Below are 57,671 nucleotides of genomic sequence, written 5' to 3' on the forward strand. Positions count from 1 at the left end.
AAAAGGACCACGCCTGATGCGTGGCCCCCTCACAGCAGAGCAGTTCACCCCGGCCAGCGCTACCGTGTACCCGGAATCGCGCTACCAAGTCGCCGGACTGGCGCTACCCACAAGCCCTACTCGCCAATCAGGCGCATGCGGTTCTCCTGTGAACTCTAAGCGGTCAACTACCTGCTTCAAACTATATGGTCCCGTTACTCCGCGGCGTGCGCCTCCAGAAACGCGTACACCTCGGAGTCGTCGACACCCGGAAACGTGCCGGACGGCAACGGCGACAGAACGTGCGCGTGCAGCCGGGCGCTCGGCCAGGCCCGGCCGGCCCAGCGCGCGGCGGCATCCGAGTTGGGGCGGCGGCAGCATGACTCGTCTGGACAGCGTGACACCGTGCGTTGGGTGGTCTCGCGCCCGCGAAACCACTTGGCCTGCGCGAACGGAACGCCGACGCTGATCGAGAATTCACCGGCATCCGTTGACCCGGTCTGGGTCGCTGACCAGAACGTGCCGGCCGGGGTGTCGGTGTACTGGTAGAACTCGGTGGTGCGGTTGGTGTGGGTGAAGGCGCTGCGGGCGCTCCACTGCTTGCAGACATACTGGCCCTCGATCGACCCGGTGACGTCCACCGGAAACGGCAGGTCGTCGTTTTCGTACCCTTTTTGCAGGGCGCCGTCGCCGTTGACCCGTAGAAAGTGCAGCGTCATGTCGAGGTGACTCGTGGCGAGGTTGGTCAGTCGCAACGCCGCCGCCTCGTGGGTAACGCCGAAGGCGTCGCGAAAGTCTTCTACGGCCAACTCCCGCTCCTGCTTGGCATGTGAAAGAAAGGCAACGGATGCCTCGCGCGGCATCAAACACGCCGCCGCGAAATAGTTGATCTCAAGTCGTTGCCACAGGAACTCGGCGTAGCTGCCCGGCCGTTCGTGCCCGAGCAACCGGTGGCCCATCGCCTGCAACGCCATCGACCGCAGTCCGTGCCCGCCGGGAATCGAGGCCGGCGGCAGGTAGATGCGGCCGTTGGCGAGGTCGGTGACCGACCGGGTGGAGTTGGGCAGATCGTTCACGTAGATCAGGTTGAAACCGAGCTGATCGGCCATAACGCTCACCTCGCGGTGCGTGAGCGCGCCGGAGATGTGGCCGCTCGCGCGCACCCGTTCCTCCACGAGCTCTTCGATGGCCGGCAGGTAGTTGCCCTGCTCGCGCATCCGCTCGCGCAATTCCGTATTGGCGCGGCGGGCCTCCTCCGGGGTGGCGATGGCCTCGCTGGCCCGGCGGGACAGCTCGCGGTGCAGGCCGAGCAGCGATTCGATCGCGGGCAGCGGCATCCCCTTGGTCACTTTCACGACCGGCAGGCCGAGCGCGCCGTAGAGCGGATTCTTCTGCGCCCGGTCGAGTTCGATCTCGAGCGCCGCCCGATTGTTCGGCGCTTCCCGGCGCAGCAGCTCGGCCAGGTCGACCGACAGCGCGGTCGCGAGTTCCTGCAGCGTCGAGAGTTTCGGCTCCCGGCGGCCGTTCTCGATCAGTGACAGCTGGCTGCCCGCGAGACTGACCCGCTCACCGAGTTGGTCGAGCGTGAGGCCGCGTTCGCTTCGAAAATGGCGGATGCGATGGCCGAGGGTGATCAGATCAGAAGCTTGAGGCGACATTCCTTAACAATATCTAAAGAATGAACATTCTTAACTGGCAATATCGCCGGTTCTCGTCTGCAGAGAGGACCATCCTTAATTTGTGGCCGAAATTATGGCCGTACGCAACGTCAAGTAAGCAACGCAGCCCGACGTTCCATAAATTTGCACCTACCCGAACAACCGGAAAGGCCAGAATATGACTCTCACCAACTCTTCCCTCCAGACCAACGGGGATGCGTACCCGTCGCGTACGGGCAGCACCGACCCCAACCTGCAGGCTTGGGTCGATGAGGTTGCTCGCCTGACCGAACCCGACGCCATCGTCTGGTGCGACGGTTCCAAGCGCGAGGCCAACGAGCTCTCCAAACTGCTCGTTGCTTCAGGCCAGCTCATCCGTCTCAACCCGGAATGGCGCCCGAACAGCTTCCTCGCCCGCACCAACCCGAAGGACGTTGCCCGCGTCGAGAACCGCACTTTCATCTGCTCCAACGATGAAGCGGATGCCGGCCCCACCAACAACTGGGCCGAACCGTCGGCCATGCGCGCCGAACTGCGCGGCGTCTTCGCCGGCAGTATGCGCGGTCGCACCATGTACATCGTGCCGTTCTCGATGGGCCCGCTCGGCGGCCCCATCTCGCAGCTCGGCGTCGAGATCACCGATTCCCCCTACGTCGTGCTCAACATGGGCATCATGACCCGCATGGGCGAGACCGTACTGACCATGATCGAAGCTGGCGACCCGTGGGTGCACACCGTGCACAGCGTCGGCTACCCGCTCGTCGACGCGTCGGGCATCACCCGTCCCGACGTCGAATGGCCCTGCAACGATGACAAGTACATCGTGCAGTTCCCCGACACCCGCGAGGTCTGGTCCTACGGTTCCGGCTACGGCGGAAACGCCCTGCTCTCGAAGAAGTCCTTCGCCCTGCGTATCGCGTCGGTCATGGGCCGCGACGAGGGCTGGCTGGCCGAGCACATGCTGCTCATCAAGCTGATCTCGCCGGAGGGCGGCGTGTTCCACGTGGCCGCCGCGTTCCCGTCGGCCTGTGGCAAGACGAACCTGTCGATGCTGCGCCCGACCATTCCCGGCTGGACGGTCGAGACCATCGGCGACGACATCGCCTGGCTGCGTCAGGGCGAAGACGGCCGTCTCTGGGCCATCAATCCAGAGGCCGGCTTCTTCGGAGTCGCCCCCGGAACCGGTGAAACCACCAACCCGACCGCCGTCTCCACCATGTGGGGCAACACCATCTTCACCAACGTCGCCCTGCGCGACGACGGAGACGTCTGGTGGGAAGGCCTCACCGACAAGGCTCCCGAGCACCTGATCGACTGGCAGGGCAAGGACTGGACGCCCGGCTCCGGCCGCACCGCCGCCCACCCGAACTCCCGCTTCACCGTTGCGGCCGCCCAGTGCCCGTCGATCGCCGACGACTGGGAAGCTGCCGGCGGCGTGCCGATCGACGCCATCGTCTTCGGCGGCCGTCGCGCCACCAACGTTCCGCTGGTGGCACAGGCCCGCAGCTGGAAGCACGGCGTGTTCATGGGCGCGACGATTTCGTCCGAGAAGACTGCCGCTGCTGACGGCATCGTCGGCGAGCTGCGCCGCGACCCGTTCGCGATGCTCCCGTTCTGCGGCTACAACATGGCCGACTACTGGGGTCACTGGCTCAAGGTCGGCAAGGAGCTCGGCACCAACGCCCCGGCGATCTTCCAGGTGAACTGGTTCCGCAAGGGCCCCGATGGCGGCTTCATCTGGCCCGGATTCGGCGAGAACTCGCGGGTTCTCGAGTGGATGATTCGCCGTATTCAGGGCACCGTCGACGCCGTCGACACCCCAATCGGCCTGCTCCCGGCCGAGGACGGCCTGAACCTCGACGGTCTCGACCTGTCCAAGGAAGCCGTCGACCAGCTCTTCGCGATCGACCAGACCAGCTGGCTCGCCGAGTGCGACCTGACCGAGGAATACTTCGACAAGTTCGGTGACAAGGTGCCGCCGGCACTGCGCGCCGAGCTCGCGAGCGTGCGTTACCACCTCAAGGACTAGTTTTCGCAGTGTGAACGGCCCCGTCACCCCTGGTGGCGGGGCGGCTTCGCGTTCCCCACCGCGGACGGGGCCTGGGCTCCGTCCCTGGGCCCAGTTTATAAACTGGGCCCAGGGACGTAAGGTGGGCCCCACCACAGGGATGCTCGTCGGCACGCCGCCTCGCTCGACGACAGCCATGGTCGTAGGATGCGAGCATGCATGACGACAGCGCACTCGTCGAGGTCCGGCTGAATCGGTTTGTTCGCGAACGGCTGCAGCCAGCGATCTATGGGGCTACCGCGCCGCTCACGGTCACGGCCTGGGTGGCGCCGGGGGAGCCGGTCTCGTTTGCGGAGGCCGTCTCGCATCCGTTTGAGCCGTTTGCCGTGGGCGAGGCGTGGGGGCGGCCCTGGGGCACCGTGTGGTTTCACCTGACGGGAACGGTGCCGCCGGAGTGGGCTGGCCTGGCCGAAACCCGCATCGAGGTCGTGGTCGACCTCGGGTTCACGGTCGCCGTGCCGGGGTTTCAGGCCGAGGGCACGGCCTACAACCCAGACGGGCGACTCCTCAAAGGCGTCGAATCGCTGAACCGTGCCGTCACGGTCACCGGCGAAATTGTCGATATGTACATCGAGGCGGCCGCCAACCCCAATATCGCCGCCGACTTCAGCTTCACCCCCACCCCGCTGGGCGACCTCGCCACCGCCGGCACCACGCCGCTCTACACCCTGCGGCAAGCGGATGTCGCAGCGCGCGACACACAGGCCTGGCACCTTCTGCAGGACGTCGTAGCGCTAGACGGCCTGCGCCGCGAGCTGCCGGCCGCCTCGCCCCGACGGGCGAACATTCTGCGGGCGCTGGAACGCTGCCTCGACCTTCTCGACCCCGACGATGTCGGCGGCACGGCGGCGGTTGGTCGGGCCGCCCTCGCCGACGTGCTCGCGAGCCCGGCGAATGCCAGCGCGCACCGGGTGCACGCTGTCGGGCACGCGCACATCGACAGTGCCTGGCTGTGGCCGGTGCGGGAGACGGTGCGCAAGGTCGCGCGCACCTTCTCCAACGTGCTCGACCTGATTGACCGGTACCCCGATTTCGTGTTCGCCGCCTCGTCGGCGCAGCAATACGCCTGGCTGCAGGACGGCTACCCTGAGCTGTTCGAGCGGGTGCGGCGGGCCGTCGCGGCCGGCAACTTCGTGCCGACCGGCGGAATGTGGGTCGAATCCGACACGAACATGCCCAGCGGTGAGGCGTTGGCGCGGCAGTTCGTGGCGGGCAAGGGGTTTTTCCTGCGCGAGTTCGGGGTAGAACCACTCGAGGTCTGGCTGCCGGACTCGTTCGGATACTCGGCGTCGCTGCCCCAGATTGTGCAGGCCGCCGGCAGCCGCTGGTTCCTCACCCAAAAACTCTCCTGGAACGACACGAACGTGTTTCCGCACCACAGCTTTCTCTGGGAGGGCCTCGACGGCAGCCGCATTTTTACACACTTTCCGCCGGTCGCCGACTACAACGCGCAGCTCTCCGGGCTCGAACTGGCCAGGGCCGAACGCCTCTACAGCGAAAAGGGTGTCGCGAACACCTCGCTCGTGCCGTTCGGCTGGGGCGACGGCGGCGGCGGACCGACCGAAGAGATGATCGCCGCCGCCCACCGCACCGCGTCCCTTGAGGGATCACCCACGGTCGAGCTGTCGAGTCCGCGGCGGTTCTTCGAGGCGGCGGAGGCCGAATATGCGGCGCCACCGGTCTGGTCGGGGGAGCTGTACCTGGAGTTTCACCGCGGCACGCTCACCTCGCAGGCCCGCACCAAGCAGGGCAACCGGCGCTGCGAACACCTACTGCGGGAGGCCGAGTTATGGGCGACGACGGCATTCATTCGGTCAGGAGCGGAGTATCCACGCGCGGCACTCGAAAACGCGTGGCAGACGGTGTTGCTGCAACAGTTTCATGACATTCTTCCGGGATCGTCGATCGCCTGGGTGCACCAGCAGGCGGAACGCGAGTATGCGCGGGTCGCGGGGGTGCTCGAAGGGGTGATCGAGGCATCCGTTCGAGCGCTGTGCGGACCGGGCGACGACGCGATTCTGCTGAACGCGGGGCCCTACGCCCAGGAGGGTGTGCCCGCACTCTGCGGTGTCACGCAGGTTGCGGATTCCTTTCTTGGCGCCACGATCGCGCGCTCCCCCGCCGGCTGGGTACTGTCGAACCGGCACGTACGCGTGACCATCGACGCCGACGGTCTCTTCACTTCGATCTACGATCGCCACGCCGAGCGCGAGGTCGTGCCGCCCGGAGCCAGGGCCAACCTGCTCACCCTGCACCGCGACACCCCCACCCAGTGGGATGCCTGGGACATCGATACCCCCAACGCACGCCTGTTCGAGACGCTCACCGACGCCGAGACGGTGGAGCAGCTCGACCACCTGCCCCACGGTCAGGTCGGCGTTCGCGTCACGCGGCGCTTCGGTGCCTCGACTATCACCCAAGACGTCACCCTGGCGCAAGACTCGAGTGCCATCGACCTCACGTTCAACATTGACTGGCACGAGCGGCAGAAACTGCTGAGGCTGAACTTCGCGCTCGACGTCGCTGCTGACCGGGCCGCCTCCGAAATTCAGTTCGGCCATATATTCCGTCCGACGCATGCAAACACCTCGTGGGATGCGGCCCGCTTCGAAACCGTCGCCCACCGCTGGGTGCACGTCGGCGAACCCGGCTTCGGAGTGGCCGTCGCCAACGATTCCACCTACGGGCACTCGATCACCCGCACCGCCTTCGCTTCAGAAGCGGATGCCGCACCCCGCATCGGCACGACCGTGTCGCTCTCCCTGCTGCGCGCGCCGCTTTTTCCCGATCCGACCGCCGACCAGGGGCGGCACGAGCTACGCGTTGCTCTGCGCGTGGGCGCGAGTATTCCCGACGCGGTATATGAGGGCTATCGACTGAATCTGCCGATCCGCAGCCTAACCGGCGTCGGTTCCACGCCAGTGGAGCCGCTATTCACTGTCGACAACCCGGCCGTCGTGATCGAGGCGGTGAAACTCGCCGAAGACGGCAGCGGCGACGTCATCGTACGGGTCTACGAGGCGCACGGTACCCGGGCCCTGGCCCGCGTCATCCGCTCATTCGAATCTGCCGCCGTGGTTGAGACCGACCTGCTGGAGCGCCCGGTCATCTCGGCGGCCGTCATCGAGGCCGATGACGCCGCCCTGACGCTGGAGCTGCGCCCGTTTCAGCTCGTGACACTGCGCTATCGGCGCATGTAACCCCGGTAGATTTCGCGACACGCCGTAATCGCGCTTCAATCTGTGCGGCGTATCGCATATTTACCGGTAAAACATACCGGCATGGCGGGCTAGACCAGCAGCTGGTGCTTCGCCAAGTCGCGATAGAGAGGAGTCGAGACGACGAGCTCGGAGTGCGTGCCGACGCCGACGACCTGGCCGTGGTCGAGCACCACGATCTGGTCGCTGTCGACCACGGTCGACAGGCGGTGCGCGATCACGATCAGGGTGCGGTCGGCCGCGACGGCGTCGATGGCCTCCCGCATCATCTGCTCGTTCTTGCCGTCGAGGCTCGAGGTGGACTCGTCGAGCAGCAGAATCGGTGGCGCCGCGAGCAGCGCCCGCGCGATCGCGAGCCGCTGGCGTTCGCCACCGGAGAGTTTCACTCCCGATTCGCCGACCGCAGCCCCGAGTCCGGCCGGGTCGCGGTCGAGTACCTCGCCCAGGTTGACCGCGTGCAGCACGGTGATGCAGTCCTCGTCGGTGGCGTCGGGGGTCGCGAGAGTGAGGTTGTCCCGCAGCGACCCGGCGAGCACCGGGGCGTCCTGTTCGACGTAGCCGATCTGGGCGCGCAGCGCGGTGCGATCCAGCGAGCGGATGTCCAGCCCGCCCAGTCGCACGGTGCCGTCCGAAACGTCGTAGAACCTCTCGATCAGGGCGAGGATGGTGCTCTTGCCCGCGCCGCTCGGCCCGACGAGCGCCGTGCGCAGTCCGCGCGGGGCGGCGAAAGAAACGCCGTTGAGCACCGGCCGCGGGTCTGTTGACGGGGGAGCGGTCTCGATATCGGCGGCGGCAGCATCCGCTTCGTTGGAATCAGCGTCGACCGGAGCGACCGCATAGCCGAAGTGCACGTTCTCGAAGCTGATCGCGGCGGCTTCGGGGCGCACCTTTTCGTTGGCGGCGCCGACCGTCATGGCGAGCGGGGCGATGTCCCGGTCGAACTGATCCTCGGCGGGCAGGTCGATGATCTCCTGGATACGGCCGAGCGCGCCGAGCGCGGAGTTGACCGAGGTGATCGCGCCGAAGAACTGTCCGAGCGGCATGATCATCATGAATAGAAACAGAATGAACGCGACCAGGTCGGCGATGGTGATGGCGTCGCTCGCGACCCGAAAACCGCCGACGCCGAGCACCACGAGAAACGACACCTGCATGGCGATGCCGGCGATCGGTACGACGAGGGCGCTGATCTTGGCAACCTTGATACCCATGCGCCAAGCGCCGCGGGCGTCTTCCTCGATCACGGCGACTTCACGGTCGGTGGCATTGGCGGCGCGCACGGTGCGAATGGCGCTGATGGCGCGTTCGACGCTGGCCGCGAGGTCGCCAACCTTCACCTGGGCGGCCGTGCTGGCGGTGCGAATGCGGCGGGACAGCAGGATGACGGTGACCACCGACACTGCGATGACGAGCACGGTCAGGCCGAGCAGTACCGGGTCGATGATGAGCATCGCCACGAGTGCGCCGATGAAGGTGAGCGACCCGCCGATCGCTTCGACCAAGCCCTGGGTGAGTACCGCGCGCAGCAGGGTGGTGTCGCTGCCGACGCGGGAGACGAGGTCTCCGGTGCGGCGGGCGTCGAATTCGCTGATCGGCAGTCGCAGCAGTCGCCCGACCAGTTTGCGCCGGCTGGAGAGCACGACGCCCTCGCCGGTGCGCTGCAGCAGATAGTGCTGGTAGCCGCTGATCAGGCCCGAAATGACCACGAGCGCAATCAGCACACCAACGAGCGACCCGAGTGGGTCATTCGCCTGCACGATCGTGATGACCTGGCTGACGAGCAGCGGCTGGGCCAGGCTCGCGGCGGCGCCCAGCACGCTCAGAACGATGACGACGCTGAGCACCTTTTTGTGCTCGAACAGGTAGGGCAATAACTGGCTGAACGTGGCGCGGGGACCGGCGGGAACGGGTCGGCCGCGTCGGCCGCGCGGCGTCTTCCCCGCGCTCGAGGAAGCGGATGCAGCAGCGGATTCGGGCACACGGGTAGCGGTAGTCACCAGAGAATCGTAGCTGCCGAAGATGCGAACAATCCCCAGTGTCACCGGTGCGGTCTAGGTTAGAACTGTGCCAGAGCCTGTCATCGCCACCCAGAATCTCGTCAAAAGTTATCCGGTCAAGAACGCAAGCGATTTCGTCGCCGTCGACGGCATCAGCTTTGAGGTTGCGCCGGGGGAGTCCTTCGGGCTGCTCGGGCCCAACGGCGCCGGTAAATCCACGACGATGCGCATGATCGGTGCGGTCTCCACCCGCAAGAGCGGCGACCTGACTGTGCTCGGCCTCGACCCCAATCGGTATGGTCCCAAGATTCGCTCCCAGCTCGGTGTCGTTCCGCAGGAGAACAACCTCGACATGGAACTCAAGGTGCGAGAGAACCTACTGGTCTACGGCCGCTACTTCGGGCTGCCGCGCGCCCGGGTGGCCCGTCGGGCCGACGAACTGCTCGAGTTCGCGCAGCTCGCCGACAAGGCCTCCGCCAAGGTCGACGACCTGTCCGGCGGCATGAAGCGTCGCCTCACCATCGCCCGGGCCCTCATCAACGACCCGCGCATCCTGCTCCTCGACGAACCGACCACCGGCCTCGACCCGCAGGCACGCCACATTCTCTGGGACCGCCTCTTCCGCCTGAAAGAGCAGGGCACGACGCTACTCCTCACCACCCACTATATGGACGAAGCCGAGCAGCTCTGCGACCGCCTCGTCGTGGTCGACCAGGGGCGCATCATGGCCGAGGGTTCCCCGGCCGACCTCATTCGCCGCTACTCCTCGCGCGAAGTGCTCGAAGTGCGGTTCGGGTCCACCCAGAACGCCGAGGTCGCGGGCCGCATCGAGGGCTATGGCGAGCGGGTCGACGTGCTGCCCGACCGCATCCTGGTCTACAGCGACAGCGGCGAGAATGAATTAGAGCGGATGACCGCAGCCGGCCTCCACCCGATCACCAGCCTCGTTCGTCGCTCCAGCCTCGAAGACGTGTTCCTGCGGCTCACCGGCCGAAACCTGATCGAATGAGCACGCTTTCCGATAACACGAGCGACGGCATCCGCTCTGATGCGCTCGCGGCGGCGGTCGCGCAGGCCGCGCGTACCCGCCGTTACGGCTCCTGGTATGTGGCCGAACACCGATTTCGGGTGATGCGGTCGTATGCCCAGACCGTGCTGTTCACAGCAATCGGCAGCCCGCTGGTCTACCTGTACGCGATGGGGGTAGGCCTGGCAAGCCTCGTCGATGGCAATCTCGGCGACGACGCCGTCAACGGGGTGAGCTACCTCTCCTTCCTCGCCCCGGCGTTGCTCGCCAGCAGTGCGATCGCGGTGGCATCCGAAGAGTTCACCTACCCGATCATGCTCGGCTTCAAGTGGAACCCCACCTTCTTCGGCATGAATGCGAGCTCGATTCAGCCCGGCCAGATCATCAACGGCATCGTCATCTCGGTCGCCGCGCGCATGCTGCTCACCTGTGCCCTCTTCTTCGTCTTCATGCTGGTCTTCGGGGCGGTACCGGGGCCACTGGGGTTCGTCGCTGTGCTCGTGGCGCTGCTCACCGGCCTGGCCTTCGGGGCGCTCGTGATGGCCTACACGGCCACCCTCAAAGACGACACCGGACAGCTCGCCATGGTGCAACGCTTCGTCATTTTGCCGATGACCCTGTTCTCGGGCACGTTTTTTCCCCTCGATGTGCTGCCACCGTACCTGCAGTGGATCGGCTGGATCTCGCCGCTCTGGCACGGCACCGAACTCTCTCGAGTCTTCGCCTACGGTATGCCGGAGCCGATCTGGTTGAGCCTCGTGCACGTGCTCTATCTCGCCGCGCTGCTGGCCGTCGGCTGGATCTGTGCCCGCCGCCTCACGGCCGACAGGTTGAACAAGTGACCGGGCCGCAGCTGTCTCCGTCGACGATCGCGGCGGGCGCTCGCCCGCCGCGCGCGTTCGGCCACCTTTATGCTGGCAACGCGCGCAGTGTCATGGCGCGCGGCTGGCGAGCGACCCGCAGCACTAACTCCCTCGTCGTACTGAGCGGCTTCGTCGAGCCCATCTTCTACCTGCTGTCAATGGGCCTCGGCCTCGGGGCACTGATCGGGCAGGTGCAGACCGCCGACGGCACCCAGGTACCCTACGCAGCGTTCATTGCCCCGGCCCTGCTCGCTGTCGCCGCGATGAACGGCGCGATCTACGACTCGACCTGGAACGTGTTCTTCAAGATGCAGTTCGCCAAGCTTTACGAGGGCATGCTGTCCACCTCGCTCGGCCCGCTCGACGTCGCACTCGGCGAGATCTCCCTGGCCCTACTGCGCGGACTGCTCTACGCGACCGGATTCATGCTCGTCATGCAGGCGCTCGGCCTCAACCTGTCCTGGTGGGCGTTGCTCGCCCTGCCCGCCGTGCTGCTCATCGCGTTCGGCTTTGCGAGCGTGGGCATGGCGGTCACAAGCTACATGAAGACCTTTCAGCAGATGGACTGGATCAACTTCGTGTTGCTGCCGATGTTTCTGTTTTCGGCGACGTTCTACCCGCTCAGCGTCTACCCGCAGGGTATCCAGTACGTGATCCAGGCGCTGCCGCTCTGGCACGGTGTCGAGCTCGTGCGGGCACTGACCACCGGCCAGGTCAACCTTGGGCTGCTCTGGCACGTGCTCTACTATGCCGTGATGATCGTGGTCGGTTTGGTCCTCACCACGCGTCGTCTGCGGGCGCTGTTCCTCGACTGACGCTTGGTCTCGACACGCGCGTAGAGAGCGCACCTCAACCAACGGATTCGCGGTTTCGACCAGCGAATCGCTGGTCGAGGAGCCGGCGTGTTTTTTGCCGTCGTCTCGAGGCCGGTTAGTCCGCTCCGAACGGATGTCCGTGACCAGTCTTTCCCGCTCGCCAGCGCAAAAAACACCAGACTAAATAGTGCCAAAAGTCCCTACTCGACGAGGACGCGCTGGTCTAGCGTGTTTCGAAGAAGAGCTTTTGTCAGACCAGATTCGGCAAGACTGCTCAATGGAGTGGAGCCTCAGATGAGCCAGTTCGTTGTATCCGTGGCCAGTGTTGACGATCCCGGGATCTATCTCGGCTGGGGCAGTCTGCAGATTCAGCTGGGAAACCTCGTTGTGATCATCGTAATGATCCTACTGTTCCTGATCGCCCTCGTCCTGCCCTTTCCCGGCGGGAGGAAACGGCCGGCTCTGGGCGGGCTTCCCGCTGCCCAGGTCACGCCCGGCATAGAGGAACATCACACGTGGACAGGCAAAGCTCGGGGCTGGCTGCTGCACCGTCTCCCGCCGGACAAGCTGCTCCCCGAAGACCAGCCCTCCTACGTCACATCCTGGATCTACGTCTTCGGTATGGCCGCCCTGGTCTCGCTCGTCTTCATCCTGGCCTCCGGGGCGGTCCTGGCATTGAACGGCCCGTCCTGGTACCACGTGTCGGAGCTGGGACACTTCGTCAACAGTGTTCACCTGTGGAGCGTGGAGCTCTTCTTCATGACCATGGTGGTTCACCTATGGGGTAAGTACTGGATGGCTGCCTGGCGGGGCGGGCGGGCCCTCACCTGGATCACGGGCATGATGGCCTTTTTCGTGTCGATCGTCACGGGATTCACCGGCTATCTTCTGCAAACCAACTTCGACTCGCAGTGGATCGCATTTGAGGGCAAGGACGCCTTGAATTCGGCCGGGATCGGCGCCTGGTTCAATGTCGCCAACGTCGGGCAGATGTTCACGTGGCACATCATCCTCTTGCCCGTTGCTGTCGGTGCCGTGGTCGTTCTGCACGTGCTGCTCGTGCGCGTGCACGGCGTTGTTCCTCCGCTGGAGGCGGCTGAGAGCGATGCCCAACTTCACCCGGCCGGAGCAGAAGCGAAAGAAGAACAGCGATGAGGACCACATCGGCGCGTAGGAAAATTCGCCCGGACGACGCCCTCGCCCGCCGACCGTGGCATGGCACGCTGCGCGAATACGACCTGTTCAAAGAGCTGACCGTCGCACTGGTCGTCGTCGGTCTGGTCACCGTTGTGGTGTCCGCAGTGCTCGGATCGCCCGACGACCCCAGCATCACGCTCAAGTCCTGGGCGGTAGCTGCTCCCTCCGATTTTGTCGCCACCGCGACCGCTGAACTCGGGGGCACCAGCGAAACAGCCGGGTACGGACCGCCCTACAACAACACCCCCGACGCCACCCAGAAGATTGGAGCGTTCGACCCTCAGACCTGGTCCGGAGTGCAGATTCCGATCGATACCGCGAAGGATTTCGTGATCGACCCGCTCTCGGCGCTCCCAAACCCACCGACCGCGTTGAAAACTTGGACCGGCGCCACGGACACGAAGCGCACCGACTGGGCTGCGGCGTATTCAGACGCGCTGGTCACGGCCGCGGGCAATAATCCCGCGAAAGTGGGAACAGGCGACTACGGTCCGGTTCCGGCTATGACGGATGCTCTGCTGCTCATGGCTCAACAGGGCGCGCTCGACGGGGTCTTGACGGCCAGGGAGACGTTCTACAACTTCGACTACACGCGGAGCATCCTTTTCCTGGGCGACGGCACGTATTTCCCCGACCTCGCAGCCAGCCAGCACCTGACCGGTGAGCAGTGGGGCATGATGAACGAGACGGGAAACACTCCCGGCCAGTCGTGGCTGTGGCTGTTCTCGTTCTGGTACCAGGTTGAGCCGTTCGCTTCCGCGCCGAATGCCGACCTGCTGGTCGTGCTTGTCATGCTGGTGCTCAGCGTGATGCTGATGCTCGTGCCGCTGATCCCGGGGCTACGGGACATTCCGCGCTGGATTCCCGTGCACCGCCTGATCTGGCGGGACTACTACAAACGTCGGTGATGGAGTCCCTCGCATGAGAGCGGGAGAATGGTTGCTCGAGTAGCGCGACCCATTCACCCGCTTTCGCGCGCCGAGACCGTTAGCGGTGCAGGTCGAGGTCTCTGGTTTCGCGGCTCAGAATCAACGCGATCAGGGTGATGACACCCATCACCGAGAGGTAGATGCCGACCCAGAACGGGCTGCCCTCGCCGATCGTCCAGAGCCAGACGGCGATGAACGGGGCAACTGCGGCACCCAGAATGGAACTCATGTTGTAAGCGAACGCCGAGCCGGTGTAGCGCACATTGGTTGGGAACAGCTCGGGCAGCAACGCGCCCATCGGGCCGAAGGTCATGCCCATGAGCGAGAAGCCCACGATGAGGAACAGCATCACACTGAGGTCACCGGCACCGAGCAACGGCACGAAGAGGAACCCGAACACGATGATGAACAGGGTCACGATGATGAGCGTCTTGCGACGTCCGTGCTTATCCGCCCAGGGGCCGGAGGCGAGGGTGAAGATTCCGAAGAACACCACGCCGAGAATCATCATGAGAATGAAGCTGTTGTAGGTGAAGCCGAGTCCGGGGACCTCGGCATCGGTGGCGGCACGACCGTAGCTCAGCGTGAAGGTGGTCATCAGGTAGAACAGCACGTAGGTGGCCAGCATGATGAACGTGCCGAGGATGAGTTCGCGCCAGTTGGACTTGAACACGGCCGCGAGCGGAAGCTTCTCAACCTTGTCAGCCTTGACGACCTTGGTGAAGACGTCACTTTCAACGAGGCGCAGACGCACCCAGAGTCCGACGATGACCATCACGGCCGAGAACAGGAACGGCACGCGCCAGGCCCACTCGAGGAACGCCTCCGACGGACGGGTCGGGTCGGTCGACGGTAGCGCGAGGGCGAGGCCGAGAAACAGGCCGTTGGCAATGATGAAGCCGAGCGGGGCGCCGACCTGCGGGAAGGTGCCATACCAGGCGCGCTTGCCGACCGGAGCATTCTCGGTCGCAACCAGCGCCGCGCCGCTCCACTCCCCACCGAGGGCGAAGCCCTGGGCGAGACGCAGGATGACGAGCATGAGCGGTGCCCACCAGCCGATCATGGCGTAGGTCGGCAGCAGGCCGATCAAAAAGGTCGCGATACCCATCGTGAGCAGAGCGCCGACCAGGGTGGCCTTGCGTCCCTTGCGGTCACCGAAGTGGCCGAAGAACAGCGCGCCGATCGGGCGGGCGACCATCGCAGCGCCGAAGACGGCGAAGGAGGCGAGCAGCGCGGTGGTGTCGTTGCCGGTCGGAAAGAACAGGTGCGGGAAGACCAGAACGGCTGCCGTCGCGTAGACGTAGAAGTCGTAGAACTCAATGGTCGTGCCGATGAGGCTCGCCATGATGATGCGACTCTTCGGATTGAGAGGTGTAGTCGGCGTCGATACTGACGCTGTGCTTGTTGACATGAGGATGGAACGCTTTCGAAAGGATGGCTGAGCGCCGACGAAACCCGCAAGTCGATCTGACTTCCCGCGGAAGCGTTTACGCACGAATGGTGGTGTGGCCGCGTGTAGAGGTCACAAAGCACCTTAGCCCGCTTTCGCGCAGTTACTTCCAGAGCACCGCGATGGCAACGTTGGCCAGGGTCAAGGCGCCAATGGCCCAGAGCACGAGCGATGAAACGCTCGGCTTCTTGCGGTTGACGATCACGAGCACGGTGATCACGATGAGCACGACCAGCTTGACGCCGATCTTGGCATTGTCGATGTGGCCGAGCGAACCCATCTCGATGATGCCGACGAGCAGCACGCCGGTGACCAGCTGCGTCAGCGCACCGTGGAACATTGCGGCGACGATCGTGCCCTTGCCGGCAATGATCGGCTTGATCTGCACGAGAAAGCCGCCGAGCAGCGAAGCCAGTCCGACGAAGTGCAGAATGAGCAGAATATTGCGTATAAGGTCCATGCGTTCAGCCTAGAGACACAAAGACGCCGCCCCCTACCCGATGTGCCCGCGCAACTCCCGAAGCACCAACGCGGTCGAGAGGGCAGCGGATGCCGCCTCCTCGCCCTTGTCTTCCTTCGACCCGGGCAATCCGGCCCGGTCGAGGCCCTGCTGCTCGTCGTCCAGCGTCAAGACGCCGAACCCCACAGGCTTGCCGGTGTCGAGGGCGACGCGGGCGAGGCCATCCGTTGCCGCATTCGAAACGAACTCGAAGTGGGGGGTGCCGCCGCGAATGATCACGCCGAGCGCGACGACCGCGTCGGCACCGCTATCGAGCGCGACCTTGCAGGCGACGGGCAATTCGAAGCTGCCCGGAACGCGAACGAGTGAGAATTCGGCGTTGCTCGCTTCGAGCACCCGGGTCGCGCCGGCGATGAGGCCGTCGGTGATGCCGGTGTGCCACAGACCGGCAACGATGACGAGCCGAAGGCCGCGTCCGTCAACGCTGATTGTGGGTCCTGTCCCAGCCATTAGGCGATTCCGTTCATGATTTCGATGTTGGAAATGTGGTGACCCATGCGGTCACGTTTGGTGGCGACATACTCCTCGTTGAACTCGCCGATACCCACGACGAGCGGCACCCGTTCGGTCACGGCGACGCCGTGCAGTTCAAGTTGACGCACCTTCTCCGGGTTGTTGGTGAGCAGCCGCACCGACTGCAAACCCAGATCGTGCAGGATGCTGGTGGCCGCGCCGTAATCGCGGCTGTCGCCGGGCAGCCCCAGCGCGAGGTTGGCGTCGAGGGTGTCGAGGCCGTCCTCCTGCAGCTCGTAGGCGCGCAGCTTGTTGATCAGGCCGATGCCGCGCCCCTCCTGGCCGCGCAGGTAGACGACGACGCCCCCTTCCGCCTGGATGATGTCGAGGGAGGCGTCGAGCTGCGGTCCGCACTCGCACTTGAGCGAGCCGAAGGCCTCCCCGGTGAGGCACTCGGAGTGCACCCGCACAATGGCGCCATTGACCGGGGTTCCGGCGACGAAAGCGACGTGGTCGGCACCGGTGGAGCGGTCCCGGTAGGCGCGTACCCGGAAGGCCCCGTGCCGGGTGGGCACCGTGGTCTCCACCTCGAAGTCGACCCGCGGGGCCTCGATGATCGGGGCGATCGTCGGCAGCGCCTCGTTCGGGTGGAACTCGTCCAGGTAGCTGATCAGGTCTTTGATCGTGATGACGAGCAGTCCCTCGCGCTCACCGAGTTCGAGCAGGCCGGGCAGGCGCATCATTTCGCCGTCCTCGGCGACGATCTCGGCGATCGCGGCGACCGGAACCAGGCCGGCCAGTTTCATGAGGTCGACGCCGGCTTCGGTGTGGCCGCCGCGCTCTCGCACGCCGCCGTCGCGGGCCCGCAGCGGCAGGATGTGGCCGGGGCGGTGCAGGCTGGCCGGGGCCGACTGCGGGTCGGCCAGCACCCGCAGGGTGTGGGCGCGGTCGGCGGCACTGATGCCGGTCGACAGCCGGTCGGCGGCATCGACACTCACCGTGTAGTTGGTGCCGAGTGGGTCCTCGTTGTTGAGCACCATCACCGGCAGGTCGAGCTGGTCGGCGATCTCGTTGGTCATCGGCGCGCAGATGAATCCGGAGGAGTAGCGCACGGTCCAGGCGATCCACTCCTGCGTGGCCAGCTGGGCGGAGATGATGACGTCGCCCTCGTTTTCGCGGCCCTCGTCGTCGGCGACGATGACCGGTCGGCCGAGGCGCAGGGCGTCGAGTGCGGAGGGAATATCGGCGAGGCTCATGATGCGCTCCTTGTTGCTGCTTCGGGCTGGGAATTGTGGGTGGCGAGGGCCAGCATCCGTTCGACGTGGCGCGCCAGAATGTCGGTCTCGATGTTGACCCGGTCGCCGACGGCGCGTTCGCCGAGGGTGGTGGCGGTGAGGGTCTCCGGAATGAGCGACACCTCGAACCACTGGTTCACATCGGTGGCCGGGCTGATGTTGCTCACGGTGAGGGAGACACCGTCAATGGCGATCGACCCCTTACCGACCACGAGCGGCGCCAGCTGGGCGCTGAGGCTGAATCGCAGCACCCGCCAGGCCTCGCCGGGGGTGACGGCGAGTACGGTGCTGGTGCCGTCGATGTGGCCCTGCACGATGTGGCCGCCGAGTCGTCCGCCGACGAGGGCGGCGCGTTCGAGGTTGACCGTGGAGCCGACTCTGGCGTCAGACAGGGTCGACATCGACAGGGTCTGGGCCATCACGTCGGCGGTGAACGTGTCGGGGGTGCGTTCGACCACGGTGAGGCAGACGCCGGCTACGGCGATGGAGTCGCCGTGACCGGCGCCGTCGACCACGAGTGGGCCGCGGATGGTGAGGCGGGCGGCATCCGCTGTGGTCTCGATGCGCTCGATCTGGCCGAGCTCCTCGATGATTCCGGTGAACATGGGTTCCTTAGGGTGTGAGCGGTCGGGCCACGATGAGAACATCGTCGCCGAGGCGGTCGAGGGAGTGGATAGAGAGGCGGCGCTGCTCGCCGATTGCGGCTACGCCGATGTCAGTGAGGGCCAGTCGCGGGCCGCCGATCAGCGTCGGCGCGAGGTAGACGAGGTATTCGTCGACCAGCCCGGCGGCCACGAACGCGCTCGCCACGGTTGGGCCGCCCTCGATGAACACGCTGCGCACGGCGCGTTTGTGCAGGTCGGCGAGTAGGCCGGGCAGGTCGAGGCCGTCGAAGAACAGCGGCTGCTGCGGGTGCGCAAACAGGGCAGAGGATGCCGGCGCCTCGCGTCGCCCGACCACCACGGGCACGGGCTGCCGGGGGAGCAGCCCACCATCGGCGTCGCGCGCGGTCAAGGCGGGGTCATCGGCGAGAACGGTGCCGGTGCCGATCAGGATCGCATCGGAGGCGCTACGACGTCGGTGCACGTCGAGGCGGGCCGCATCGCCGGTGATCCAACGGCTGGAGCCGTCGGCGGCGGCGGCGCGCCCGTCGAGGCTCGACGCCCATTTGAGAGTGACGAACGGGCGACCGAGGCGGGCGGCGACGAGCCAGTCGGCGAGAAAAGCCTCGCCGACATTGGCGCACAGCCCGCCCTGCACCTCGATGCCGGCGGCGCGCAGCCGGTCGGCCCCGCCGCAGGAGTGCTGGCCCGGGTCGGTCACCGAGTACACGACGCGGGCCACGCCGGCATCGATCAGGGCCTCTGCGCACGGACCGGTGCGGCCGATATGGTTGCACGGTTCGAGCGTGACAACGACGGTGCTTCCGCGAGCGGCGCCGGGGTCGAGCTGTGCGAGCGCGTCGACCTCCGCGTGCCGGGTGCCGGCGCCGCGGTGCCACCCTTCGGCGAGGGTCTCGCCGTTGGCATTCAGAATTACGCAGCCCACACGCGGGTTGACTCCGGTGGCGAGGCCCTGGGCGGCAAGCTCGAGGGCGCGGCGCATGGCGCTCTGCAGGCCCACGTTCACTGCCGCGTTGTTGGTCATCCCGCCCTCATCCGTGTCGGACGAGCTCCGGGGGCGTGGGTGTGCATCATCATGCCTAAAACCCGTCGGTCAACCGTAGGGGCCAACCAACTCGTGCGCCTCCCGTCCGGACTTTAACCGTCGGTGCTGGAGTTTCACCAGCTCAACCGTCGGTCCCTCGTCAAAGGGACTAACGGGTCGCGGACTTTAACCGCCGGTTCGGAATTACACCGACCCCGGAGCACGTGTAGTACTTCTAGTTATAGTGCAACAGCCTGCGCGCCGTGGTATTCCGTTCAATATCCGATCAGTTTGCCTCGACCAGGGCGCGGGCTGTGCTCTCGTCGACGAACAGGTCGGTGATGAGGTGTGCGGCCAGAGCGCCGCGCAGGCTCGCGAGCTTGGAGCGACCGGCCACAACGCAGATGCGGCGCGGGGTGCGGCGCAGCGCGGTGAAGTCCGGACCGGTGGAGCGTTCGTTCATGGCGATATCGTCGGCCGAACCGTCGGCGCGGTAGAACACTGTCGCGACGTCGCCGACCACGCCGGCCGCGCTGAGGGCGTCGAATTCGGCCTGCTCGAGGTAGCCGCCGGCGTAGACCCGGCTGATCACGCCGGAGAACGGAGAACCGAGGCCGAACAGGGCGATATCCATGATGGACTGCATATCGATCAGGCGACTGATGCTGCGCTCGCGCCACAGCGCCTGCTTGGTCGCGGGGTCGTCGAAGAAGGCCGGCACCGGAAACTGCTGCACATGCGCGCCGAAGGCCGTTCCGAAACGGCCGAGAATCTCACTCGCGTAGCCGAGACCGGTCGTACGCATATTCCCGGCGCCGTTGAGCTGCACGATCTGCGAGTTGTGCGTCTGCTTGGGCGTCACGTGCCGGCTGATCGCGTTCATGGTCGAACCCCAGGCGATACCCATGGTCATATTCGAGTCAAAGTATTGGCCGAGAATCCGTGCAACAGACAGGGCCACACGCTCGAGCCGATCGACATCGCTCGCGCTGTCCGGAACCGGAACGACGTGCGCGGTGATCTGAAATCGAGCCTCGATCTGCTGCTCGAGGTGACTCGGGGCATCGAGTGGGGACTTGATTTGGATGTCGACCAGGCCGGTCTCTCGAGCGTGGCTGAGCAGGCGGGAGACGGAGGAACGGGAGGTATGCAGCTCCTGGGCGATGGCATCCATTGTGAGGTCCTGCATGTAGTACAGGTGCGCGGCGGTGAGGGCATCGCGGCTGCGGTCGGACTGCACGGGGTCGGTCTCGAAGGTCACAGCGGCTCCTTGCACGTATGTTCAATCCGGTTGAGAAATTATGTGGGACTGTCAGAATGAATCTATTCACATGGCTTGTCGAGTGCAAGCCCGAGACAGAGGTGACAACAATGTCGTTCTTAAACTCACAGACTTCGACCGCGATCTCCGCTCATCCGAACGCCCAGGTGCTCATCATCGGCGCAGGCATCAACGGCATCGCGACCTTCCGCGATCTGGCACTGCAGGGCGTCGACGTGGTCATCGTAGAAAAGAACGACTTCGTCTCCGGCGCCTCGTCGGCCAGCTCGCACATGATCCACGGCGGCGTGCGCTACCTCGAAAACGGTGAGTTTCGCTTGGTGAAGGAGTCGGTGACGGAGCGCAACAGCCTGCTCAAGATCGCGCCGCACTACGTCAAGCCGCTGCAGACGACCATTCCCATCTTCTCCACCTTCTCCGGTGTGATGGCTGCGCCGCTCCGGTTCCTGACCCACAAGCAGGGAGCCAAGCACGTTGAGCGCGGCGCCATGCTCATCAAGCTCGGCATGATGATCTACGACGCCTTCTCCCGCGACGGCGGCACCGTGCCGCGCCACGAGTTCAAGGGCCGTGCCAAGGCGCTCGCCGCCCTGCCGCTGCTGAACCCCGGCCTCAAGTACACCGCCACCTACTATGACGCCGCCATGCACGACCCTGAGCGTCTCGCCCTCGATGTGCTGCGCGACGGCCTCGACGCCGGTCCCCACGCCCGCGCCGCCAACTACGTCGAAGCCGCCGGAATGGATGAGAACGGTGTGCTCCTGCGCAACACCATCACCGGCGATGAATTCCGATTCCAGGCGGATGTCGTCGTCAACACCAGTGGCCCCTGGACCGACCTCACCAACTCTGCCCTCGGCCAGCCGAGCACCTTCATGGGCGGCACCAAAGGGTCCCACGTGGTGCTCGACAACCCGGAGCTGCTCGCGGCAACCGGTGGACGCGAGATCTTCTTCGAGCATGAAGACGGTCGCATCGTGTTGATCTACCCGCTCAAGGGCCGCGTTCTGGTCGGTACCACCGACCTCGAGCACGATATGACCAAGCCGGTTCGGTGCACCGAACCTGAGATCGACTACTTCTTCGACTTGGTCGCGCACGTTTTCCCAACGGTAAAGGTCGATCGTTCGCACATCGTGTTTCGCTTTGCCGGTGTGCGCCCGCTGCCCCGCCACGACGATGAGGCCCCCGGTTTCGTCTCCCGCGACTACCGCATCGAGTCGCGTCCGCTGCCCCGTGCCGGCGCCGCCGACGGCACCCTGCTCAGCCTGGTCGGAGGCAAGTGGACAACGTTCCGTGCCCTGGCCGAAAACCTGAGCACCGACATTCTGAAGCTGCTTGGCCTGCCGCGCACCGTCTCGACCGAGGGCTTGGCCGTCGGTGGCGGGCGCAACTTCCCGGCAACGGATGCCGCCCACCAGGTTTGGGTCACCGCCCACGGCGACGAGGTCGGCACTGACCGCGCCGCAGCCCTGCTCGCCCGGTACGGAACGCGGGCCAGCGAGGTCATCGAGTTCTTGACCGACCCAAGCGGTCCGGCGGATGCCCCGCTCCAGCACAACGCGGCCTACAGCCGGCGTGAGATCGAGTTTCTGGCATCGACCGAGAGCGTCGTGCGCCTGATCGACGTGCTCCTGCGCCGCACCAGCATGGCCTTCGTTGGCGCGGTCACCACCCCGCTGATCAAAGAGCTCGCGCTCGTCGTCGCCCCCGTGCTCGGCTGGGACGCCGAACGCCGGGCCGAAGAAATCGAGCTGGCACGCGGCATCCTGATCGACGCGCACGGGGTCGACCTCGCTGCCGTCAGCGAGGCCGCCGTCTTCGGCGCCTCCCCCCCCGTCCGGGGCTGACGATTGCCGACAATCTGCACGAATGTGCAGGCGAAACCGGCTCACTCCGCCTTGGGCGCCGATACGTTTTAGACACAACGCACGACAGCCGCACTCGACAACTAGGTCGAGCGCGGTGAACAGCAGCACCCCATCTGAAAGGTCAATGTGGACAATCTCGGTGTCGTCTTTATGTCAGAGGTCGTGGGAACGGCCATCCTCGTGCTACTCGGCTGTGGCGTGGTCGCCAACGTCGCCCTCGCCAAGAACAAGGGTTTCGGCGGCGGCTTTCTCATGGTCACCATCGGCTGGGGCCTCGCGGTCTACGCCGGTGTGATCGCCGCCTACAACTCCGGTGCCCACCTGAACCCGGCCGTCACCCTCGGTCTCGTCGCGAGTGGGGCCGACACCTTCGGTTCGGGCGTGCCGGTCAATGTCGTATCGACGCTGACCTATATCGGCGCCCAGATGATCGGTGCCTTCCTCGGCGCCGTCGTGGTGTGGCTCGCCTACAAGCAGCACTTCGACCAGGAGCCGGAAGCCGCCAACAAGCTCGGCGTCTTCTCCACCGGGCCAGCCATCCGCTCCTACGGCTGGAACCTCGTCACCGAGATCATCGGCACCTTCGTGCTCGTCTTCGTCGTCATCGGTTTCGGCCGCAACGGCGACGGCGGCGGCCTGGCAGCCCTCGGCGCCCTGCCGGTGGCCCTGCTCGTGATCGCGATCGGTGCCTCTCTCGGTGGGCCCACCGGTTACGCCATCAACCCCGCCCGTGACCTCGGACCCCGCATCGCGCACTTCCTGCTGCCGATCAAGGGCAAAGGGTCGAGCGACTGGTCCTATTCCTGGGTGCCGGTCGTGGGCCCCATCATCGGTGGCGTCCTTGCCGGCGCCTCGTCGGGAGTGCTGCTACCCATCCTGGGCTAAGCCATTCGACGTATTCTGCAGCATCCGCTTTAAACTTAGAAATTCCACCTGGAACAACAAAGGAGTTACACATGGCCAAGTACGTTCTCGCCATCGACCAGGGAACCACGAGCTCCCGCGCGATCGTGTTCGACAAGGCGGGGTCGATCATTTCGACCGGCCAGCTCGAGCACGAACAGATTCTGCCGCAGGCCGGCTGGGTCGAGCATGACCCGAAGGAAATCTGGGACAACACCCGTGAGGCCATCGGCCAGGCGCTGTCAAAGGCGAACATCACGCGCCACGACATCGAAGCCATCGGCATCACCAACCAGCGCGAGACCGCTGTCGTCTGGGACAAGAACACCGGCGTGCCCGTCTACAACGCCATCGTCTGGCAGGACACGCGAACCCAGCCGATCGTCGATCGTCTCGCAGCGGATGGCGGTGTCGAGCGGTTCAAGGGCAAGGTCGGCCTGCCGCTGGCCACCTACTTCTCCGGCACCAAGATCGTCTGGATCCTCGAAAACGTCGAGGGTGCCCGCGCCAAAGCGGATGCCGGCGACCTCCTGTTCGGCACCACCGACTCCTGGGTCCTCTGGAACCTGACCGGTGGCATCGAGGGCGGCGTGCACGCGACCGACGTCACCAACGCGAGCCGCACCATGTTCATGGACCTCGAAACCCTTCAGTGGGACGACGAGATCCTCGCCATCTTCGACGTGCCGAAGTCGATGCTGCCCGAGATCAAGTCTTCCTCCGAGGTCTACGGCATCGCGAGCGGGCACAGCCTGCTGCGCGAGGTGCCGATCGCCGGCATCCTCGGCGACCAGCAGGCCGCAACCTTCGGCCAGGCCGCCTTCGACCAGGGCGAAGCGAAGAACACCTATGGCACCGGTAACTTTCTGATCTTCAACACCGGCACCGAGATCATCCACTCGAAGAACGGCCTGCTCACCACGGTCGGCTACAAGCTCGGCGACGCCCCCGTGCACTACGCGCTCGAAGGATCGATCGCCGTGACCGGGTCGCTCGTGCAGTGGATGCGCGACCAGCTCGGCATCATTAAGAACGCCTCTGAGATCGAAGACCTCGCCAAGACGGTCAAGGACAACGGCGGAGCCTACTTCGTACCGGCCTTCTCCGGCCTGTTCGCGCCGTACTGGCGGTCCGACGCCCGCGGTGCCCTGGTCGGCCTTACCCGCTACGTCAACAAGGGTCACATCGCACGCGCAGCGCTCGAGGCCATTGCGTACCAGACCCGCGAGGTGCTCGACGCGGTCAACGCCGACTCCGGCGTGCCGCTGACTGAGCTCAAGGTCGACGGCGGCGCCACGGCGAACGACCTGCTCATGCAGTTCCAGGCCGACATCATCGGCGTGCCGGTCGTGCGCCCGGTCGTCGCCGAGACCACCGCCCTCGGTGCCGCGTATGCGGCCGGCCTAGCGGTCGGATTCTGGAGCGGCCTCGACGACCTCCGCGCCAACTGGCAGGAAGACTCCCGTTGGGAGCCCTCCATGGACAAGGACGAGGCCGACCGCCTCCTGCGCAACTGGAAGAAGGCCGTAACGAAGACCCTCGACTGGGTAGACGAAGACGTGCGCTAGCCTTCGCCCGTGTGACCCAAAGCCCGGCCCCGCCAACGCGGAGCCGGGCTTTCGGCCTCTCGCCTCGACGAGCAGCTGGCCATCCGGCCTCCGCTCTGTCTCCCCTTTCCGCCTGGCCCAGCCGCATAACTCCTGCAATTTGCGGCCGCGAATTGGAGTTAGGCCGGGCGCCATTCCACTGACTGCCCGCTGAGCGCACTGGTGAGTTCGGCCAAGGTCTCGATCCGAAGAATACGAAGGCGCGCGGCGGCTATTTTGTCGGCAGGCGTTAGTGGGACAGCGGATGCGGTGGCGCGGTCGAGCCAGACCCCCGTCAGTCCCGCAGCAGCCGCGCCCAGAGCATCCGTGCGGAGCCGGTCCCCGACATACACCGCCTCTGACACGGGCACGCCGAACAGGGCGCAGGCGTGCTCGAAGATGCGCACGTCGGGCTTGGCGACGCCGAGTGCACCCGAGGTGACGACGTGCTCGAACCGGTCGTGCAATCCGACCCGCCAAATTTTCTCGCCCTGAAAGACCGGGTCGCCGTTCGTGATGAGGCCAAAACGCACTCCGGGCAGAAGCTCCACCAGCGCATCGAGGCAGGGGAGGGCGTCGTCGTGCAGCCGCCAACTGGCCCGGTACCTCAGGAAGTAGTCGTCGAACCAGGCGTCAGCCTCGGCGTCAGTCAACGAAACGCGGAATGACGCCGCGAAGTCCTGGGCGCGGGCGCGGCGTTGGCCGGCGAAATCCAGAGTGCCGGCGAGGTAGGAGTGGTAGTGCTCCTCCTCGAGTGCATCCCAGAGCGCGGTGGCCGCCGTCCGGTCGCCGGTAGCGAATTCGCCGCCGATCCGGTCGAGGTGCAGCAGAATGCCCGCTGCAACCGCTCCCCGGTGCTCGAAGAGGGTGTCGTCGAGGTCGAACAGCACAACCCTCGGCATCATCACGAGCCCAGGGCCTCTGCGGGCCAGCCGGGCTGTGGCCCACGGTCGTCTCCGGCGGCGAGGTGGCCCTGCCACGAGTCAGGGTAGCTTCCGTCCCGGTAGGCGGCGACGGATGGCCCCACCCCGGAATATCGAAACCCCGACTTCCACGCCGCTCGGGCTGACGCGACGTTTCCGAGCAGGCACTCCCAGTGCAGAACATCGATGAGTCTGGATGAGAACGCCCAATCGGCGACCAGTCGTTGCGCTTCGGGGATGAGCCCGCGGCCACGGTGCGGGGCGCCCAACCAGAAGCCGATGGACCCCACCCGGTGGACGGAAGCGTCGGCCGCGACGGATTCTCCGGTCAAGCGCAGCGCGATCACGCCCAGAAGCTCCGCCCCGGGCGTATCGCGCAGCGCCCAGGTATATTCCCGATCCGACATCCATCCGGCGGGAACATACTCGTTGAGGAATCCTTCGGCGTGCTCCCGGCAATACGGCCACGGAACGGTCAGAAAACGCTCGAAGATCGGGTCCTGGCAGTACTCGAAGACCCGATCGGCGTCGCCGGACACCGGCTCATCGAGCAATACCAAGGGCGACGACAAAGCGAACGGACGCATCAGCGGCGGGGGAGGAAGCCTACGCGGTCGTAGACGGTCGCGAGGGTCTCGTCCGCGACAGCGTCGGCCCGGGCGGCGTTCGACGCCAGCACCCGGTCGAGCTCGGCCGGATCGCCGAGCAGTTCGGCGACGCGCTCGCGAATCGGGTCGAAGGTGCCCAGAACAACCTCGACCAGCCCCTTCTTGAGATCGCCGTAGCCGCGCCCGGCATACTCGGTTTCGAGCGACTCGATCGTGCGCGAGGCCAGCACGGAGTAGATCGTGAGCAGGTTCGCCACACCCGGCTTGTTCTCGCGGTCGAACACCACGCCGCCATCGGCATCCGTCACCGCGCGCATGATCTTCTTGCGAGTCACACCGGGCTCGTCAAGCAACCAGATGACCCCGGCGTGCGATTCGGCCGACTTGCTCATCTTCGACACGGGGTTCTGCAGGTCGTAGATCTTCGCGGTTTCCTTCACGATCGCCACCTCGGGAATCGTGAAGGTGTCGCCGAAGCGCGAGTTGAAGCGCAGCGCGAGGTCTCGGGTGAGCTCGACGTGCTGTCGCTGGTCTTCCCCGACCGGCACCACCTCGGTCTGGTACAGCAGAATGTCCGCGGCCATCAGCGTCGGGTAGGCGAACAGGCCCACGGTGGTCGCGTCGGCTCCGTGCCGCGCGGACTTGTCCTTGAACTGCGTCATGCGGCTGGCCTCACCGAACCCGGTGATGGTGTTCAGAACCCAGGCCAGCTGGGCATGCGCGGCGACGTGCGACTGCACGTACAGCGTCGACGCCGACGGGTCGATGCCGGCCGCAATATATTGCGCCGCAGTGCCGCGGGTGTTCTCCCGCAGCTTTGAAGGCTCCTGCGCCACGGTGATGGCGTGCAGGTCGACGATGGAGAAGAACGCGTCGTGCGTCTGCTGCAGCGACTTCCAGTTGAGCAGCGCGCCAATGTAGTTGCCGATCTGCAGGGACTCGGCGGAGGGCTGCATGCCCGAATACAGGCGGGGTTTGGTCATGAGTTCAGCGCTCCAGAAAGGTCATAGTCAACAACGACGGGGGAGTGGTCGCTCCAGCGCTGGTCGTACGCCGCGGCCCGATCGACCGCGTAGGAACCAACGGATGCCGCCAACAGCGGGCTGGCCAGATGGTAGTCCAGCCGCCACCCGGTGTCATTGTCGAAAGCCTGGCCGCGCTGGGACCACCAGGTGTACGGTCCCTCGACCTCGCCGGCCCATTTGCGCCCGATATCGACCCAGCCGAGTCCGGCACCCGCGTTGTACAGGGGGTCGCCTTCCGCTCCGAGGATACGGTCGAAATACTCCCGCTCTTCCGGCAGGAAGCCGGCGTGCTTCTTGTTTCCGCGCCAGTTCTTGATATCCAGCGTGCGGTGCCCCACGTTCAGGTCGCCGAGTACGAGCGCGAGCGGGCTGTGCGCGGTGAGCTCAGGCAGCCGGGCGAGCATGGCGTCCAGAAACTTGTACTTCTCGACCTGCTTGGGGGTGTCGGTCTCGCCGGAGTGCACGTAGGTGCTCACGACGGTGACGACCTGCCCGTTGACCTCGTAGTCGGCTTCGAGCCAGCGGCCGGCGCTGTCGAATTCTTCGGTGCCGAGAGCTACCCGGTGAATGGATGCCCCGGCGCGGCTCGCCAAGGCGACCCCGGCCCGCCCCTTCGCGGTGGCGGCATCGTGCAGAATGTTCCAGTGCGGCCCGAGCAGTCCCTCGAGGTCCTCGGTGGAGGCACGCACTTCCTGAATCGCGAGAATGTCAACGTCTCGGGCATTCAGCCAGTCGCCCATCCCCTTGCGGTACGCGGCTCGTACCCCGTTCGTGTTGATGCTGGCAATACGAAGGGGTTTGGCAGAAGACATGGGTCAAGTCTAGTTAGGGCACCGGAGCCTCATCGGCCAGGGCGTATTCTGCTACCCGTGCCTCGGCGGCGGTGAGCCGACGCCGGGCGCTCCACCGGGCGTACCAGGGCGACGCATCGAGGTCTGCCCGCGCGGCGGTCAGCTCGAACTGCGCGGTCAGCCGCAGGGCGTCCTGCATCTGCTGCTGCTGGTTGTCGGCGGCCTCGTCAGCGTTGAGGGTGTGTGGGGGGATGCCGGCGTCAACCATGCCCACGGCGATCCACGCGGCGGCGATCAGGGTGACGGTACTCACCAGATTGAACCAGATGAGCAGACCGATGATCACGGCGAAGGTCGCGAGCAACGGATTGTTGCTGGCGCCCCCGAGCAGGGTGCCGCCGAGAATTTTCAGCGCGCCGAGGCCAGCGCCGCCGAGCAGGGCGCCGGCCAACAGTCGCCGAGGTGGAATGCGCACGCGGGACAGCACCCGGAACAGACCGGCCAGGGTGATCGTGTCGATCACGAGCACGACGACCAGTCCGATCACCCGCGCCGATGCCTCGTAGTAGAAGGAGTCCTGGGGAAGATGGAACAGCGCGAACAGGCCGCCGAGCAGCGCCGTGCTGGCCAGGGAAACGGCCGCCGATACGACCAGGGCAAGCCCGAACAGCAGGCCAAGGCCAAGCTCGCGCAGCTTGACCAGCAGAAAGAACGTGGTCTGCGGCGGCATCCCGAACACGGTGCGCACGGCCTGGGCGGTAGTGGAGAGCCAGCTCAGTGCGGTGATCAGCAAGCCGCCGAGGGCGATCGCACCGGTCCAGGTGAAAACCTTTCCCGTGGCGAGCAGGCTCGGATCGATGACACCGTAGGTGCCGATCAGGCCGGGGACCGATTGGTTGATCAGCGCGTACACCGCATTCAGCAGGCCCTGGTTTTCGGTGAGCACCAGACCGGCGACGGAGAACCCCACCCAGATCGCGGCGAAGATGGCAAAGATAGCCTGGTACGACATGCCGGCCGCGAGCACGCCTCCGCCCACCTGGGCGAAGTGTGCGTACACCCGCACGGGGCGCCAGGCCTGGATGCGCGCCAGAAGCTCTTTCACTGGTTCAGCCTAACCGGATGCACGAACACCCCCGTCGAATCGACGGGGGTGTCAGTCATGCAATCGAGCAGTTACGCCTTGCCTCGCATGATGGCCTGCTTGACCTCGGCGATGGCCTGGGTCACCTGGATGCCGCGGGGGCAGGCATCCGTGCAGTTGAAGGTCGTGCGGCAACGCCACACGCCCTCTTTGTCGTTGAGAATGTCGAGGCGCACTTGGGCGCCATCGTCGCGCGAATCGAAGATAAAACGGTGCGCGTTGACGATGGCGGCCGGGCCGAAGTACTGGCCGTCGGTCCAGAATACCGGGCAGCTCGACGTGCATGCCGCGCAGAGAATACATTTTGTGGTGTCGTCGAAGCGCGCGCGCTGGGCGACCGTCTGGATGCGCTCCTTGCCCTTTTCCGGCTTGACGCTGTTCATCATGAACGGCTGTATTGCCTTGAAGGAGGCGAAGAACGGCTCCATGTCAACGATGAGGTCCTTCTCCAGCGGCAAGCCCTTGATGGCCTCCACATAAATGGGCTTCGTAACGTCGAGGTCCTTCATGAGCGTCTTGCAGGCAAGACGGTTGCGGCCGTTGATGCGCATGGCATCCGAGCCGCAGATGCCGTGAGCGCAGGAGCGACGGAAGGTCAGCGAGCCGTCCTGCTCCCACTTGATCTTGTGCAGCGCGTCGAGCACGCGGTCGGTCGGGTAGAGCTGCACGTCGAAATCCTGCCAGTGCGGCTCGTCGTCGACCTCCGGGTTGAAGCGACGAATAATGAGCGTGACCGTGAAGGATTTGATCTCTTCGGGCACGACGGGCTTGTTATCGATTGTGGCGGTACTCACTAGTACTTCCTCTCCATCGGCTGGTAGCGGGTGATGACAACCGGTTTCCAGTCAAGCTTGATGTGGTCGGCGGCATCGGCCGACATGGCGTCACCCTTGAGGTACGCCATGGTGTGCTTGAGGTAGTTCTCGTCATCACGAACGAGGTAGTCCTCGCGCTGGTGGCCGCCGCGGCTTTCCTTGCGGTTGCGGGCGGAGTAGACGACGACCTCGGCGAGGTCGAGCAAAAAGCCCAGTTCGACGGCTTCGAGCAGGTCGGTGTTGAATCGACGACCCTTGTCCTGCACGCCGATGTTCTTGTAGCGCTGACGCAACAGGTGGATGGTCTCTGTGACCTCGGCGAGGGACTCATCGGTGCGGAACACCTGAGCCTTCTTGTCCATTTCTTCCTGCAGAATCTTGCGCAGCACGGCGATGCGTTCGGTTCCGGTCGACGAGCGGATGCCTTCCAGCAGCTCGCGCACCTCCTTGGCCGGGTCTTCCGGCAGCGGAACGAACTCGGCCGTCTTGACGTACTCAACGGCGTTGTTGCCGGCGCGCTTGCCGAACACGTTGATGTCGAGCAGCGAGTTGGTGCCGAGACGGTTCGAGCCGTGCACCGAGACGCAGGCGCACTCACCGGCGGCGTACAGCCCGGGAACGACGACCTCATTGTTGCGCCAGACTTCGGCCTTCACGTTGGTCGGGATGCCGCCCATCGCGTAGTGCGCGGTCGGCATGACCGGAACCGGCTCGGTGACCGGGTCGACGCCGAGGTAGGTGCGCGCGAACTCGGTGATGTCGGGCAGCTTGGTCTCGAGCAGTTCCTTACCGAGGTGGGTGCAGTCCAGGTACAGGTAGTCCTTGTCGGGCCCGGCGCCGCGACCCTCCGCGACCTCCTTGAGCATGCAGCGCGAGACGATGTCACGCGGGGCGAGGTCCTTGATGGTCGGTGCGTAACGTTCCATGAAACGCTCACCTGAAGCGTTCCGAAGAATTGCTCCCTCGCCGCGAGCTCCCTCGGTCAAGAGGATGCCCAATCCGGCCAGCCCGGTCGGGTGGAACTGGAAGAACTCCATGTCCTCGAGCGGCAGACCCTTGCGCCAGACGATGCCGACGCCGTCACCCGTGAGGGTGTGGGCGTTGGAGGTGGTCTTGTAGATCTTGCCGAAACCACCGGTGGCGAAGATGAACGCCTTGCCCTGGAACACGTGCAGTTCGCCGCTCGACAGGTCGAGGGCCACCACGGCCGACGGCTGGTCGACACCGTCGACGTTGGTCATGACCAGGTCAAGTACGTAGTACTCGTTGAAGAAGTTGATGCCGCGCTTGACGCAGTTCTGATAGAGCGTCTGGAGGATCATGTGGCCGGTGCGGTCAGCGGCGTAGCAGGCGCGACGCACCGGGCTCTTACCGTGGTCGCGAGTGTGGCCACCGAAACGGCGCTGGTCGATCTTGCCCTCAGGCGTGCGGTTGAACGGCAGGCCCATGTTCTCAAGGTCGATGACCGCGTCGATGGCTTCCTTGGCCAGGATCTCGGCGGCGTCCTGGTCAACCAGGTAGTCGCCGCCCTTGATCGTGTCGAAGGTGTGCCATTCCCAGTTGTCTTCCTCGACGTTGGCGAGGGCCGCAGCCATCCCGCCCTGCGCCGCACCGGTGTGCGAACGCGTCGGGTAGAGCTTGGAAATGACCGCTGTGCTGGCGTGGGGGCCGGCTTCGATGGCGGCACGCATGCCGGCTCCACCCGCTCCCACAATGACGATGTCGTGCTGGTGGTAGTGCACGCCGTCTACGACGGTGGACTCCGGGGACGCTGTGGAAGAAGTCATATTTGTTAGTGCAGCTCCTAGAGGGACTTACAGAACGAGGCCACGAGGTCGGCGGGCGCACCGGCGGGGCAAGGATCGAAGGTGAACACCACGAGGGTGCCGAGCGTGATCAGCGCGACGACGCTGACCAGAATCGCGACCTTCAGGATGCCGCGGCTGATCCGCGAGGTGGCGTAGTCGTTGACCAGGGTGCGCATGCCGTTGCCGCCGTGAATCAAGGCGAGCCAGAGCATGATGACGTCCCAGACCATCCAGAACGGGTTGGTCAGCTTGCCGGCGACGAACGCGAAGTTCAGGGCGCTGACGCCCTCACCGATCATGAGGTTGACGAACAGGTGGCCGAAGATGAGCACAACCAGCACGACGCCGGAGACGCGCATGTAGATCCAGCCCCACTTTTCCCAGTTGACCCCGCTCTTCTTCGTGCTGCGGGTGTACGGGCTGCGGGGAGCTTCGATTGTTGAAGTCATATTGTCGCCCCCTAGTGGCTGAACACGTTGATGAGGTGGCGCGGCGCGAAGCCCAGCATGGTGACGACCCAGAGGCCGATGACGACGTAGAACAGCACCCGCTGGTACTTGGCGTTCCAGAAGTCGATCAGAATGATGCGCAGACCGTTGAAGGCGTGGAACACGATGGCGCCGACGAGTGCGACCTCACCGAGACCCATGATCGGTGTCTGGTACTGCCCGATAACCGCGTTGTACGCTTCGGGGCTGACCCGCACGAGCGCCGTATCGAGAATATGGACGAGCAGAAAGAAGAAAATTGCTACGCCGGTGATGCGGTGCAATACCCACGACCACATGCCCGTGTTACCCCGATACAGGGTGCCGGCGGGGCGACGTGACGTCGTCTTCTGCTGAGAATCTAGGGTTCCTGCCGTCTGTGGCATGAACAACCCTCCCTGGCTGAATTATGGCTCTTAAATGAGACCGAGAATGCGCTATTAGCACATGTGGTTAGTCTACAAGTGCTCCGCCTTCTCGTGTCAGTTAGGGTGCCCTAACGTTGCATCGAGGGTGGCACGTGAGTGTCGGCGCGCACGGCGAGGCGCTCGTCGATGGCCTGCTCGTAGTAGTCGACCAGCTCGGCGCAGACCGTGGGCCAGGAGCGCCCGAGCACTGCGCGACGCCCGGCTTCGCCCATGCGCGCACGCAGCATGGGGTCGAGTGCGAGCTGGCACACCCAGTGCTTGAGATCACGGTCGTCATTCGGTCGAAACAGATACCCGTTCTCGCCGTGCGCCACCAGATCGATCGGCCCTCCGGCGTGCGGGGCCACCACCGGCAGCCCGGCCGCGTGCGCCTCCTGCAGCGTCTGGCCGAACGTCTCCTCGGTACCGGCGTGCACGAACACGTCAAAGCTCGCGTAGGCGACGGCGAGTTCGCGGCCCGACAGCCGCCCCAGCCAGGTGACCGGCATGCCCGCGAGGGCCCGCCGTATAAAAGGTACGCTCGGTCCGTCTCCGACGAGAGCCAAACGGATGCCCGGCACCCCGCGCAGCGCACGAAGCCGCTCCACCTGCTTCTCCGGGGCCATGCGACCGACGTAGCCCACGATCACATCGCGTTGGCCATCCGTCTTGAGCGCGGGCGCAATCCGTTCCCGGAGCGCGGCGACCGCCGGATCGTTCTTCAGATTGGGGTGAAAACCGGTCAGGTCGACACCGCGGGTCCACATGGCCAGGCGGGGCACGCCGAGGCGCAGCAGGGCGGCCATCGACGACGACGATGGAACGAGGGTGCGGGTGGCACCGTCGTGTACCCACTTCACGAATCGCCAGGCCAGGGCCGTTGCGGGGCCGAGGTGGTTTCGGTGAGCGTAGCCGGCGACATCCGTTTGAAAGATCGCGACCGAGGGGATGTCGAGCCGGTTGGCGGCGCTGATGCCCTGGGCGCCGAGCAGGAACGGCGAGGCGGCGTGCAGCACGTCCGGGCGAAAGTCGGCGAGCAACTTCTGCACCTGCGGGCTGGGCATTCCCACCGGAAATTCGCGATAGTTGACGGCGGAGACGGTGTGCACCGGAAAACCCGCATACTCGGCTGGGGCACCGGAGGGGGCGATGACCATGGCCTCGTGTCCGTTGGCGGCCAGGTGTTCGAGCACCTTGCAGACACTCGTGGTCACCCCGCTCACGGTGGGGAGAAAACTTTCGCTGATGACTGCGATCCGCATGGTTCGAGGTTAAGTCGCGACGATTGCCGCCGGGTGACGGGCGCATGAACAGTGGTGTCAGGCGCTCGCATCGGGGCCGCCCGATAGTCTGATCCAATGATTACGTTCAGTGAGCCCATCGACCGCCTGTACAGCGTGATTCCCGCCGGCGGCATCGGCTCCCGGCTGTGGCCGCTGTCGCGAGCGGATGCCCCCAAATTTCTGCACGACCTCACCGGCTCTGGCCACACCCTGCTGCGCGATACCTGGGATCGCCTCGTTCCGCTCTCGACCGAGCAACGCATCATGGTCGTCACCGGGCGTGCCCACCGTGCCGCCGTCGAGCAGCAGCTGCCCGAACTGGCCGATCCGAACGTCGTTCTCGAAAGCGAACCGCGCGACTCGACCGCCGCGATCGGCCTCGCCGCGGCCATTCTGCAGCTGCGCGAACCCGGCGTGATCATCGGATCGTTCCCGGCCGACCAGGTCATCAAGGGCGACGCCCTCTTCCGCTCGGCGGTGACCGAGGCGGTTGCGGCAGCGGATGCCGGCTACATCGTCACGATCGGCATCCAGCCGACCGAGCCCGCGATCGGCTTTGGCTACATCAAGAGCGCGGCGTCCCTGCCCATCGACGGCGCCCCGACCGCCCTGGCCGTCGACTCCTTCGTCGAGAAGCCGAGCCCCGAGGTCGCTGAGCAATACCTCGCCGACGGCAACTACCTGTGGAACGCCGGCATCTTCATCGCGCGCGCTGACCGCTTGCTGGCCGAGATTGCCTCGGCCGAGCCCGAGCTGCACGCCGGACTGATGAAACTTGCCGAAGCCTGGGACACCCCGGCCCGCGGCGCTGTCGTCGACCAGGTCTGGCCGAGCCTGAAGAAGATCGCCATCGACTATTCGATCGCCGAGCCCGCCGCGGCTGCCGGAAAGCTCGTCGTGATTCCCGGCCAGTTCGACTGGGACGACGTGGGCGACTTCGCCTCGATCGCCAAGCTGCACTCCGGCGGCCGCAAATCCAACCTCGCCATCCTCGGCGAGGGCGCGCGAGTGCTCGCCGACTCGTCGAGCGGCATCGTGGTCAGCCACACCGGTCGCATGATCGCACTGATCGGGGTGGAGGACATCGTCGTGATCGACACTCCCGACGCCCTGCTGGTCACGACCAGCGCGAACGCCCAGAAGGTCAAGGCTGTCGTCGACGCGCTAAAGCTCTCCGGCTCCAGCGATGTGCTGTAGGCCATTCCTGACTAGAATTCCAATTCATGCTTAAGGAGTGTCCATGCGTCGTGTGATTGCTGTTTCTGCCCTCGCGGCATCCGCTCTGCTGCTGGCCGGGTGCGCGCAGGCACCGGCACCCACCACGACAGCGGATGCGACGGCGCCCGACTACTGCGCCCGCATGGTCACGAACTCGGGCGGCCTCGAAGACCGGTCCTTCAACCAGTCCAGCTGGGAAGGCCTGCAGGAAGCGGCGACGACCTACAACATCAATACCGACGCTATCGTTTCGACCTCGGAGACCGATCTGGCGCCCAATGTGAGCCAGGCCGTCGCCACCGGCTGTGATTTCATTCTCACCGTCGGCTACCAACTCGCCGACGCCACGCTGGCCGAAGCCACCGCGAACCCCGAGGTGCACTTTGCAATCGTCGACGAGGTCGTCGATGCCCCCAACGTGAAACCGATCGTCTTCGACACCGCCCAGGCGTCGTTTCTGGCCGGCTATCTGGCCGCTGGCGTGACCAAAACCGGCATTGTGGCAACTTTCGGCGGCGGCAACCAGCCGCCCGTCACCCTGTTCATGGACGGTTTCGTCGACGGCGTCGCCATGTACAACGACAAGCACAAGGCTGCCGTGCAGGTTCTCGGCTGGAACAAAGAGGCCCAGGACGGCAGTTTCACGGGCGACTTCGAAGACGTCAACAAGGGTAAGGCCCTCGCCCAGTCCTTCATCGACCAGGGCGCCGACATCATTCTGCCGGTGGCCGGCCAGGTCGGGCAGGGCGCGGCGGCCGCCGCGATCGAAACCCCGGGCGTCTCGATCATCTGGGTCGACAACGACGGCTATGTGACCCTGCCGGAGCAGTTTCAGTCGGTCGTGCTCACGAGCGTGCTGAAGAACACTTCGGACGCCGTGGTGGAGACCATCGGGGCTGACCTCGACGGCACCTTCGACAACACGGCTTTCGTGGGAACCCTCAAGAACGGGGGCGTCGAGATCTCCAACTTCCACGACCTGGCCGCGCTGGTGACGCCCGAGCTAAGCGACGAACTCGACCAGATCAGGGCCGCGATTATAGCCGGGATCATCAAGGTAGAGGGCCCCAGTTCACCCCAATAAGGGGAGAATCGTTTCGGTAATGTCGCGGCTTGGTAACGACTCGCCCGCGCACGCACAATGCTCATCTGCGCAGCGTCACATTCGGTAACGTGGATCGCACCACGCCCGAGCGATCTCGCTGGGCAGCATCCTGGAGGTCCTCTTGACAATTTCGACCCGTAAGACCGTACTCACCGGTCTTGCAATGTTCGGCTCAGTGGCGATGCTCGCGGCCTGTGCTCAGGCGCCCGCCACCACCGATAACACCAACTCCGCCGCCGCCAGCGACTTCGTTCCCTGCATGGTTTCTGACGCGGGTGGATTCGACGACAAGTCGTTCAACCAGCTCGGTTTCGAAGGACTCAACGAAGCGGCCAAGTCCTTGGGCGTCACGCCGATCACGGTCGAGTCTGCGACCGAGACTGACTACCAGTCGAACGTGCAGAACCTCGTCGACCAGGGCTGCTCTCTCATCGTCACCGTCGGCTTCAACCTCGCCGCCGCAACGGTCGAGTCGGCTCTGGCCAACCCCGAAGTCAACTACGCCATCATCGACGACACCGCCGACCTCGACTTCAACGGTGAGGTAGACGCGCCGAACATCAAGCCGATCGTGTTCGACACCGCCCCCGCCGGCTTCATGGCCGGCTACGCGGCAGCCGGCTACAGCAAGACCGGCGTCGTGGGAACCTATGGCGGACTTCAGATTCCCCCGGTCACCATCTTCATGGATGGTTTCGCTGACGGTGTCACCTACTTCAACGACCAGAACGGTACGTCCGTTAAGACCGTCGGCTGGGACGTCGCCTCGCAGACCGGCTCCTTCACCGGTGGCTTCGCTGCAGGCGTCGACTCGCTCGCCAAGGCCCAGGGCCTCATCGACCAGAACGCCGACGTGCTGCTTCCCGTTGGTGGACCGATCTTCCTGAGCGCGATTGAAGCGATCAAGAGCTCGGGCAAGGACATCGCCATGATCGGTGTCGACGCCGACCTATACGAGACCTACCCGGATGGCGCTGACCTGTTCCTGACCAGCATCCTCAAGGGCATCAAGGTCGGCGTGTCCGACGTCGTCACCGGTGCCGGCACCGGTGCCTTCGATGCCACCGCATTCGTCGGTACCCTGGCCAACGACGGCGTGGGAGTTGCGCCGTTCCACGACTTCGAATCCAAGGTCCCCGCGACCATGACCGACGAGCTGGACGCGATCAAGGCTGGTATCATCGACGGTTCGATCACGGTGGAATCGCCCGCTTCGCCCAAGCAGTAATACGCTGACAGCAATGGGGAGGCCGATTTTTCGGCCTCCCCATTTCATTACCCTCGTGCACTCCCGCCATGCTCGACTCAAGAATTCAGGATGAATGAAGCTCGAACTTCGCGGCATCACCAAGCGCTTTGGTGCGTTGGTCGCCAACAACAACATCTCCCTCACCGTCGAGTCGGGTGAAATTCACGCCCTCCTGGGTGAGAACGGCGCTGGCAAGTCCACCCTGATGAACGTGCTGTACGGCCTGTACATTGCCGAAGAGGGCGAGATTCTGCTCGACGACGTGGTGCAGAAATTCGCCGGTCCCGGCGACGCCATGAACGCGGGAATCGGCATGGTGCACCAGCACTTCATGCTCGTTCCGGTGTTCACCGTCGCCGAGAACGTCGTGCTCGGCCACGAACAGACCACCTTCGGCGGCCGGCTGGATCTCAGTGCGGCCCGCGCCAAGGTTCGCGAGATCTCCGACCGCTTCGGCTTCGATATCGATCCGGACGCCCTGATCGAAGACCTTCCGGTCGGTGTGCAGCAGCGGGTGGAAATCATCAAGGCGCTGTCCCAAGATGCGAAGGTGCTGGTGTTCGACGAACCCACCGCCGTGCTTACCCCGCAAGAGACCGACGAGCTCATGATCATCATGCGCCAGCTCGCCGAGTCCGGCACCTCAATCGTGTTCATCACGCACAAATTGCGGGAGGTGCGCGCCGTCGCCGACCGCATCACCGTCATCCGCTTGGGAACCGTTGTCGGTGAAGCCTCGCCGACCGCGACGAACGCCGAGCTGGCATCACTCATGGTGGGTCGTGCCGTCGAACTGACCGTGCACAAGAACGCGCCGGAGCTGCGCGGTACCGCACTGTCGATAAAGAATCTCACGGTCATCGACGCCCGCAACCAGATCGTCGTCAACAACGTGAGCTTCGACGTGCAGGCCGGTGAGGTGCTCGCCATTGCCGGGGTGCAGGGCAACGGCCAAACCGAACTGACCGAAGCCCTGATCGGGCTGCAGCACCACGTGACCGGGTCGATCGAACTCGACGGAAAACCATTGCGCGGCTACAGCGTGCGGCACATCCTCGATTCCGGCGTTGGGTTCGTTCCCGAGGACCGCACCGAAGACGGCCTCATCGCCGACTTCAGCATCGCCGAGAATCTCATGCTGGACCGCAGCTCCGGGGCGCCGTTCGTGAAGGGCGGAAACCTCCAGCTGGGATTTCGAGCCAAATTCGCCGCCGAGAAGATTCACGAGTTCGATATTCGTTCGCAGGGCAGTGCCATGGAGGCTGGCCGGCTCTCCGGTGGCAACCAACAGAAAGTGGTGCTCGCCCGTGAGCTGAGTCGGGAGCTGCGATTGTTCGTGGCAGCCCAGCCCACCCGCGGGCTCGATGTCGGTTCGATCGAGTTCGTGCACACCCGCATTATCGAAACGCGGGATTCGGGTATTCCCGTGATCGTGGTGTCCACCGAGCTCGACGAGGTCGTCGCGCTCGCAGACCGCATCGCGGTGATGTATCGAGGAGAAATCGTTGGAATCGTTCCTGGCAACACCCCCCGCGCCACGCTGGGCCTTATGATGGCCGGCGAACACGCCCCCGAAACCGAGGCTGCACTGTGAGTGACCTGACGGCACCGGCAGCGCCGGCTCCCGCCGCTCCGGCTGCCGGACCTGGCCGGAAGGACGGGTCTGGGCGCTGGACCCAAAGCCTGCGCGACATCACCGGCGGCAGCACCATGATCTCCATTCTCGCCGTCGTGTTCGCGCTCGTGGTCGGCGCCATTTTGATCGCATTCACCAACGAACGCGTGCAGGAGACGGCCGGGTACTTCTTCTCCCGTCCGGCCGACCTGCTGCAGGCCGTTTGGGACGCCGTCGCGGGCGCGTATTCCGCCCTGTTCCAGGGGTCGATCTATAACTTTCGGGCCCAGAACTTTCTCACCGCGATACGCCCGCTGACCGAAACCCTCACCTTCGCCACGCCGCTGATCGCGGCCGGCCTCGGCGTCGGGCTCGCCTTTCGGGTGGGGATGTTCAACATCGGTGGTCGTGGGCAGATGCTCATCGCCGCCGGGGCCGCTGGCTATGTCGCTTTTGCGGTCGAGCTGCCGGCTGGCATCCACTTGATTGTCGCTATCCTGGCCGGTCTGCTCGGCGGCGCTATCTGGGGCGGAATTGTGGGCCTGCTCAAGGCTCGCACCGGAGCCCACGAGGTGATCGTCACGATCATGCTCAACTTCGTGGCGCTCTACCTCATCCAGTTCTTGCTGCGCACGCCGGGTGCCCTCCAGGCTCCGGGCAGCAATAACCCGAAGACCCCGCCGATGTTGTCCACCGCGGTGTTCCCCGACCTGTTTGGACCCAGGTACAACCTCCACGCCGGTTTTCTCACGGTCATCGCCGCCACAATCTTCGTCTGGTGGCTGCTCAGCCGCTCCAACCTCGGGTTTCAGTTTCGCGCCGTCGGTCAAAACCCCAGCGCGGCCCGGGTAGCAGGCATCAACGTGAAGAACGTCTACCTGTATGCCATGGCCATCTCGGGTGCGCTCGTGGGGCTGGCCGGTATCAACCAGGTGCTCGGTACGGTGACGACTGGTTTCGGCTCCGGTATCGACGCGGGTATCGGTTTCGACGCCATCACGGTGGCACTTTTGGGCCGGTCTAAGCCCTGGGGAATCTTCGCCGCCGGCATTCTCTTCGGTGCTTTCAAAGCCGGAGGGTTTTCCATGCAGGCGGCAGAGGGTGTGCCCATCGATATCGTCGTGGTCGTACAGGCTCTGATCGTGCTGTTCATCGCTGCCCCGCCGCTGGTGCGGGCCATGTTCCACCTTCCGACGCCAGGCACCACGAGAACACCCAAGATCAGCGCCGTCAAGGCAAGCAAGAGCAACGAGGTGGTGGCAAAGTGAGCACGATCGCAGAGAGCACAGCTCCCGTTTCCGCCCCGATCGCGACGACGGCACAAATTCGCAGCTGGAAGATTCCGATCACCTTCGGCGGCTTTGCCGTGCTGTCCCTGATCCTGTTCGTGGTGCTCGGACGAGGCCAGCGCGGCGAGCTCAGCACCTTCCGTCTGTCCGAAGCGCGCGACCTGATTCAGCTGCCCGAGATGGCGCTTCCGACTTTCGCCACCGGGGTGATCATCGCCATCGTGCTCGTGCTGCTGGCCGCGGCGTCGGTCTGGCTGGTCTACCGCCACCGCAAGATTCCGATCGTGCTGACCATTCTGTTCGCCCTGCTGTTTCTGGTCGGCTTTCTGGCCTGGGCTGCATCGGGATCGACCATTCCGGTGCCGGGACTGCTGATCGGAACGGTCACCCTGAGCGCCCCGCTCATCTTCGGTGCCCTCGGCGGTGTGCTGTCCGAGCGCGCCGGCGTCGTGAACGTTGCCATCGAGGCGCAGCTTCTGGCCGGTGCCTTCAGCTCAGCGGTCGTCGCCTCCGCCACGGGCAACCCCTACATCGGCTTGCTCGCCGCGATGGTCGCCGGAGCGCTCGTCTCCATGGTGCTGGCCGCATTCGCGCTCAAGTATCTCGTCGACCAGGTCATCGTCGGCGTCGTGCTCAACGTGCTTGTGATCGGGCTCACCAGCTTTCTCTACTCGCAGGTTCTCGCCCCGAGCGCCAACCTCAACTCACCGGATGTCTTTCCCCGACTCAACATTCCGCTGCTCAGCGAAATCCCCATTATCGGCCCGGTGCTTTTTCGCCAGACCATCATCGTCTACGTCATGTACGTAGCCGTTGCCGTGGTGTATTTTGGCCTGTTTCGCACCAAGTGGGGCCTGCGCGTGCGGGCCGTGGGTGAGCATCCGCAGGCCGCCGACACCGTCGGCATCAACGTCAACCGCACCCGTTTCGTTGCCGTCACCCTCGGCGGCGTCATCTCGGGCTTCGGCGGAGCGTACTTCACCCTCGGCGCTGTCGGCGCGTTCAACAAGGAGATGACAAACGGCATGGGCTTCATCGCCCTCGCCGCGGTGATCTTCGGCCAGTGGCATCCGATCAAGGCCACCCTCGCGGCGCTTCTGTTCGGCTTCGCCACCAACCTGCAAAACGTGCTGGGCATCATTGGCTCGCCGGTACCGAGCGAATTCATGCTCATGCTGCCCTACGTCGTCACGATCTTCGCCGTGGCCGGGTTCGTCGGCCGCTCCCGGGCCCCCGCCGCCGACGGAAAGCCGTACATCAAGTGAGCACGGTGACCGTCGACTGGGCCGCGCTGCGGGAGGTCGCCCTCGCCGCCATGAAGACCGCCTACGTGCCGTACTCCAAGTTTCCGGTGGGCGTCGCGGCGTTGGTCGATGACGGACGAGTGATCAGCGGATGCAACGTGGAGAACGCCTCCTACGGCCTCACCCTCTGCGCCGAGTGCGGTCTGGTTTCCGCGCTGCACCGGAGCGGCGGCGGCCACCTCGTGGCCTTCACCTGCGTCGACGGCAACGGTGGCATTCTCATGCCGTGCGGTCGCTGCCGGCAGCTTCTGTATGAACACTCCGCGCCGGGCATGCTGCTCGAAACCGTCTCCGGCGTGAAGACCATCGACGAGGTGCTGCCGGATGCCTTCGGGCCACGCCAGCTCGCCGAGTATCACGCTGTAAAGGAACACACGGAATGACCACCATCGAAGCGTTTGACGCCGTCGACCTCATCCACACCAAGCGCGACCGCGGCGAACTCAGCGAAGCGCAGATCAACTGGCTGATCGACGCCTACACGCGTGGTTACGTCGGCGACGAGCAGATGGCCGCCATGACCATGGCCATATTTCTGAACGGCATGAGCCGTAACGAGATTCGGGCGCTGACCATGGCGATGCTCGCGAGCGGCGAACGCATGAGCTTCGACGGGCTCGGCAAGCCGACCACCGACAAGCACTCCACCGGCGGTGTCGGCGACAAGATCACCCTGCCGTTGATGCCGCTCGTCGCGGTGTTCGGCGCGGCCGTGCCGCAGCTCTCGGGTCGTGGCCTCGGCCACACGGGCGGCACGCTGGACAAACTCGAATCGATTCCGGGCTGGCGCGCCAACCTCAGCAACGCCGAGATGCTTAAACAGTTGCAGGAGATCGGCGGCGTGGTCTGCGCGGCCGGCAGCGGTCTGGCTCCGGCCGACGGCAAGCTCTACGCCCTGCGCGACATCACCGGAACGGTCGAGGCGATTCCGCTGATCGCGTCGTCGATCATGTCGAAGAAGATTGCCGAGGGCACTCAGGCCCTCGTGCTCGACGTGAAGTTCGGCTCCGGTGCTTTTCTGAAAGATATCGAGCGCTCACGCGAGCTCGCCCGCACCATGGTGGAACTCGGCGAGGATGCCGGGGTGGCGACATCCGCCCTGCTGACCAACATGAACGTGCCGCTCGGTTTTGCCATCGGCAATGCCAATGAGGTGCGCGAATCGGTCGAGGTGCTCGCCGGTGGCGGGCCGAAAGATGTGGTCGAACTCACCGTGGCCCTGGCCGAGGAGATGCTCTCGCTCGCTGGAATCACCGGCGTCGACGTGGGTGCCGCCCTGCACGATGGTCGGGCTATGGACAAATGGCGCGCCGTGATTCGCGCGCAGGGCGGCGACCCGGATGCCGCGTTGCCGGTCGCCCGCGAAACCCACGTCGTACTCGCTGAGCGGAGCGGCGTGCTGGTGGAACAGCAGGCGCTGCCGTTCGGGATCGGTGCCTGGCGGCTCGGCGCTGGCCGGGCGCGCAAGCAGGATCCGGTGCAGCACGCCGCCGGAATCGACCTGCACGCCAAGCCCGGCGACACCGTGGTCAAGGGGCAGCCCCTGTTCACGCTCAGCGCCGACGAGCCAGCACGGTTCGCCCGTGCGCTCGAGGCCGTCGCGGGTGCCTGGCGCATCGGCGACCCGGGGGAGCCCGTGCAGGATGGCGGTCCGCTGATCGCGGAGCGCATCGGGGGCCACTAGGCTCAGAGAATGTTCGGTCATTCGGGGGTATGTGCGGCTTGGCCAGGCCGACCACTATGAATTCCGGTCGGCACTAATTCAAAGGGGATATCTTGAGCGATGGTGGACGCCCACGGGTTGTGGTGTTCGGCGACGTGATCGACGACATCGTCGTTCGACCGCATCGGGAGCCGCTTGTCGACACCGATACGCAGTCATCGATTCGTCAGGTTCCGGGCGGTGCGGCGGCCAACGTGTCGGCCTGGCTCGGAAGCACCGGGGTGGCTGTGGACTTCATCGGCCGGGTCGGTGCCATCGACTGTGACTACCATGCCGCCTTTCTCGCTGATTTTGGTGTGCGGGCTCACCTCACTCCCGACGCGACCCGTCCTACGGGCACGATCATCGTCATTGTCGATGAGAACGAGGGCCGCACCGTGCTGATCGAACGCGGGGCCAACCGGGTTCTGACTCCGAACGACGTGCCCGATTCCCTGCTCGACGGTGCTGCGGCGCTGTATTTCACCGGGTATACGGTGTTCTCCGGCCAGCACGACCCGGAGGGGACGGTTGATTCCTTCCAACACCTCCTGGGGCGATGCCGCGAGCGTGGGGTGCCCGTCGTCGTGGACCCGGGTTCGGGCGGTCAACTGGCGGATTTCGGGGTGGCGCATTTCTTGCGGGCGGTGGCGGGGGCATCCGTTCTGTTGCCCAACCTTCCCGAGGGGCGTGCCCTCACCGGGCTGGAGGATCCGTTCGACGTTGCGACGTGTCTCGCTGAGAGTTTTGGGCTGGTCGCACTCACCATGGGGGCCGAGGGCGCGGTCGTCGCAGTCGACGGACAGCCTCCGGTGATGGTTCCAGCCGCAGGCGGTGACCGGACCGACGCGTCCGGGGCCGGCGATGCCTTCGGTGCCGGTTTCGTCGCAGCGTGGCTCGAGGGTGCGTCGATGACGTCAGCAGCGGATGCCGGTAGTCGTCTCGCCGCCCGCGCCATCGCGATCGTCGGCGGTCGCCCGGTCTGAGCGTCTTCCCCGCCACACCAGAAATTCTTGCGGCGCTGAAACCGCCCCCTACCTAAGCTGGAGCTATGCACAAACGCACCCTCGGACGAACCGGCCGCACTGTTTCCGTGATCGGCCTCGGAACCTGGCAGCTTGGCGCCGACTGGGGTGCCGTGTCTGACGCTGACGCGACCGCTGTGCTGGCGGCATCCGCTGATGCCGGAATCACCTTTTTTGACACAGCGGATGTCTACGGTGACGGCCGCAGCGAACGCCTGATCGGGCATTTTCTCGCGCACGACGCCCCGGGCGCTGAAATCACCGTAGCGACCAAGATGGGGCGGCGGGCCGAGCAGCTGCCCGAGAATTTCGTGCTTGCCAATTTTCGGGCCTGGACCGACCGCTCGCGCATGAACCTCGGCACGGACACCCTCGACCTCGTACAACTGCACTGCCCGCCGAGCGCGGTCTTCGACTCGGGCGAGGTCTACGACGCGCTCGACACCCTCGTCGACGAGGGCGTCATCAGCAACTACGGCGTGAGCGTGGAGACCTGCGCCCAGGCCATCGCCGCGATCAGCCACCCCGGCGTCGCCACCGTGCAGATCATCCTGAACGCGTTTCGACTGAAGCCGCTCGATGAGGTGCTGCCCGCCGCGCGGGAGGCCGGGGTCGGCATTATCGCGCGGGTGCCGCTGGCCAGCGGACTGCTAACCGGCAAATACTCCCGCGAGACGGTGTTCGCCGAGAGCGACCACCGCAACTTCAACCGTGACGGCAGCCACTTCGACGTTGGCGAGACCTTCTCCGGCGTCGACTTCGAGGTAGGCCTGCAGGCCGCGACTGAATTCGCCGCTCTGGCCCCGGCCGGCCTCACTCCCGCGCAGGCTGCGCTGGCCTGGGTTGCTCAGATCGACGGCGTGAGCGCCGTCATTCCCGGCGCTCGCTCGGTCGCGCAGGCGCAGGGCAATGCCACGGCGGGCGTTGCCGAACCACTTGACCTCGCCTTTAACGAGGGCGTGCAGGATATCTACGATCGGCTCCTGCGGGAGCAGATTCACCCCCGCTGGTGATGCGGCGTCGCCTGTCGGGCGGCCTCGGGCCGGCCTTCAACAACCTGTTCACGGCGAGCCTCGCGAGCAATCTCGGTGACGGTATCGCGCGCACCGCGCTGCCCCTGCTCGCGGCGCGGCTCACCGACGACCCCCTGCTGATCGCCGGTATCGCGGCCATGGCGATGCTGCCGTGGCTGCTCTGCGCCATCCCGGCCGGTATCCTGGTCGACCGCATCGACCGTCGCATCGCCCTCGCACTCGCCAACACCGTGCGCATGATCCTCGCCGTCGCCCTGTGTGTGCTCACCGCAACGGATGCCCTCACCATCGTCTGGCTGTACGCCCTTATTTTCATCTATGGTGCGTTCGAGACCGTGTACGACGGGGCGACCCGCGCGGTCGTTCCGAGCATCATCGGCCGCGCCGACCTGCCCCGCGCCAATTCCCGCATCGAGGCCGGCGAGCTCGTGGTGCAGAATTTTCTGGCCGGGCCGCTCACCAGCCTGCTGTTCGCCGTTTCGGTGCTGATCCCGCTCGGTGCGAACGCGGTAGCTTTTCTGGTCGCCGCAGCGCTCGCGCTGTTCCTGCCGAAGATCGCGTCGGGACGGCAGCACGCTCTGATCGGCGACCAGACGGAAGCCGCCTGGTATCGCCAGTTCGTCGACGGCTACCGTTTCATCGTGAAGAGCCGCATGCTGGTCACGCTCTGGCTGCTGAGCACTACCGTCGGACTCGCGTTCTCCTTCGCCACGGCCAGCTTCGTGCTGTTCGTGCTCGGACCGCTCGCGGTACCGGAGGCTTGGTTCGGAGTCTTCATGCTGAGCGGCGCGATCGGCGGCATCGTTGGATCGGTTTTTACGGCACCGCTCAAGAACCGCCTGAATGCCGGGCCGACCATGGCGATCATGCTGGTCTTGAGCGGCCTGGCGTTCCTGATTGTTGGCCTCTGGCCCAACCTGTGGGTGACCGTGATCTTTTTCGCGGTGAGCAGCGGCGCGGTGACAGTCTGGAACATTCTGGTGATGTCCCTGCGGCAGAGCATCATTCCGGGGCATCTGCTCGGGCGAGTGCACGGCACCTGGCGCACCCTGCTCTGGGGAGCGACACCGATCGGGAGCGTGCTCGGCGGTCTGGTCGGGCGCATCGATCTTGCCCTGCCCTTCATCATTGGCGGCGTGGTCGCGACGGTGCTCGGCATCGTGTTCTACCGGTTCATCAGCACCCTGCCGAACGCCGAAGACGTGCCAGACCCGCTCGGGCCGGACGCCCTCGTTCCCCTATAGGGCTCAGTCGAGGTCGTCTGGGTCCTTGCCGGTGCGCTCGCCGCTCTCCAGACCGGCAATCGCCGCGAGGTCGTCGGCGTCGAGGGAAATGTCGAACACGTTGATGTTGGCGCGGATGCGCGCCGGGGTGACCGACTTGGGAATGACCACGTTGCCGAGCGCGAGGTGCCAGGCGATCACGATCTGCGCGGCCGACTTGCCGTGCCTGGCGCCGATCGCATCGAGGGCCCGGTTGCCGATCGCACGCCCGCGAGCCAGCGGCGACCACGCTTCGGTCAGGATGCCGTGGGCCGCGTCATACGCGCGCACCTCGGCTTGCGGCAGCCACGGGTGCAACTCCACCTGGTTGAGCACCGGAACGACCTCGGTCTCATTCAGCAGCCGGTCGAGGTGGTGCGGATGAAAGTTGGAGACGCCGATCGAGCGGGCACGGCCCGTGGCTCGGATCGCCTCGAGCGCCCGATAGGTCTCGACGTAGCGATTCTGGGTCGGGGCCGGCCAGTGGATCAGGTAGAGGTCGACGTAGTCGAGGTCGAGTTTGGCCAGGCTCTCGTCGAACGCTTTCAGCGTTTCGTCGTAGCCGTGGCGGTCGTTCCACACCTTGGTGGTCACGAACACGTCCTCGCGGGGCACGTTCGAGCGCGCGAGACCCTGCCCGACGCCGACCTCGTTCTCGTAGAGGGCTGCGGTGTCGACGTGACGGTACCCGGCGGCGAGGGCGACCTCGACGGTGTCGGCGGCGAGGGCATCCGCTACTTTATAGACCCCGAGACCGAGCTGGGGGATCACGTGGCCGTCATTGAGCGTGAGGGAGGTCATCCCATAATGCTACGAGACCTGAATCTGAATGGGCTCGGTGTCGGGGATGGGGCTGATGTCGCGGCCGCGCAGGTCGGGGTGCCAGCGGCGGCCGAGCGCGGGAATGATGCAGCCCAGGGCGGCGAAGCCGGCGGCGACGTAGATGGCCGAGACCGGTCCGGAGTGGTCGATCGAGAACCCGGCAATGGCGGAGCCCATGGCGGCGCCGATCAGCTGGCCGGTGCCGACCCAGCCGTAGGCTTCGGCGGTGTCGCTGAACTTGACGCTGGCCGAGACGATGCCGAACAGAACGGCGAAGGCGGGGGCGATGCCGACCCCGGCCAGAAGCAGGGCAAAGGACAGCCACCAGAAGGTGAGCCACAGGCTGGCCAGGGCGAGGCCGATCGTGACGATGAGCATGCGGGCAGCGAGCGCCCAGGGGCCGATCGGGGCGTGGCCGAGGGCGAGCCCACCGATGAGCGAGCCGATGGCGAAGATGCCGAGCACCCAGCCGGCATCGGCGCTGCCGTGGCCGAACACCGCGACCACCCCGGCTTCCACGGCGGCGCAGGCCGCGACCAGCGTGAACCCGACGATGGTGCTGAGCAGTACCTCGGGCTTTTTGAGCACGACGCCGAGCTTGCGCCGGCTGCGGGGGATGCGCACCCGGCCGACCTCGGGCAGCGAGACGAACCAGATTCCGCCGGCCACCAGAAAGAACGCGGCGAGCAGGATGCCCGCGGTCGTCGATACCTGCAAAGCCACGAAGGTCGCGATCACCGGTCCGAGCACCCAGATGATCTCCTGCGCCGAGGCGTCGAGCGAGAACAGCGGGGTGAGCTGGCGGGAGTTGACGATCTTGGGGTAGATGGTGCGCACGGCCGGCTGGATCGGCGGGGTCGACAGTCCGGCGACGAATCCGATGAGCATCAGGCTCAGCACCGACAGCGGAACCAGTGCCATGACCACGATCGACACGGCGCAGATGAACATTGTCGCGATGATGACCGGGCGCATGCCGAGCCGGCCCATCAGCCGGCTGGTCAGGGGACCGGCGATGGCCTGGCCGATACTCATCGCGCCCAGAACGAGCCCCGCCGCACCGTACGAATCGAAGATGCGCTCGATGTGAATGAGAAAGGCGAGGGAGAGCATTCCAAAGGGAAACCTCGCCGTCAACTGCGCGCCGATCAGGCGGGATACGCCCGGCGTGCGCAGAAGGGTCCAGTAACTTTTCACAATGATTTCAGTCTAGGGTCGGTTGAATCGAAAACTGGGGAGTCAGCGCGCCAGGACGGTTTCAGACCGTACAGCCTGATCTGAGGCAAGGCATGCCATACTAAGGTAATGCTTACCTTACCGAGCGTGACCGGCCCCGGCGCTACGACGGTCGCTGACCGCCCGGCCTACCGGCCCTATCGCGCGACGGTCGTCGGCATCCGCTTATTGAGTGAACATTTCACCCGGGTGACCTTCTTCGGTGAACAGTTCGACACCTTCGGCACGGCCGGGCTGGACCAGCGCGTCAAGATCGTGTTTCCGCTGCCCGGCCGGGGACTCTCCGATATCGGCGCCGACCACGAGGAAACCATTGCCACGGGCCGCTGGTATGACCGCTGGCGTGCACTGCCCGACGCCGATCGCAACCCCTTTCGCACCTACACGATTCGCGCCGTGCGCCCCGAACAGCGGGAACTCGACGTGGATTTCGTCACCCACGCCGCTCATGGCGCACTCGGCCCGGCTGCGCGCTGGCTGCAGGCCGTTTCCATCGGCAGTGACGTCGTCATCGTCGGCCCCGACGAGCGCAGCCCGGGCCGGGCGATCGGCCTCGACTGGCACCCCGGCCAGGCGACCGACCTGCTGCTGGCCGGCGACGAGACCGCCGCCCCCGCCATCTGCAGCATCCTCGAAAGCCTGCCGGCCGGCCGCCGCGCCCAGGCCTTCATTGAGATGCCCGCTGGGGCGGATGCCCTGCCTCTCGTTCTGCCCGCAGGGTGCGAGATCACCTGGCTGGCTCGCGATCGGGCGCCGCACGGAGAGCGCGTCGAGGCCGCAGTGCGTGGCTGGGTTGCGAGCAATCGCGCCCTGGTCGAGGCCGCGGTCGCGGCGGCTGCGCAGCCGCTCGCCGAGGTCGACGTGGACTGTGACCTGCTCTGGGAATCGCCCGCCGAAGAGAACGGGGCCGGGTTCTACGCCTGGCTCGCCGGAGAATCCTGCACGATCAAACTCCTGCGACGGTTTCTGGTGAGTCAGACCGGCATCGACCGCTCAAGGGTGGCTTTCATGGGCTACTGGCGGCTCGGCCGGTCCGAAGCTCAATGACCCTGGCTCCGGATCGACCCGTGGCTGTGCCCGTGTCACCGCGCGCCCGCCCGCGCCGGGTCGTCATCGGCTTCGCGCTCGCCGTCGGGCTGCTCGGGCTCAGCGTGGCCGCATCGCTCCTGGTCGGCACCCGCGAGATCGCCCCCGGCACCGTGTGGAACGCCCTGTTCAGCCCGCACCGCACCCTGACCGACCACACCGTCATTCTCGACCTGCGGTTGCCGCGCACCGCCGTTGGCCTGCTCGCCGGCCTCGCCCTCGGCCTGGCCGGCGCTCTCATGCAGGGCGTCACGCGCAACCCGATCGCCGACCCCGGCCTGCTCGGCGTCAACGCCGGCGCCTCGCTGTTCGTCGTCGCCGGGATCGCCTGGTTCGGGGTGACGTCCTCGCTTGGCTATGTCTGGTTCGCCTTCGCGGGCGCCGCCGTCGCGGCCACCATCGTGTACCTCATCGGTTCTCTCGGCCGTGAGGGTGCGACGCCGGTCAAGCTCGCCCTCGCCGGAACCGCGCTGACCGCCGCGTTCACCTCGCTCATCACCATCGTGCTGCTCGCCGACACCGAAGCCTTCGATCGCTACCGGTTCTGGGCGGCCGGGTCGCTCGTGGCACGCGGCCTCGACGCCGCCCTGCCGCTCGCCCCGTTCATCCTGGTTGGTCTGGTGCTGGCGATCGTGGCCGCCCGCATGCTCAACGCCCTCGCGCTGGGCGACGACCTCGCCCGCGGCCTCGGCCAAAACCTGATTACCGCCCGCATCGTCTGCGCCGTCGCCATCGTGCTGCTCTGCGGCTCGGCGACGGCGATGGCCGGCCCGATCGTGTTCGTCGGCCTCGCCGTGCCGCACGTGGCCCGGTGGATCACCGGTCCCGACTACCGCCTGATCATCGGGTTCTCGGCGCTGTTCGGCCCGACCCTGCTCGTGCTCGCCGACGTGCTCGGTCGCCTCATCGCCCAGCCCGGCGAAATCGAGGCCGGTCTCGTCGTCGCGTTTCTCGGCGCGCCGGTGCTGATCGCCCTGGTGCGTCGCGTGAAACTGGCAGGCCTGTGATGACAACTTTACAGAGAGCGGATGCTACCCCCCTGGCGCACGCGCGCGCCCAGCGCGGCCGGCGCAACCGGAGCGTCGTGCTCGTACTCCTGGCTGCCCTCGTCGTCGTCGCGGCGTTCAGCCTCGCCGTCGGCGCGTACTCGCTCAGCGTTCCGGACCTGCTTCGCACCCTCACCGGCCAGGGTAGCCAGGGCGAGAACTTCATCGTGCTCTCGCTGCGCCTGCCCCGACTGACCCTCGCCGTGCTCGTCGGCGTTGCGTTCGCGCTGTCCGGCGCCCTGTTCCAGACCGTGCTGCGCAACCCGCTCGCCAGCCCGGACATCATCGGAGTCACCGGGGGAGCGAGCGCCGCCGCCGTCTTCAGCATGCTCATTCTCGGCTTCGGAAGTGTCGCCACCTCCCTCGCCGCCTTCGTGGGAGCCATCATTGTCGCCTGCGCCATCTACCTGCTGGCCTGGCGCGGCGGTGTGGTCGGCTATCGCTTCGTGCTGATCGGCGTGGGCGTCGCCTTCATGGTGCAGGGCGTGCTCGGCTACCTGCTGTCCCGCGCCGACCTGAACGACGCGCAGGGCGCGCTGCTCTGGCTGGTCGGCAGCGTGAGCGGCGCCCGCTGGCAGGACATCGCCGTCGTGGCCCTCGTTCTGTTCGTGCTGCTGCCGGTAATTCGCTTGGCTAACGGGCGACTGCAAGCCCTGCAACTCGGCGATGACCTCGCAGCGAGCCTCGGCGTCGGGGCCGAACGCACTCGACTCCTGCTGCTCGTAGTCGCGGTTGCCCTCGCCGCGACGGCGACCGCGGCGGTCGGTCCGCTCGCCTTCGTGGCTTTTGTGGCGGCACCGATCGCCCGGCGCGTGCTCGGCACCGGCGGCCTCGCACTCGTGCCCGCGGCACTCGTTGGCGCCCTCATCACTGCCGTGGCCGATTTCACGGCACAGCATCTGCTGCCCGGGCAGCTCGAACTCCCCGCCGGAATCATCACGGGCGCGATCGGCGCCCCCTATCTGCTCTGGCTGCTCGCCACCAGCAACAAAACCGGAAAGGGTGCCTGATGACCCACCAACTGCGCGCCGAAGGCATCACCCTCGGCTACGACCACACGCCCATCATCGACGGCCTCGACCTCGAGGTTATCCCCGGTGCGATCACGGTCATCGTCGGCGCCAACGCCTCCGGCAAATCCACCCTGCTCAAGGGGCTCTCCCGACTGATCAAACCGGATGCCGGCCAGGTCACCCTGGGTGGCCGCAACATCGCCGCGCTGCCAGGGAAGAAGGTCGCGACCGTCGTCGGACTGCTGCCGCAGCAGCCCATCGCTCCCGACGGCATCACCGTGGCCGACCTCGTCGGGCGAGGCCGCTACCCGCACCAGGGCTGGTTTCGGCAGTGGTCGAGTACCGACGACGAGATCGTCGCCGCGGCGATGGCCGCCACGAACACCGAGCAGCTTGCAGCCCGCCACCTCGAAGACCTTTCCGGCGGGCAGCGGCAGCGGGTCTGGATTGCCATGGCCCTCGCCCAGGACCCCGAGATTCTGCTGCTCGACGAACCCACGACATTTCTCGACGTGACCCACCAAATCGAAGTGCTCGACCTGCTGCTCGAGTGCAACCGCCAACACGGAACGACCGTCGTGATGGTGCTGCACGACCTCAACCTCGCCGCCCGCTACGCCGACCACCTCGTCGTCATGCGCGCCGGCAAAATCATCGCGACTGGCGCGCCCGCCGACACGCTCACCGCCGAGATCGTGCGCTCTGCCTTCGACCTCGAGGCACGGATCGTGCCAGATCCGGTCTGTGGTGCGCCCATGGTCGTTCCGATCGGCCGGTTCCACGGGCGAGCAGCCGACCCTGATCCGGCGCCCGCCGATCCTGCGCCCGCGACTCGTTCCCGGCTACACCAGCAGGTCTAAAGTTAGGGTAGGCTACCCTAAGTATGAAAGCCAACGAACTGGAGAACTTCGTGTCCCGACGCCTGACCATCACGCTCGCTGCCGCAGCGAGCATCCTCGCCCTGGGGATGAGCGGATGCACCGCCGCCGATAACGCGACGGCCCCCGCCGGCGATGCCGCGGCATCCGGCAGCTTTCCCGTCACCATCGAGCACGCGTTCGGCGAAACCACCATCGAGAAGCAGCCGACCCGCGTCGTGGCCTGGGGCTGGGGCAGCGCGGACGACGCGATTGCGCTCGGCGTGACTCCGGTCGCGATTCCGTTCCAGAGCTACGGCGGCGACAAGGACGGCGTACTGCCGTGGATCGCTGAGGCGCTCGAGGGCCAGGAAATGCCCGTCGTGCTGCCCGACAGCCAAGAGCCGCCCTACGAGGACATCGCCGCCGCCGCCCCCGACGTGATCCTCGCCGCCTACTCCGGCATCACCGAGCAGGAGTATGACCTGCTCAACAAGATCGCGCCGGTCGTCGCCTACCCCGGTGACGCGTGGGCCACACCGTGGCGCGATCTCATCTCGATCACCGGCACCGCGCTCGGCAAGACCGGTGAGGCAACCGCCCTGCTCGCCTCGATCGACTCCGAGATCGCCGACCAGGCCGCCGCGCATCCCGAATTCGCCGGCAAGAGCATCGCTCTCACGAGCGACAGTGCCGGAACCTTCTACGTCTATAAGAAGGAAGACCCCCGCGTCGCCTTCACGCTCGACCTCGGTTTCGTCAGCGCGCCCGCCGTCGAAGCGCTCGCGACCGACGAGGCGAGTTTCTATTACACGCTCAGCTACGAGCAACTCGACCAACTCGACAGCGACCTGCTGGTGAACTTCGGCTCCACCCAGGAAGAATCCGACGCGTTCCTGGACGCGAGCTACTCGCAGGCGATGCCGCAGGTGCAGGCCGGCACGGTTGCAAGCCCGGTCGGCGCCGCGTTCATCAGCTCGGTCTCGCCGCCCACCGGACTCTCGCTGAGCTGGGGCCTCGACGACTACGTCACCCTGCTCGCCGCCGCCGTCAACGAGTAGCACGCTTCAAAAACGGATGCCGCTGGCCCAGCTGGACGCGCGGCATCCGTTGTGTGCGTGCCGTCAGAGCGGCGTCTGGCCCGACTCGTCGACGACCGAAGGCTGCTTGCGAAACTCCAAATACCCGATCGACTCCCAGTCCTCGTCCAGGTCGAACTGCGGTTCGTAGCCGAGCGCGAGGTAGAGCGCCACTGCCTCCGGCTGGCGGGCTCCCGTGGTCAGCACGATCGAGCGAATGCCGCGCCGTGCAGCTTCCGCTTCGAGCTCGGCCATCACCTGACGGGCCAGCCCGCGGCGACGATGCGCCGAGTGCGTCCACACCCGTTTGACCTCGACGGTGGTGTCGTCGTCGGCCCGCATGAAAGCTCCGCCGGCCACCGCCTGCCCGTTTTCGACCAGGAGCAGAAAAGTACCGCCGTCGACCGGCTGAAAGCGCCGCGCCGGGTACCGGCTGAGTTCGACCGAAGATGGAATGCCGTCGTTCAGGCCATAGTGCTCGTCGTATTCCCGCGAGAGTTCGGCCATCAGGGGAGCGGCGAGCGGATCGTTGGGGGAGGTGTACAGGATGTTCGGTCTGAGGGTGGGCACCTCTCGACGATAGATCCGCAGCATCCGCTCGTCAAAAAACGGCGGATGGGGGGTGCCGTCTCGACTCCAGCGCGCGCCGGTGTGCATTAGGCTCGATAGGTCTTACCCGCGTGTGGGATTCACTGTCGAATCCCGCACTTTCGACCAAATCAAGAAGGAAGTGCCATGCGCGCACGCTATTTCGTTCCGGCTTTTGCCGCCGCCGCCGTTTTGCTGCTCACCGGCTGTGTCGACAACTCGGCTCCGGCCGTCACGACGCCCGGCGCCGCTGCCACCATTGAAGCGGATGCCGCAGCCGTCGCGCTGCTCCCCGCCAGTATCAAGAGCGCCGGCGTGCTCATCATCGGAACCGATGCGGCCTACCCGCCGAACGAGTTCAAGGACGATGCCGGCGCACCGATCGGCTGGGGCATCGAACTTTCCAACGGCATCGCCGCCAAGCTCGGCCTCACCACCAAGTATCAGATCGCCGACTTCGACAACATCATTCCGAGCATTACCGGTGGCACCGTCGACATCGGCGAGTCGTCGTTCACCGACAACCTGGAGCGTGAGAAGCAGGTCGACTTCGTCAACTACTTCAACGCCGGAATTCTCTGGGCCGCCAAGACCGGCAGCACGATCGACCCCAACGATGCGTGTGGCCTCACCGTGGCCGTGCAGTCCAACACGGTTCAGGACACCGACGAGCTTCCCGCCAAGAACGCGGCCTGCGCCGCGGCCGGCAAGCCCGCCATCGAGGTCTTGCCATATACCTCGCAGGACGAAGCGACCAACGCCGTCGTGCTCGGCAAAGCGGATGCGCTCAGCGCCGACTCCCCGGTGGCCCTGTACGCCATCTCGAAGACGGAGGGCAAGCTTGAGGCCGCTGGCGAGAGCTTTGACGTCGCCCCCTACGGAATCGTCGTGAACAAGGATTCCGAACTCACCAAGGCCGTGCAGGCTGCGCTGCAGTCCATGGTTGACGACGGTTCCTACGGCAAGATCCTCGACAAGTGGGGTGTCACCGACGGTGGCATCGACACGATCACCATCAACGCCGCCTCCAACGGCTAGAGCGTAAGCGAGCAACATCATGGCCGAAACAGTTGTGAACCGTTCGGCGGGGTCAACCCCGCCCAACGGCTCTGACCGCTCTCCCGCAATCAAGGCGATTCGCCTTCGTCACCCGTGGCGGAATGTTTTCGCCGTCGTGTTGCTGCTCGTTCTGGCACTCTTTGTGCTCGACGCCGCACAGCGTCCCGCCTACGACTGGCCGTCCGTCGGCAAGTTTCTCTTCGACCAGCGCATCTCGCAGGCCGCGTTCGTCACCCTGCAACTCACGATTTACAGCATGGTTATCGCGATCATTCTCGGCGTGACGCTCGCCGTAATGCGGCTGTCTCCCAACCCGGTTGTGAGCAGCATCGCCTGGGTGTACCTCTGGATCTTTCGCGGTACTCCGGTTTATGTGCAACTGGCATTCTGGGGCCTAGTGGCAACCATCTACCAGACGATCGACATCGGCCTTCCGTTCACCGAGCCCTGGGCGTCATTCCCCACCAAGGTGGCGGTCAGTGCGTTCATGCTCGCCGTGATTGGGCTGGCACTGAATGAGGCCGCGTATATGGCGGAGATCGTGCGCGCCGGATTGCTGTCGGTGGACGGCGGTCAGGAGGAGGCAGCCACCGCGCTGGGCATGAGCTGGGCACAGACGATGATGCGCGTTATTATTCCGCAGTCGATGCGTGTGATCATTCCCCCCGCCGGCAACGAAGTCATTTCGATGCTCAAGACGACCTCGCTTGTGACGGCAATTCCTTTTACTCTTGAGCTTTACACCCGGTCTCGGGACATTTCGGCCGCGATTTTCAACCCGGTTCCTCTCCTCATTGTGGCCTCGATCTGGTACCTGTTCTTCACCTCCATTTTGATGGTTGGCCAGTACTTTCTCGAGAAGCGTTTTGCGCGCGGCATCGGCGACCGACGTCCCGATCGCAAAGCAGACGACGCCACCGGTGCCCTGACCGGTGTACTGCCGGTGATCGGTGGTGGCCAGCCCACGGTCGTGCAGCCGCCGAAGGGCCAGAACCCGCCCACCACGAACAACGGAGACACCCGATGACTGCCACGGCAGGGCCACGCGCTACCGCAGACGTTCCCATGGTGCTCGCCGAGGCCGTCTCCAAGAGCTTCGGCTCAAACGAGGTGCTCAAGAGCATTTCCCTCGAGGTGAAGCGTGGAGAGGTGATGTGCCTTGTTGGACCCAGTGGGTCGGGCAAGTCAACGTTCCTGCGCTGCATCAACCACCTCGAGGTGGTGTCGGCGGGCCGACTGAGTGTCGATGGTGAACTCATCGGGTATACGGAGAGCAAGGGAAAGCTCTTCGAGATGCACCCGAAAGCCGCTGCCATGCAGCGCCGAAACATCGGCATGGTTTTTCAGCGCTTCAACCTGTTTCCGCACATGACGGCGCTGCAGAACGTGATGGAAGCACCGATCCGGGTCAAGGGTCTCTCCAAAGCGGCCGTGGAGGCCAGCGCGCGTGCACTGCTGGCACGGGTGGGCCTCGCCAACCGCGCCGACTACTACCCGGCGCACCTGTCGGGCGGCCAGCAGCAGCGGGTCGCGATCGCCCGGGCCCTTGCCATGGAACCCAAGCTCATGCTGTTCGACGAGCCCACCAGTGCGCTCGACCCCGAGCTCGTCGGCGAGGTGCTCGACGTGATGCAGGGCCTCGCTCGCGATGGCATGACCATGATCGTGGTCACCCACGAGATGGGATTCGCCCGCGAGGTCGCCGACTCCCTGGTCTTCATGGACGGCGGCGTCGTCGTCGAGAGCGGCGTGCCCACCGAGGTGCTCGCCAACCCCCAGCACCACCGCACCCAGGCCTTCCTCTCCAAGGTGCTCTAGCCCCGCACCACTACCCGGGAACGGGGCCCGGGCCCAGTTTATAGACTGGGCCTGGGTTCATAAGGTGGGCCTGGGGCGTGAACTATCCGGCGAGCGCCTTCTGGATGCGCTGCAGCGAGACGGGCTCTGCCGCCCTGAGCTCCTGCGCAAACAAGCTGATGCGCAGCTCCTCGATCATCCAGCGGGCGCGCAGAACGGATGCCGCGGCATCTGC

General features: G+C 65.5%; 52 protein-coding genes and 1 riboswitch (1 of these 53 running past the window's edge). Of the genes, 29 read left to right on the forward strand and 23 right to left on the reverse strand.

Annotation, left to right across the window (positions count from 1 at the left end):
• Positions 1-194 precede the first annotated feature (194 nt).
• Positions 195-1,637 (reverse strand): helix-turn-helix domain-containing protein, encoded by a 1,443-nt coding sequence (locus E3T29_RS12195; protein ID WP_134345672.1) that lies wholly within the window; start codon positions 1,635-1,637, stop codon positions 195-197.
• A gap of 178 nt (positions 1,638-1,815) precedes the next feature.
• Between E3T29_RS12195 and E3T29_RS12200 the strand changes: the two genes are divergently transcribed.
• Together E3T29_RS12200 and E3T29_RS12205 are read left to right on the forward strand one after the other, a co-directional pair.
• Positions 1,816-3,666, forward strand: a complete 1,851-nt coding sequence (locus tag E3T29_RS12200) for a phosphoenolpyruvate carboxykinase (GTP) (protein ID WP_134345674.1) — start codon at positions 1,816-1,818, stop codon at positions 3,664-3,666.
• Between the two features lie 194 nt (positions 3,667-3,860).
• Positions 3,861-6,905, forward strand: coding sequence for a glycoside hydrolase family 38 C-terminal domain-containing protein (locus tag E3T29_RS12205; protein WP_134345675.1), 3,045 nt, complete (start codon positions 3,861-3,863; stop codon positions 6,903-6,905).
• 89 nt (positions 6,906-6,994) lie between these two features.
• Here the strand turns inward: E3T29_RS12205 and E3T29_RS12210 are convergent, their stop codons facing one another.
• On the reverse strand, positions 6,995-8,902 hold the full coding sequence (locus tag E3T29_RS12210) for an ABC transporter ATP-binding protein (RefSeq protein ID WP_134346006.1): 1,908 nt from the start codon (positions 8,900-8,902) through the stop codon (positions 6,995-6,997).
• An 85-nt stretch (positions 8,903-8,987) separates the two neighbouring features.
• Here E3T29_RS12210 and E3T29_RS12215 point away from each other — a divergent pair, with 85 nt between their 5' ends.
• The 5 genes from E3T29_RS12215 to E3T29_RS12235 all read left to right on the forward strand — a co-directional run bounded on the left by E3T29_RS12215 (position 8,988) and on the right by E3T29_RS12235 (position 13,730).
• Positions 8,988-9,929, forward strand: a complete 942-nt coding sequence (locus E3T29_RS12215) for an ABC transporter ATP-binding protein (RefSeq protein ID WP_134345676.1) — start codon at positions 8,988-8,990, stop codon at positions 9,927-9,929.
• Entirely contained in the window at positions 9,926-10,789 is an 864-nt protein-coding gene (locus tag E3T29_RS12220) for an ABC transporter permease (protein ID WP_134345677.1), read from the forward strand. Before E3T29_RS12215 ends, E3T29_RS12220 begins: the two co-directional genes overlap by 4 nt.
• 11 nt (positions 10,790-10,800) lie before the next feature.
• On the forward strand, positions 10,801-11,625 hold the full coding sequence (locus E3T29_RS12225) for an ABC transporter permease (protein ID WP_241987814.1): 825 nt from the start codon (positions 10,801-10,803) through the stop codon (positions 11,623-11,625).
• Between the two features lie 294 nt (positions 11,626-11,919).
• Positions 11,920-12,780, forward strand: a complete 861-nt coding sequence (locus tag E3T29_RS12230) for a cytochrome b N-terminal domain-containing protein (RefSeq protein ID WP_241987792.1) — start codon at positions 11,920-11,922, stop codon at positions 12,778-12,780.
• The gene (locus E3T29_RS12235; protein WP_241987793.1) at positions 12,777-13,730 is read left to right on the forward strand and encodes a hypothetical protein; all 954 of its coding nucleotides are present in this window, start codon (positions 12,777-12,779) and stop codon (positions 13,728-13,730) included. Before E3T29_RS12230 ends, E3T29_RS12235 begins: the two co-directional genes overlap by 4 nt.
• A 79-nt stretch (positions 13,731-13,809) precedes the next feature.
• Here the strand turns inward: E3T29_RS12235 and E3T29_RS12240 are convergent, their stop codons facing one another.
• The 7 genes from E3T29_RS12240 to E3T29_RS12270 form a co-directional block, all read right to left on the reverse strand.
• Positions 13,810-15,162, reverse strand: coding sequence for an MFS transporter (locus tag E3T29_RS12240; RefSeq protein ID WP_166792403.1), 1,353 nt, complete (start codon positions 15,160-15,162; stop codon positions 13,810-13,812).
• Positions 15,163-15,304: 142 nt separating this feature from the next.
• Entirely contained in the window at positions 15,305-15,661 is a 357-nt protein-coding gene (locus E3T29_RS12245) for a hypothetical protein (RefSeq protein WP_134345678.1), read from the reverse strand.
• 33 nt (positions 15,662-15,694) lie between these two features.
• A complete protein-coding gene (gene ribH, locus E3T29_RS12250) occupies positions 15,695-16,171 on the reverse strand; it encodes a 6,7-dimethyl-8-ribityllumazine synthase (protein ID WP_134345679.1) in 477 nt (158 codons plus the stop codon).
• Positions 16,171-17,430, reverse strand: a complete 1,260-nt coding sequence (ribA, locus tag E3T29_RS12255; RefSeq protein WP_092339034.1) for a GTP cyclohydrolase II — start codon at positions 17,428-17,430, stop codon at positions 16,171-16,173. The genes ribH and ribA overlap by 1 nt, the downstream gene beginning before the upstream one ends.
• Positions 17,427-18,074 (reverse strand): riboflavin synthase, encoded by a 648-nt coding sequence (locus tag E3T29_RS12260; protein ID WP_092339032.1) that lies wholly within the window; start codon positions 18,072-18,074, stop codon positions 17,427-17,429. Before E3T29_RS12260 ends, ribA begins: the two co-directional genes overlap by 4 nt.
• 7 nt (positions 18,075-18,081) lie before the next feature.
• Positions 18,082-19,116: a bifunctional diaminohydroxyphosphoribosylaminopyrimidine deaminase/5-amino-6-(5-phosphoribosylamino)uracil reductase RibD gene (gene ribD / locus E3T29_RS12265; RefSeq protein ID WP_241987794.1), complete on the reverse strand. Its 1,035-nt coding sequence runs from the start codon at positions 19,114-19,116 to the stop codon at positions 18,082-18,084.
• A 90-nt stretch (positions 19,117-19,206) separates the two neighbouring features.
• Positions 19,207-19,343: riboswitch (FMN riboswitch) on the reverse strand.
• A gap of 59 nt (positions 19,344-19,402) precedes the next feature.
• Positions 19,403-20,377 (reverse strand): sugar-binding transcriptional regulator, encoded by a 975-nt coding sequence (locus E3T29_RS12270; protein WP_338061540.1) that lies wholly within the window; start codon positions 20,375-20,377, stop codon positions 19,403-19,405.
• A 110-nt stretch (positions 20,378-20,487) separates the two neighbouring features.
• Here E3T29_RS12270 and E3T29_RS12275 point away from each other — a divergent pair, with 110 nt between their 5' ends.
• The 3 genes from E3T29_RS12275 (at position 20,488) to glpK (ending at position 24,740) form a co-directional block, all read left to right on the forward strand.
• Complete coding sequence (locus tag E3T29_RS12275) at positions 20,488-22,248, forward strand: glycerol-3-phosphate dehydrogenase/oxidase (protein ID WP_134345680.1); 1,761 nt, start codon at positions 20,488-20,490, stop codon at positions 22,246-22,248.
• 171 nt (positions 22,249-22,419) lie between these two features.
• Positions 22,420-23,154: an MIP/aquaporin family protein gene (locus tag E3T29_RS12280; protein ID WP_134346017.1), complete on the forward strand. Its 735-nt coding sequence runs from the start codon at positions 22,420-22,422 to the stop codon at positions 23,152-23,154.
• 71 nt (positions 23,155-23,225) lie between these two features.
• Positions 23,226-24,740: a glycerol kinase GlpK gene (gene glpK, locus E3T29_RS12285; RefSeq protein ID WP_092339028.1), complete on the forward strand. Its 1,515-nt coding sequence runs from the start codon at positions 23,226-23,228 to the stop codon at positions 24,738-24,740.
• Between the two features lie 158 nt (positions 24,741-24,898).
• On the opposite strand, the gene E3T29_RS12290 is transcribed toward glpK, so the two are convergent.
• The 10 genes from E3T29_RS12290 to E3T29_RS12335 all read right to left on the reverse strand — a co-directional run bounded on the left by E3T29_RS12290 (position 24,899) and on the right by E3T29_RS12335 (position 34,029).
• Positions 24,899-25,663 carry an HAD family hydrolase gene (locus E3T29_RS12290; protein ID WP_174776422.1) on the reverse strand — a complete coding sequence of 255 codons (765 nt, stop codon included), beginning with the start codon at positions 25,661-25,663 and terminating at the stop codon, positions 24,899-24,901.
• Positions 25,663-26,268 (reverse strand): GNAT family N-acetyltransferase, encoded by a 606-nt coding sequence (locus tag E3T29_RS12295; RefSeq protein WP_134345683.1) that lies wholly within the window; start codon positions 26,266-26,268, stop codon positions 25,663-25,665. Before E3T29_RS12295 ends, E3T29_RS12290 begins: the two co-directional genes overlap by 1 nt.
• Complete coding sequence (gene trpS, locus E3T29_RS12300) at positions 26,268-27,272, reverse strand: tryptophan--tRNA ligase (RefSeq protein ID WP_134345684.1); 1,005 nt, start codon at positions 27,270-27,272, stop codon at positions 26,268-26,270. The genes E3T29_RS12295 and trpS overlap by 1 nt, the downstream gene beginning before the upstream one ends.
• On the reverse strand, positions 27,269-28,126 hold the full coding sequence (locus E3T29_RS12305; RefSeq protein WP_134345685.1) for an exodeoxyribonuclease III: 858 nt from the start codon (positions 28,124-28,126) through the stop codon (positions 27,269-27,271). The genes trpS and E3T29_RS12305 overlap by 4 nt, the downstream gene beginning before the upstream one ends.
• 13 nt (positions 28,127-28,139) lie before the next feature.
• On the reverse strand, positions 28,140-29,210 hold the full coding sequence (locus E3T29_RS12310; RefSeq protein WP_134345686.1) for a YihY/virulence factor BrkB family protein: 1,071 nt from the start codon (positions 29,208-29,210) through the stop codon (positions 28,140-28,142).
• Between the two features lie 71 nt (positions 29,211-29,281).
• Positions 29,282-30,043 carry a succinate dehydrogenase iron-sulfur subunit gene (locus tag E3T29_RS12315; protein WP_092339017.1) on the reverse strand — a complete coding sequence of 254 codons (762 nt, stop codon included), beginning with the start codon at positions 30,041-30,043 and terminating at the stop codon, positions 29,282-29,284.
• Positions 30,043-31,851, reverse strand: a complete 1,809-nt coding sequence (sdhA, locus tag E3T29_RS12320; RefSeq protein ID WP_092339015.1) for a succinate dehydrogenase flavoprotein subunit — start codon at positions 31,849-31,851, stop codon at positions 30,043-30,045. The genes E3T29_RS12315 and sdhA overlap by 1 nt, the downstream gene beginning before the upstream one ends.
• A gap of 17 nt (positions 31,852-31,868) precedes the next feature.
• On the reverse strand, positions 31,869-32,321 hold the full coding sequence (locus E3T29_RS12325; protein ID WP_092339013.1) for a succinate dehydrogenase hydrophobic membrane anchor subunit: 453 nt from the start codon (positions 32,319-32,321) through the stop codon (positions 31,869-31,871).
• An 11-nt stretch (positions 32,322-32,332) separates the two neighbouring features.
• Complete coding sequence (gene sdhC / locus E3T29_RS12330) at positions 32,333-32,746, reverse strand: succinate dehydrogenase, cytochrome b556 subunit (RefSeq protein ID WP_092339487.1); 414 nt, start codon at positions 32,744-32,746, stop codon at positions 32,333-32,335.
• Positions 32,747-32,856: 110 nt separating this feature from the next.
• On the reverse strand, positions 32,857-34,029 hold the full coding sequence (locus E3T29_RS12335) for a glycosyltransferase family 1 protein (RefSeq protein ID WP_134345687.1): 1,173 nt from the start codon (positions 34,027-34,029) through the stop codon (positions 32,857-32,859).
• Between the two features lie 96 nt (positions 34,030-34,125).
• Between E3T29_RS12335 and E3T29_RS12340 the strand changes: the two genes are divergently transcribed.
• The 11 genes from E3T29_RS12340 to E3T29_RS12390 all read left to right on the forward strand — a co-directional run bounded on the left by E3T29_RS12340 (position 34,126) and on the right by E3T29_RS12390 (position 46,835).
• A complete protein-coding gene (locus E3T29_RS12340) occupies positions 34,126-35,247 on the forward strand; it encodes a mannose-1-phosphate guanylyltransferase (RefSeq protein WP_134345688.1) in 1,122 nt (373 codons plus the stop codon).
• A gap of 43 nt (positions 35,248-35,290) precedes the next feature.
• Positions 35,291-36,352, forward strand: coding sequence for a BMP family protein (locus E3T29_RS12345; RefSeq protein WP_134345689.1), 1,062 nt, complete (start codon positions 35,291-35,293; stop codon positions 36,350-36,352).
• A gap of 142 nt (positions 36,353-36,494) precedes the next feature.
• Complete coding sequence (locus E3T29_RS12350; RefSeq protein WP_134345690.1) at positions 36,495-37,601, forward strand: BMP family protein; 1,107 nt, start codon at positions 36,495-36,497, stop codon at positions 37,599-37,601.
• A 94-nt stretch (positions 37,602-37,695) separates the two neighbouring features.
• Positions 37,696-39,216, forward strand: coding sequence for an ABC transporter ATP-binding protein (locus E3T29_RS12355; protein WP_134345692.1), 1,521 nt, complete (start codon positions 37,696-37,698; stop codon positions 39,214-39,216).
• Entirely contained in the window at positions 39,213-40,505 is a 1,293-nt protein-coding gene (locus tag E3T29_RS12360; protein ID WP_370449165.1) for an ABC transporter permease, read from the forward strand. The genes E3T29_RS12355 and E3T29_RS12360 overlap by 4 nt, the downstream gene beginning before the upstream one ends.
• A 5-nt stretch (positions 40,506-40,510) precedes the next feature.
• Positions 40,511-41,791 (forward strand): ABC transporter permease, encoded by a 1,281-nt coding sequence (locus E3T29_RS12365; protein WP_370449171.1) that lies wholly within the window; start codon positions 40,511-40,513, stop codon positions 41,789-41,791.
• Complete coding sequence (locus E3T29_RS12370) at positions 41,788-42,213, forward strand: cytidine deaminase (protein WP_166789916.1); 426 nt, start codon at positions 41,788-41,790, stop codon at positions 42,211-42,213. Before E3T29_RS12365 ends, E3T29_RS12370 begins: the two co-directional genes overlap by 4 nt.
• On the forward strand, positions 42,210-43,514 hold the full coding sequence (locus E3T29_RS12375) for a thymidine phosphorylase (RefSeq protein ID WP_134345696.1): 1,305 nt from the start codon (positions 42,210-42,212) through the stop codon (positions 43,512-43,514). Before E3T29_RS12370 ends, E3T29_RS12375 begins: the two co-directional genes overlap by 4 nt.
• Before the next feature lie 92 nt (positions 43,515-43,606).
• The gene (locus E3T29_RS12380) at positions 43,607-44,518 is read left to right on the forward strand and encodes a carbohydrate kinase family protein (RefSeq protein WP_166792404.1); all 912 of its coding nucleotides are present in this window, start codon (positions 43,607-43,609) and stop codon (positions 44,516-44,518) included.
• Between the two features lie 65 nt (positions 44,519-44,583).
• Positions 44,584-45,570, forward strand: a complete 987-nt coding sequence (locus E3T29_RS12385) for an aldo/keto reductase (RefSeq protein WP_134345700.1) — start codon at positions 44,584-44,586, stop codon at positions 45,568-45,570.
• Positions 45,570-46,835, forward strand: coding sequence for an MFS transporter (locus tag E3T29_RS12390; RefSeq protein ID WP_241987817.1), 1,266 nt, complete (start codon positions 45,570-45,572; stop codon positions 46,833-46,835). Before E3T29_RS12385 ends, E3T29_RS12390 begins: the two co-directional genes overlap by 1 nt.
• Before the next feature lie 3 nt (positions 46,836-46,838).
• Here E3T29_RS12390 and E3T29_RS12395 read toward each other — a convergent pair whose 3' ends face one another.
• On the reverse strand, positions 46,839-47,654 hold the full coding sequence (locus E3T29_RS12395; protein ID WP_134345704.1) for an aldo/keto reductase: 816 nt from the start codon (positions 47,652-47,654) through the stop codon (positions 46,839-46,841).
• Positions 47,655-47,663: 9 nt separating this feature from the next.
• Positions 47,664-48,872 (reverse strand): MFS transporter, encoded by a 1,209-nt coding sequence (locus E3T29_RS12400; RefSeq protein ID WP_104089697.1) that lies wholly within the window; start codon positions 48,870-48,872, stop codon positions 47,664-47,666.
• 108 nt (positions 48,873-48,980) lie between these two features.
• Here E3T29_RS12400 and E3T29_RS12405 point away from each other — a divergent pair, with 108 nt between their 5' ends.
• The 5 genes from E3T29_RS12405 to E3T29_RS12425 are packed head-to-tail and all read left to right on the forward strand — an operon-like array spanning position 48,981 to position 53,974.
• Positions 48,981-49,958, forward strand: coding sequence for a siderophore-interacting protein (locus E3T29_RS12405; protein ID WP_134345706.1), 978 nt, complete (start codon positions 48,981-48,983; stop codon positions 49,956-49,958).
• Positions 49,959-49,978: 20 nt separating this feature from the next.
• Positions 49,979-51,004, forward strand: coding sequence for an iron ABC transporter permease (locus E3T29_RS12410; protein ID WP_241987795.1), 1,026 nt, complete (start codon positions 49,979-49,981; stop codon positions 51,002-51,004).
• The gene (locus tag E3T29_RS12415) at positions 51,004-52,053 is read left to right on the forward strand and encodes an iron chelate uptake ABC transporter family permease subunit (RefSeq protein ID WP_134345709.1); all 1,050 of its coding nucleotides are present in this window, start codon (positions 51,004-51,006) and stop codon (positions 52,051-52,053) included. The genes E3T29_RS12410 and E3T29_RS12415 overlap by 1 nt, the downstream gene beginning before the upstream one ends.
• Positions 52,053-52,916, forward strand: a complete 864-nt coding sequence (locus tag E3T29_RS12420) for an ABC transporter ATP-binding protein (protein ID WP_134345711.1) — start codon at positions 52,053-52,055, stop codon at positions 52,914-52,916. The genes E3T29_RS12415 and E3T29_RS12420 overlap by 1 nt, the downstream gene beginning before the upstream one ends.
• Before the next feature lie 23 nt (positions 52,917-52,939).
• Positions 52,940-53,974 carry an iron-siderophore ABC transporter substrate-binding protein gene (locus tag E3T29_RS12425; protein WP_174776423.1) on the forward strand — a complete coding sequence of 345 codons (1,035 nt, stop codon included), beginning with the start codon at positions 52,940-52,942 and terminating at the stop codon, positions 53,972-53,974.
• 63 nt (positions 53,975-54,037) lie between these two features.
• Here the strand turns inward: E3T29_RS12425 and E3T29_RS12430 are convergent, their stop codons facing one another.
• On the reverse strand, positions 54,038-54,562 hold the full coding sequence (locus E3T29_RS12430) for a GNAT family N-acetyltransferase (protein ID WP_241987796.1): 525 nt from the start codon (positions 54,560-54,562) through the stop codon (positions 54,038-54,040).
• A 165-nt stretch (positions 54,563-54,727) separates the two neighbouring features.
• Between E3T29_RS12430 and E3T29_RS12435 the strand changes: the two genes are divergently transcribed.
• Genes E3T29_RS12435 through E3T29_RS12445 form a run of 3 tightly spaced genes read left to right on the forward strand, consistent with a single transcriptional unit; the run spans position 54,728 to position 57,457 of the window.
• Positions 54,728-55,618 (forward strand): ABC transporter substrate-binding protein, encoded by an 891-nt coding sequence (locus tag E3T29_RS12435; RefSeq protein WP_134345713.1) that lies wholly within the window; start codon positions 54,728-54,730, stop codon positions 55,616-55,618.
• A 19-nt stretch (positions 55,619-55,637) separates the two neighbouring features.
• Positions 55,638-56,666 carry an amino acid ABC transporter permease gene (locus tag E3T29_RS12440; protein WP_134345715.1) on the forward strand — a complete coding sequence of 343 codons (1,029 nt, stop codon included), beginning with the start codon at positions 55,638-55,640 and terminating at the stop codon, positions 56,664-56,666.
• 38 nt (positions 56,667-56,704) lie between these two features.
• Entirely contained in the window at positions 56,705-57,457 is a 753-nt protein-coding gene (locus E3T29_RS12445; protein ID WP_134346025.1) for an amino acid ABC transporter ATP-binding protein, read from the forward strand.
• An 82-nt stretch (positions 57,458-57,539) separates the two neighbouring features.
• On the opposite strand, the gene hrpA is transcribed toward E3T29_RS12445, so the two are convergent.
• Positions 57,540-57,671: the final stretch of an ATP-dependent RNA helicase HrpA gene (gene hrpA, locus E3T29_RS12450; protein WP_134345717.1), read on the reverse strand. 3,942 nt of this gene lie beyond the right edge of the window; the window shows 132 of its 4,074 coding nt (coding positions 3,943-4,074); its start codon lies off the right edge, out of view — the gene reads right to left on this strand; it ends in the stop codon at positions 57,540-57,542.

Source organism: Cryobacterium sp. TMT1-66-1, from assembly GCF_004403435.1.
Taxonomy (GTDB): Bacteria; Actinomycetota; Actinomycetes; order Actinomycetales; family Microbacteriaceae; genus Cryobacterium; species Cryobacterium flavum.

Bases quoted from the DNA above. Each gene is read 5' to 3' on its own strand.
- E3T29_RS12390 (WP_241987817.1), top strand. From the start codon at position 45,570: ATGCGGCGTCGCCTGTCGGGCGGCCTCGGGCCGGCCTTCAACAACCTG.
- E3T29_RS12200 (WP_134345674.1), top strand. From the start codon at position 1,816: ATGACTCTCACCAACTCTTCCCTCCAGACCAACGGGGATGCGTACCCG.
- E3T29_RS12335 (WP_134345687.1), bottom strand. From the start codon at position 34,029: ATGCGGATCGCAGTCATCAGCGAAAGTTTTCTCCCCACCGTGAGCGGG.
- E3T29_RS12385 (WP_134345700.1), top strand. From the start codon at position 44,584: ATGCACAAACGCACCCTCGGACGAACCGGCCGCACTGTTTCCGTGATC.
- E3T29_RS12295 (WP_134345683.1), bottom strand. From the start codon at position 26,268: ATGCGTCCGTTCGCTTTGTCGTCGCCCTTGGTATTGCTCGATGAGCCG.
- sdhA (WP_092339015.1), bottom strand. From the start codon at position 31,851: ATGACTTCTTCCACAGCGTCCCCGGAGTCCACCGTCGTAGACGGCGTG.
- E3T29_RS12235 (WP_241987793.1), top strand. From the start codon at position 12,777: ATGAGGACCACATCGGCGCGTAGGAAAATTCGCCCGGACGACGCCCTC.
- glpK (WP_092339028.1), top strand. From the start codon at position 23,226: ATGGCCAAGTACGTTCTCGCCATCGACCAGGGAACCACGAGCTCCCGC.
- E3T29_RS12260 (WP_092339032.1), bottom strand. From the start codon at position 18,074: ATGTTCACCGGAATCATCGAGGAGCTCGGCCAGATCGAGCGCATCGAG.
- E3T29_RS12220 (WP_134345677.1), top strand. From the start codon at position 9,926: ATGAGCACGCTTTCCGATAACACGAGCGACGGCATCCGCTCTGATGCG.
- E3T29_RS12355 (WP_134345692.1), top strand. From the start codon at position 37,696: ATGAAGCTCGAACTTCGCGGCATCACCAAGCGCTTTGGTGCGTTGGTC.
- E3T29_RS12205 (WP_134345675.1), top strand. From the start codon at position 3,861: ATGCATGACGACAGCGCACTCGTCGAGGTCCGGCTGAATCGGTTTGTT.
- E3T29_RS12195 (WP_134345672.1), bottom strand. From the start codon at position 1,637: ATGTCGCCTCAAGCTTCTGATCTGATCACCCTCGGCCATCGCATCCGC.
- E3T29_RS12290 (WP_174776422.1), bottom strand. From the start codon at position 25,663: ATGATGCCGAGGGTTGTGCTGTTCGACCTCGACGACACCCTCTTCGAG.
- E3T29_RS12230 (WP_241987792.1), top strand. From the start codon at position 11,920: ATGAGCCAGTTCGTTGTATCCGTGGCCAGTGTTGACGATCCCGGGATC.
- E3T29_RS12325 (WP_092339013.1), bottom strand. From the start codon at position 32,321: ATGACTTCAACAATCGAAGCTCCCCGCAGCCCGTACACCCGCAGCACG.
- E3T29_RS12420 (WP_134345711.1), top strand. From the start codon at position 52,053: ATGACCCACCAACTGCGCGCCGAAGGCATCACCCTCGGCTACGACCAC.
- E3T29_RS12345 (WP_134345689.1), top strand. From the start codon at position 35,291: ATGCGTCGTGTGATTGCTGTTTCTGCCCTCGCGGCATCCGCTCTGCTG.
- ribH (WP_134345679.1), bottom strand. From the start codon at position 16,171: ATGGCTGGGACAGGACCCACAATCAGCGTTGACGGACGCGGCCTTCGG.
- E3T29_RS12395 (WP_134345704.1), bottom strand. From the start codon at position 47,654: ATGACCTCCCTCACGCTCAATGACGGCCACGTGATCCCCCAGCTCGGT.
- E3T29_RS12280 (WP_134346017.1), top strand. From the start codon at position 22,420: ATGTCAGAGGTCGTGGGAACGGCCATCCTCGTGCTACTCGGCTGTGGC.
- E3T29_RS12445 (WP_134346025.1), top strand. From the start codon at position 56,705: ATGGTGCTCGCCGAGGCCGTCTCCAAGAGCTTCGGCTCAAACGAGGTG.
- E3T29_RS12375 (WP_134345696.1), top strand. From the start codon at position 42,210: ATGACCACCATCGAAGCGTTTGACGCCGTCGACCTCATCCACACCAAG.
- E3T29_RS12440 (WP_134345715.1), top strand. From the start codon at position 55,638: ATGGCCGAAACAGTTGTGAACCGTTCGGCGGGGTCAACCCCGCCCAAC.
- ribA (WP_092339034.1), bottom strand. From the start codon at position 17,430: ATGAGCCTCGCCGATATTCCCTCCGCACTCGACGCCCTGCGCCTCGGC.
- E3T29_RS12240 (WP_166792403.1), bottom strand. From the start codon at position 15,162: ATGTCAACAAGCACAGCGTCAGTATCGACGCCGACTACACCTCTCAAT.
- trpS (WP_134345684.1), bottom strand. From the start codon at position 27,272: ATGACCAAACCCCGCCTGTATTCGGGCATGCAGCCCTCCGCCGAGTCC.
- E3T29_RS12435 (WP_134345713.1), top strand. From the start codon at position 54,728: ATGCGCGCACGCTATTTCGTTCCGGCTTTTGCCGCCGCCGCCGTTTTG.
- E3T29_RS12415 (WP_134345709.1), top strand. From the start codon at position 51,004: ATGACAACTTTACAGAGAGCGGATGCTACCCCCCTGGCGCACGCGCGC.
- E3T29_RS12405 (WP_134345706.1), top strand. From the start codon at position 48,981: ATGCTTACCTTACCGAGCGTGACCGGCCCCGGCGCTACGACGGTCGCT.
- E3T29_RS12275 (WP_134345680.1), top strand. From the start codon at position 20,488: ATGTCGTTCTTAAACTCACAGACTTCGACCGCGATCTCCGCTCATCCG.
- sdhC (WP_092339487.1), bottom strand. From the start codon at position 32,746: ATGCCACAGACGGCAGGAACCCTAGATTCTCAGCAGAAGACGACGTCA.
- E3T29_RS12340 (WP_134345688.1), top strand. From the start codon at position 34,126: ATGATTACGTTCAGTGAGCCCATCGACCGCCTGTACAGCGTGATTCCC.
- E3T29_RS12245 (WP_134345678.1), bottom strand. From the start codon at position 15,661: ATGGACCTTATACGCAATATTCTGCTCATTCTGCACTTCGTCGGACTG.
- ribD (WP_241987794.1), bottom strand. From the start codon at position 19,116: ATGACCAACAACGCGGCAGTGAACGTGGGCCTGCAGAGCGCCATGCGC.
- E3T29_RS12425 (WP_174776423.1), top strand. From the start codon at position 52,940: ATGAAAGCCAACGAACTGGAGAACTTCGTGTCCCGACGCCTGACCATC.
- E3T29_RS12305 (WP_134345685.1), bottom strand. From the start codon at position 28,126: ATGTCTTCTGCCAAACCCCTTCGTATTGCCAGCATCAACACGAACGGG.